61 protein-coding genes and 2 pseudogenes (1 of these 63 cut by a window edge) are annotated in these 54,520 nt (G+C 71.5%); 13 read left to right on the forward strand and 50 right to left on the reverse strand.

From position 1 onward, the window contains the following. From KDL28_RS42390 to KDL28_RS07845, 10 genes and pseudogenes are all read right to left on the reverse strand, one after another. Positions 1-304 (reverse strand): annotated as a pseudogene (locus KDL28_RS42390) (tRNA pseudouridine(38-40) synthase TruA); the annotation flags it as partial. Positions 305-384: 80 nt separating this feature from the next. Further along, on the reverse strand, positions 385-1,155 hold the full coding sequence (rplQ, locus tag KDL28_RS42395) for a 50S ribosomal protein L17, sunset domain variant (RefSeq protein WP_443698371.1): 771 nt from the start codon (positions 1,153-1,155) through the stop codon (positions 385-387). Positions 1,156-1,157: 2 nt separating this feature from the next. Further along, positions 1,158-2,219 carry a DNA-directed RNA polymerase subunit alpha gene (locus KDL28_RS07810; RefSeq protein WP_214402190.1) on the reverse strand — a complete coding sequence of 354 codons (1,062 nt, stop codon included), beginning with the start codon at positions 2,217-2,219 and terminating at the stop codon, positions 1,158-1,160. Positions 2,220-2,339: 120 nt separating this feature from the next. Continuing rightward, a complete protein-coding gene (gene rpsD / locus KDL28_RS07815) occupies positions 2,340-2,945 on the reverse strand; it encodes a 30S ribosomal protein S4 (RefSeq protein ID WP_252436701.1) in 606 nt (201 codons plus the stop codon). A gap of 20 nt (positions 2,946-2,965) precedes the next feature. Beyond that, positions 2,966-3,373 carry a 30S ribosomal protein S11 gene (gene rpsK / locus KDL28_RS07820; protein ID WP_214402188.1) on the reverse strand — a complete coding sequence of 136 codons (408 nt, stop codon included), beginning with the start codon at positions 3,371-3,373 and terminating at the stop codon, positions 2,966-2,968. Then, entirely contained in the window at positions 3,373-3,753 is a 381-nt protein-coding gene (gene rpsM, locus KDL28_RS07825) for a 30S ribosomal protein S13 (protein ID WP_252436702.1), read from the reverse strand. Before rpsM ends, rpsK begins: the two co-directional genes overlap by 1 nt. A 167-nt stretch (positions 3,754-3,920) precedes the next feature. Next, entirely contained in the window at positions 3,921-4,034 is a 114-nt protein-coding gene (rpmJ, locus tag KDL28_RS07830) for a 50S ribosomal protein L36 (RefSeq protein ID WP_214402186.1), read from the reverse strand. A 32-nt stretch (positions 4,035-4,066) separates the two neighbouring features. After that, positions 4,067-4,288: a translation initiation factor IF-1 gene (gene infA, locus KDL28_RS07835; RefSeq protein ID WP_028929190.1), complete on the reverse strand. Its 222-nt coding sequence runs from the start codon at positions 4,286-4,288 to the stop codon at positions 4,067-4,069. A 195-nt stretch (positions 4,289-4,483) separates the two neighbouring features. Beyond that, complete coding sequence (locus KDL28_RS07840; RefSeq protein WP_252436703.1) at positions 4,484-4,930, reverse strand: DUF1707 SHOCT-like domain-containing protein; 447 nt, start codon at positions 4,928-4,930, stop codon at positions 4,484-4,486. Positions 4,931-4,997: 67 nt separating this feature from the next. Beyond that, positions 4,998-5,576, reverse strand: coding sequence for a TetR/AcrR family transcriptional regulator (locus tag KDL28_RS07845; protein ID WP_252436704.1), 579 nt, complete (start codon positions 5,574-5,576; stop codon positions 4,998-5,000). Between the two features lie 87 nt (positions 5,577-5,663). Here KDL28_RS07845 and KDL28_RS07850 point away from each other — a divergent pair, with 87 nt between their 5' ends. The 4 genes from KDL28_RS07850 to KDL28_RS07865 all read left to right on the forward strand — a co-directional run bounded on the left by KDL28_RS07850 (position 5,664) and on the right by KDL28_RS07865 (position 10,563). Continuing rightward, positions 5,664-6,590 carry a TIGR03564 family F420-dependent LLM class oxidoreductase gene (locus tag KDL28_RS07850; protein WP_252436705.1) on the forward strand — a complete coding sequence of 309 codons (927 nt, stop codon included), beginning with the start codon at positions 5,664-5,666 and terminating at the stop codon, positions 6,588-6,590. 42 nt (positions 6,591-6,632) lie between these two features. Next, on the forward strand, positions 6,633-7,910 hold the full coding sequence (locus KDL28_RS07855; protein WP_252436706.1) for an MFS transporter: 1,278 nt from the start codon (positions 6,633-6,635) through the stop codon (positions 7,908-7,910). A 269-nt stretch (positions 7,911-8,179) separates the two neighbouring features. Next, the gene (locus KDL28_RS07860) at positions 8,180-10,372 is read left to right on the forward strand and encodes a carbon starvation CstA family protein (protein ID WP_252436707.1); all 2,193 of its coding nucleotides are present in this window, start codon (positions 8,180-8,182) and stop codon (positions 10,370-10,372) included. Then, positions 10,369-10,563 carry a YbdD/YjiX family protein gene (locus tag KDL28_RS07865; protein WP_252436708.1) on the forward strand — a complete coding sequence of 65 codons (195 nt, stop codon included), beginning with the start codon at positions 10,369-10,371 and terminating at the stop codon, positions 10,561-10,563. Before KDL28_RS07860 ends, KDL28_RS07865 begins: the two co-directional genes overlap by 4 nt. A 247-nt stretch (positions 10,564-10,810) precedes the next feature. On the opposite strand, the gene KDL28_RS07870 is transcribed toward KDL28_RS07865, so the two are convergent. The 4 genes from KDL28_RS07870 to KDL28_RS07885 form a co-directional block, all read right to left on the reverse strand. Next, the gene (locus KDL28_RS07870; protein WP_252436792.1) at positions 10,811-12,193 is read right to left on the reverse strand and encodes an NAD(P)(+) transhydrogenase (Re/Si-specific) subunit beta; all 1,383 of its coding nucleotides are present in this window, start codon (positions 12,191-12,193) and stop codon (positions 10,811-10,813) included. Between the two features lie 19 nt (positions 12,194-12,212). Then, positions 12,213-12,536 carry an NAD(P) transhydrogenase subunit alpha part 2 gene (locus KDL28_RS07875; protein ID WP_252436709.1) on the reverse strand — a complete coding sequence of 108 codons (324 nt, stop codon included), beginning with the start codon at positions 12,534-12,536 and terminating at the stop codon, positions 12,213-12,215. Next, entirely contained in the window at positions 12,536-13,651 is a 1,116-nt protein-coding gene (locus KDL28_RS07880; RefSeq protein WP_252436710.1) for a Re/Si-specific NAD(P)(+) transhydrogenase subunit alpha, read from the reverse strand. Before KDL28_RS07880 ends, KDL28_RS07875 begins: the two co-directional genes overlap by 1 nt. Before the next feature lie 95 nt (positions 13,652-13,746). Continuing rightward, entirely contained in the window at positions 13,747-15,180 is a 1,434-nt protein-coding gene (locus tag KDL28_RS07885; protein ID WP_252436711.1) for an alpha/beta fold hydrolase, read from the reverse strand. Between the two features lie 201 nt (positions 15,181-15,381). On the opposite strand from KDL28_RS07885, the gene KDL28_RS07890 reads away from it, so the two are divergent. Next, positions 15,382-16,845: an ATP-binding protein gene (locus tag KDL28_RS07890; protein WP_252436712.1), complete on the forward strand. Its 1,464-nt coding sequence runs from the start codon at positions 15,382-15,384 to the stop codon at positions 16,843-16,845. An 11-nt stretch (positions 16,846-16,856) separates the two neighbouring features. After that, positions 16,857-17,513 (forward strand): response regulator, encoded by a 657-nt coding sequence (locus tag KDL28_RS07895; protein ID WP_252436713.1) that lies wholly within the window; start codon positions 16,857-16,859, stop codon positions 17,511-17,513. A 7-nt stretch (positions 17,514-17,520) separates the two neighbouring features. Here KDL28_RS07895 and map read toward each other — a convergent pair whose 3' ends face one another. The 29 genes from map to KDL28_RS08040 form a co-directional block, all read right to left on the reverse strand. Then, on the reverse strand, positions 17,521-18,345 hold the full coding sequence (map, locus tag KDL28_RS07900; RefSeq protein ID WP_252436714.1) for a type I methionyl aminopeptidase: 825 nt from the start codon (positions 18,343-18,345) through the stop codon (positions 17,521-17,523). Positions 18,346-18,356: 11 nt separating this feature from the next. Continuing rightward, positions 18,357-18,908 carry an adenylate kinase gene (locus KDL28_RS07905; protein WP_252436715.1) on the reverse strand — a complete coding sequence of 184 codons (552 nt, stop codon included), beginning with the start codon at positions 18,906-18,908 and terminating at the stop codon, positions 18,357-18,359. A gap of 53 nt (positions 18,909-18,961) precedes the next feature. Further along, the gene (gene secY, locus KDL28_RS07910; RefSeq protein ID WP_252436716.1) at positions 18,962-20,272 is read right to left on the reverse strand and encodes a preprotein translocase subunit SecY; all 1,311 of its coding nucleotides are present in this window, start codon (positions 20,270-20,272) and stop codon (positions 18,962-18,964) included. Between the two features lie 138 nt (positions 20,273-20,410). Then, positions 20,411-20,851 (reverse strand): 50S ribosomal protein L15, encoded by a 441-nt coding sequence (gene rplO / locus KDL28_RS07915; RefSeq protein WP_252436793.1) that lies wholly within the window; start codon positions 20,849-20,851, stop codon positions 20,411-20,413. A gap of 56 nt (positions 20,852-20,907) precedes the next feature. Next, entirely contained in the window at positions 20,908-21,087 is a 180-nt protein-coding gene (gene rpmD, locus KDL28_RS07920; RefSeq protein ID WP_252436794.1) for a 50S ribosomal protein L30, read from the reverse strand. Positions 21,088-21,158: 71 nt separating this feature from the next. Next, the gene (gene rpsE / locus KDL28_RS07925) at positions 21,159-21,788 is read right to left on the reverse strand and encodes a 30S ribosomal protein S5 (RefSeq protein WP_252436717.1); all 630 of its coding nucleotides are present in this window, start codon (positions 21,786-21,788) and stop codon (positions 21,159-21,161) included. 46 nt (positions 21,789-21,834) lie between these two features. Continuing rightward, positions 21,835-22,254, reverse strand: a complete 420-nt coding sequence (gene rplR, locus KDL28_RS07930; RefSeq protein WP_372496915.1) for a 50S ribosomal protein L18 — start codon at positions 22,252-22,254, stop codon at positions 21,835-21,837. Next, positions 22,251-22,790 (reverse strand): 50S ribosomal protein L6, encoded by a 540-nt coding sequence (gene rplF, locus KDL28_RS07935; protein WP_252436718.1) that lies wholly within the window; start codon positions 22,788-22,790, stop codon positions 22,251-22,253. Before rplF ends, rplR begins: the two co-directional genes overlap by 4 nt. Positions 22,791-22,802: 12 nt before the next feature. After that, on the reverse strand, positions 22,803-23,201 hold the full coding sequence (gene rpsH, locus KDL28_RS07940) for a 30S ribosomal protein S8 (protein WP_252436719.1): 399 nt from the start codon (positions 23,199-23,201) through the stop codon (positions 22,803-22,805). A gap of 67 nt (positions 23,202-23,268) precedes the next feature. Next, positions 23,269-23,454 (reverse strand): type Z 30S ribosomal protein S14, encoded by a 186-nt coding sequence (locus tag KDL28_RS07945; protein WP_252436720.1) that lies wholly within the window; start codon positions 23,452-23,454, stop codon positions 23,269-23,271. A gap of 1 nt (position 23,455) precedes the next feature. Continuing rightward, a complete protein-coding gene (gene rplE, locus KDL28_RS07950; RefSeq protein WP_252436721.1) occupies positions 23,456-24,019 on the reverse strand; it encodes a 50S ribosomal protein L5 in 564 nt (187 codons plus the stop codon). 2 nt (positions 24,020-24,021) lie between these two features. Beyond that, positions 24,022-24,336: a 50S ribosomal protein L24 gene (gene rplX, locus KDL28_RS07955; RefSeq protein WP_252436722.1), complete on the reverse strand. Its 315-nt coding sequence runs from the start codon at positions 24,334-24,336 to the stop codon at positions 24,022-24,024. 1 nt (position 24,337) lies between these two features. Further along, complete coding sequence (rplN, locus tag KDL28_RS07960; protein ID WP_252436723.1) at positions 24,338-24,706, reverse strand: 50S ribosomal protein L14; 369 nt, start codon at positions 24,704-24,706, stop codon at positions 24,338-24,340. Beyond that, positions 24,703-24,987, reverse strand: a complete 285-nt coding sequence (gene rpsQ, locus KDL28_RS07965; protein WP_252436724.1) for a 30S ribosomal protein S17 — start codon at positions 24,985-24,987, stop codon at positions 24,703-24,705. Before rpsQ ends, rplN begins: the two co-directional genes overlap by 4 nt. Next, positions 24,984-25,223 carry a 50S ribosomal protein L29 gene (gene rpmC / locus KDL28_RS07970; protein WP_252436725.1) on the reverse strand — a complete coding sequence of 80 codons (240 nt, stop codon included), beginning with the start codon at positions 25,221-25,223 and terminating at the stop codon, positions 24,984-24,986. Before rpmC ends, rpsQ begins: the two co-directional genes overlap by 4 nt. Then, the gene (rplP, locus tag KDL28_RS07975) at positions 25,223-25,642 is read right to left on the reverse strand and encodes a 50S ribosomal protein L16 (RefSeq protein WP_214402163.1); all 420 of its coding nucleotides are present in this window, start codon (positions 25,640-25,642) and stop codon (positions 25,223-25,225) included. Before rplP ends, rpmC begins: the two co-directional genes overlap by 1 nt. Before the next feature lie 3 nt (positions 25,643-25,645). After that, positions 25,646-26,494, reverse strand: coding sequence for a 30S ribosomal protein S3 (gene rpsC, locus KDL28_RS07980; RefSeq protein ID WP_252436726.1), 849 nt, complete (start codon positions 26,492-26,494; stop codon positions 25,646-25,648). Further along, entirely contained in the window at positions 26,494-26,913 is a 420-nt protein-coding gene (gene rplV / locus KDL28_RS07985) for a 50S ribosomal protein L22 (protein WP_252436727.1), read from the reverse strand. The genes rpsC and rplV overlap by 1 nt, the downstream gene beginning before the upstream one ends. A 28-nt stretch (positions 26,914-26,941) precedes the next feature. Beyond that, a complete protein-coding gene (gene rpsS / locus KDL28_RS07990; protein ID WP_020622935.1) occupies positions 26,942-27,223 on the reverse strand; it encodes a 30S ribosomal protein S19 in 282 nt (93 codons plus the stop codon). 15 nt (positions 27,224-27,238) lie between these two features. Beyond that, positions 27,239-28,072: a 50S ribosomal protein L2 gene (gene rplB / locus KDL28_RS07995; protein ID WP_252436728.1), complete on the reverse strand. Its 834-nt coding sequence runs from the start codon at positions 28,070-28,072 to the stop codon at positions 27,239-27,241. 11 nt (positions 28,073-28,083) lie between these two features. After that, entirely contained in the window at positions 28,084-28,383 is a 300-nt protein-coding gene (gene rplW / locus KDL28_RS08000) for a 50S ribosomal protein L23 (protein WP_252436729.1), read from the reverse strand. After that, positions 28,380-29,324 (reverse strand): 50S ribosomal protein L4, sunset domain variant, encoded by a 945-nt coding sequence (gene rplD, locus KDL28_RS08005; protein ID WP_443698372.1) that lies wholly within the window; start codon positions 29,322-29,324, stop codon positions 28,380-28,382. The genes rplW and rplD overlap by 4 nt, the downstream gene beginning before the upstream one ends. Then, positions 29,321-29,977, reverse strand: a complete 657-nt coding sequence (gene rplC / locus KDL28_RS08010) for a 50S ribosomal protein L3 (RefSeq protein WP_252436730.1) — start codon at positions 29,975-29,977, stop codon at positions 29,321-29,323. Before rplC ends, rplD begins: the two co-directional genes overlap by 4 nt. 11 nt (positions 29,978-29,988) lie before the next feature. After that, positions 29,989-30,294, reverse strand: coding sequence for a 30S ribosomal protein S10 (rpsJ, locus tag KDL28_RS08015; protein ID WP_003938093.1), 306 nt, complete (start codon positions 30,292-30,294; stop codon positions 29,989-29,991). Positions 30,295-30,595: 301 nt separating this feature from the next. Continuing rightward, the gene (tuf, locus tag KDL28_RS08020; protein WP_252436731.1) at positions 30,596-31,789 is read right to left on the reverse strand and encodes an elongation factor Tu; all 1,194 of its coding nucleotides are present in this window, start codon (positions 31,787-31,789) and stop codon (positions 30,596-30,598) included. A gap of 107 nt (positions 31,790-31,896) precedes the next feature. Beyond that, the gene (gene fusA, locus KDL28_RS08025; RefSeq protein ID WP_252436732.1) at positions 31,897-33,996 is read right to left on the reverse strand and encodes an elongation factor G; all 2,100 of its coding nucleotides are present in this window, start codon (positions 33,994-33,996) and stop codon (positions 31,897-31,899) included. Between the two features lie 39 nt (positions 33,997-34,035). Continuing rightward, positions 34,036-34,506 (reverse strand): 30S ribosomal protein S7, encoded by a 471-nt coding sequence (gene rpsG, locus KDL28_RS08030; protein WP_252436733.1) that lies wholly within the window; start codon positions 34,504-34,506, stop codon positions 34,036-34,038. Next, complete coding sequence (gene rpsL / locus KDL28_RS08035) at positions 34,506-34,880, reverse strand: 30S ribosomal protein S12 (RefSeq protein WP_142051261.1); 375 nt, start codon at positions 34,878-34,880, stop codon at positions 34,506-34,508. The genes rpsG and rpsL overlap by 1 nt, the downstream gene beginning before the upstream one ends. A 449-nt stretch (positions 34,881-35,329) precedes the next feature. After that, positions 35,330-35,923 (reverse strand): TetR/AcrR family transcriptional regulator, encoded by a 594-nt coding sequence (locus tag KDL28_RS08040; RefSeq protein ID WP_252436734.1) that lies wholly within the window; start codon positions 35,921-35,923, stop codon positions 35,330-35,332. A gap of 119 nt (positions 35,924-36,042) precedes the next feature. Here KDL28_RS08040 and KDL28_RS08045 point away from each other — a divergent pair, with 119 nt between their 5' ends. After that, the gene (locus KDL28_RS08045) at positions 36,043-37,245 is read left to right on the forward strand and encodes an FAD-dependent monooxygenase (protein ID WP_252436735.1); all 1,203 of its coding nucleotides are present in this window, start codon (positions 36,043-36,045) and stop codon (positions 37,243-37,245) included. A 46-nt stretch (positions 37,246-37,291) separates the two neighbouring features. Beyond that, positions 37,292-37,912, forward strand: a complete 621-nt coding sequence (locus tag KDL28_RS08050; protein WP_252436736.1) for a proteophosphoglycan 5 — start codon at positions 37,292-37,294, stop codon at positions 37,910-37,912. Positions 37,913-38,787: 875 nt separating this feature from the next. Here KDL28_RS08050 and KDL28_RS08055 read toward each other — a convergent pair. Together KDL28_RS08055 and rpoB are read right to left on the reverse strand one after the other, a co-directional pair. Beyond that, positions 38,788-42,702, reverse strand: a complete 3,915-nt coding sequence (locus KDL28_RS08055) for a DNA-directed RNA polymerase subunit beta' (protein ID WP_252436737.1) — start codon at positions 42,700-42,702, stop codon at positions 38,788-38,790. A gap of 40 nt (positions 42,703-42,742) precedes the next feature. Beyond that, positions 42,743-46,267, reverse strand: coding sequence for a DNA-directed RNA polymerase subunit beta (gene rpoB, locus KDL28_RS08060; protein ID WP_252436738.1), 3,525 nt, complete (start codon positions 46,265-46,267; stop codon positions 42,743-42,745). A 737-nt stretch (positions 46,268-47,004) separates the two neighbouring features. Between rpoB and KDL28_RS08065 the strand changes: the two genes are divergently transcribed. Next, a complete protein-coding gene (locus KDL28_RS08065) occupies positions 47,005-48,657 on the forward strand; it encodes an AMP-binding protein (RefSeq protein WP_252436739.1) in 1,653 nt (550 codons plus the stop codon). Positions 48,658-48,821: 164 nt separating this feature from the next. Here KDL28_RS08065 and rplL read toward each other — a convergent pair whose 3' ends face one another. Together rplL and rplJ are read right to left on the reverse strand one after the other, a co-directional pair. After that, complete coding sequence (rplL, locus tag KDL28_RS08070) at positions 48,822-49,208, reverse strand: 50S ribosomal protein L7/L12 (RefSeq protein ID WP_252436740.1); 387 nt, start codon at positions 49,206-49,208, stop codon at positions 48,822-48,824. Positions 49,209-49,241: 33 nt separating this feature from the next. Beyond that, positions 49,242-49,868 (reverse strand): 50S ribosomal protein L10, encoded by a 627-nt coding sequence (gene rplJ, locus KDL28_RS08075; protein WP_252436741.1) that lies wholly within the window; start codon positions 49,866-49,868, stop codon positions 49,242-49,244. Between the two features lie 442 nt (positions 49,869-50,310). On the opposite strand from rplJ, the pseudogene KDL28_RS08080 reads away from it, so the two are divergent. From KDL28_RS08080 to KDL28_RS08090, 3 genes and pseudogenes are all read left to right on the forward strand, one after another. Next, a pseudogene (locus KDL28_RS08080) lies at positions 50,311-50,433 on the forward strand (helix-turn-helix domain-containing protein); the annotation flags it as partial. Positions 50,434-50,593: 160 nt separating this feature from the next. Beyond that, positions 50,594-50,809, forward strand: coding sequence for a hypothetical protein (locus KDL28_RS08085; RefSeq protein WP_252436799.1), 216 nt, complete (start codon positions 50,594-50,596; stop codon positions 50,807-50,809). Between the two features lie 165 nt (positions 50,810-50,974). Then, positions 50,975-52,072, forward strand: coding sequence for a CaiB/BaiF CoA transferase family protein (locus KDL28_RS08090; RefSeq protein WP_252436742.1), 1,098 nt, complete (start codon positions 50,975-50,977; stop codon positions 52,070-52,072). Positions 52,073-52,075: 3 nt separating this feature from the next. Here the strand turns inward: KDL28_RS08090 and KDL28_RS08095 are convergent, their stop codons facing one another. Further along, positions 52,076-53,008, reverse strand: a complete 933-nt coding sequence (locus tag KDL28_RS08095; protein ID WP_252436743.1) for a GlxA family transcriptional regulator — start codon at positions 53,006-53,008, stop codon at positions 52,076-52,078. An 83-nt stretch (positions 53,009-53,091) separates the two neighbouring features. Here KDL28_RS08095 and KDL28_RS08100 point away from each other — a divergent pair, with 83 nt between their 5' ends. Continuing rightward, positions 53,092-53,502 (forward strand): DUF6010 family protein, encoded by a 411-nt coding sequence (locus tag KDL28_RS08100; RefSeq protein ID WP_252436744.1) that lies wholly within the window; start codon positions 53,092-53,094, stop codon positions 53,500-53,502. 32 nt (positions 53,503-53,534) lie between these two features. On the opposite strand, the gene rplA is transcribed toward KDL28_RS08100, so the two are convergent. Together rplA and rplK are read right to left on the reverse strand one after the other, a co-directional pair. Continuing rightward, positions 53,535-54,254 (reverse strand): 50S ribosomal protein L1, encoded by a 720-nt coding sequence (rplA, locus tag KDL28_RS08105; RefSeq protein ID WP_252436745.1) that lies wholly within the window; start codon positions 54,252-54,254, stop codon positions 53,535-53,537. Positions 54,255-54,338: 84 nt separating this feature from the next. After that, positions 54,339-54,520: the end of a 50S ribosomal protein L11 gene (gene rplK, locus KDL28_RS08110; RefSeq protein ID WP_252436746.1), read on the reverse strand. Its footprint extends 253 nt past the window's final position; 182 of the gene's 435 nt are visible here — the last part of the coding sequence; its start codon lies off the right edge, out of view; it ends in the stop codon at positions 54,339-54,341.

Raw genomic sequence — 54,520 nt, forward strand, 5'->3', positions numbered from 1 at the left:
CCGGGTGGTGGGGGGGCAGCCGGGGGGCCGGGGGCGGGACGAGCCCCGGGGGGTCGGTGCCGTCGGCCAGGTCGGCGTGCGCGACCTGGCCGACGGCGTGCACGCCGGCGTCCGTGCGCCCGGCGACGGTCAGCCGCGCGTCGCCGCGCAGGACGGTCGCCAGCGCGCCCTCCAGCACCCCGCAGACCGTGCGCAGGCCGGGTTGGCGGGCCCAGCCGGAGAACTCGGTGCCGTCGTAGGCGATGTCGAGCCGGAACCGGCGGGTCGGGCCGGGCTCGGCCGGGGGCCCGCTGTCGGGGTGCAGGCCGGGAACCGCCCCGGGATCGACGACGAGCCCGCCCTCCGGGTGGGGGGCGGGCTCGGCGTCGCGGTACTGCTGCTCGATCAGGGCTCCTGGCCCTCGTCGGCGGCCTCGGCCTCGGCGGAGTGCTGCGACGCCGGGGCGGCGAAGCCCGCGGCCTCGGCGGCCTCCTCGGAGGCGAACCACACCTCGGCCACGGTCTGCCCGTAGTGGGACGAACCGGGGACGTGGTACAGCATCGAGTCGGCGTTGCCCTTGATCGGGAAGCCGGCCGGGGCCTCCTGCGGGTCGTCCAGCGGGGCGTGGCTGCCCTCGCCGTACGGCGCGTCCACGGTGGCGGCCGACTCCTCGACCTCGACCGGCTCGCCGACGGGACCGGTGGCGTCGGCGACGGCCGGCTCCTCGGTCGCCGGGACCTGCGCGGTCGGGTTCGGCTCGGTCTCCTGCTTGCGCGAGGAGGACACGCGCCGGGCCCGGTCGGCCTCGTCGGTGACGGTCTTCTGGGCCACCAGCTCGATCACGGCCATGGGGGCGTTGTCGCCCTTGCGCGGCAGCGTCTTGGTGATCCGGGTGTAGCCACCCTGCCGGTCCGCGAAGAACGGGCCGATCTCGTTGACCAGGGCGTGCACGACGTCCTTGTTCCTGATCACCTTGGCGATCAGGCGGATGTTGTGCAGGTCGCCCTTCTTGGCCTTGGTGATCAGCTGCTCGGCGTAGGGCCGCAGCCGGCGGGCCTTGGCCTCCGTCGTGGTGATCCGGCGGTGCTCGAACAGCGACGTGGCCAGGTTGGCCAGGATCAGCCTCTGGTGCGCGGGAGAGCCGCCGAGGCGGGGCCCCTTGGTGGGCTGAGGCATGGCTACAACTGCTCCGTTTCTGCGTAGTCCTGGCCGTCGTCGTGGAACGGGTCGTGCTCGAAGCCGCCCGCGCCCGCGGTGTCGGCGACGCCGTACTCGCCGGCGGCCGCGGACGGGTCGAACCCGGGCGGGCTGTCCTTGAGGGCCAGCCCCAGGCCGACGAGCTTCATCTTGACCTCGTCGATGGACTTGGCCCCGAAGTTGCGGATGTCGAGGAGGTCGGCCTCGCTGCGCCCGACCAGCTCGCCCACGGTGTGGATGCCCTCGCGCTTGAGGCAGTTGTAGGACCGCACGGTGAGGTCCAGCTCCTCGATCGGCATCGCGAAGGCGGCGATGGTGTCGGCCTCCTGCGGCGACGGCCCGATCTCGATGGCGTCGGCGTCCACGTTGAGCTCGCGGGCCAGCCCGAAGAGCTCGACGAGGGTCTTGCCCGCCGAGGCCAGCGCGTCGCGCGGGGCCAGCGAAGGCTTGGTCTCCACGTCCAGCACCAGCTTGTCGAAGTCGGTGCGCTGCTCGACGCGGGTGGCCTCGACCTTGTAGGTCACCTTCATGACCGGCGAGTAGATCGAGTCGACCGGGATGCGGCCGATCTCGGCGCCGGTGGCCTTGTTCTGCATGGCCGGCACGTAGCCGCGGCCCCGCTCGACGACCAGCTCGACCTCGAGGCGGCCCTTGTCGTTCAGGGTGGCGATGTGCAGGTCGGGGTTGTGCACCGTGACGCCCGCCGGGGGAACGATGTCGCCCGCGGTGACCGCACCGGGGCCCTGCTTGCGCAGGTACATGGTCACCGGCTCGTCCTCCTCGGAGCTGACGACCAGCTCCTTGAGGTTGAGGATGATGTCGGTGACGTCCTCCTTGACGCCCGGCACGGTGGTGAACTCGTGCAGGACGCCGTCGATGCGGATGCTGGTGACGGCCGCACCGGGGATGGACGAGAGCAGCGTGCGCCGCAGCGAGTTGCCCAGCGTGTAGCCGAAGCCGGGCTCGAGCGGCTCGATGACGAACCGGGAGCGGGTGTCGACCACCGGCTCCTCGGTCAGGGTGGGGCGCTGAGAGATCAGCATGGTGTGGTGCCCTCCTTCAGGCGCCGCGGCAACCGCTATTTGATGCCGCGGGGGTGGCCGGTCCTTGACCGGCCGACCCCCGTCGCCTCCCTACGGCGACGGGGGTGGTGAAGAGCGCTGCTACTTCGAGTAGAGCTCGACGATCAGCTGCTCGGTGACCTGGGTGTCGATCTGCGCACGCTCGGGCAGCTGGTGCACCAGGATCCGCATGGTCGACGGGACGACCTGCAGCCACGCCGGGATCGGTCGGTCGCCCTGGAGCTCCTTGGCGATGACGAACGGGTCCATGTTCCGCGACTTGTCGCGGACGTCGATGATGTCGTAGCGCGAGACCCGGTAGCTGGGGATGTCCACCTTCTGGCCGTTGACCAGGAAGTGCCCGTGGTTCACGAGCTGGCGGGCCATCCGCCGGGTGCGGGCCAGGCCCGCCCGGTACACGACGTTGTCGAGCCGCGACTCGAGGATCTGCAGCAGGTTGTCACCGGTCTTGCCGGCGCGCCGGTTCGCCTCCTCGTAGTACCGGGAGAACTGCTTCTCCAGCACGCCGTAGGCGAACTTGGCCTTCTGCTTCTCCTGCATCTGCAGGAGGTACTCGGTCTCCTTGATCCGGATCCGGCCGTGCTGGCCGGGCGGGTAGGGACGGCGCTCGAACGCCTGGTCGCCGCCGACGAGGTCGACCTTGAGCCGGCGGGACTTGCGGGTCATGGGGCCGGTGTAACGAGCCATGTCTGGTTACTCCCTCTCCCCTAGACCCGGCGCCGCTTGGGCGGGCGGCAGCCGTTGTGCGGCTGCGGGGTGACGTCGGAGATCGTGCCGACCTCGAGACCGGCGGCCTGCAGCGAACGGATCGCGGTCTCCCGGCCGGAGCCGGGGCCCTTGACGAACACGTCGACCTTCTTCATGCCGTGCTCGGCCGCCTTGCGGGCGGCGCTCTCCGCGGCCATCTGGGCGGCGAAGGGCGTGGACTTGCGCGAGCCCTTGAAGCCGACGTGGCCTGCGGAGGCCCAGGCGATCACGGCACCGGTCGGGTCGGTGATCGACACGATCGTGTTGTTGAAGGTGCTCTTGATGTGCGCGTGACCGTGCGCGACGTTCTTCTTCTCGCTGCGGCGGACCTTCTTGGGCCCGGCCGCGGTGCGTCCGCGGGGCGGCACTACTTCTTACCTGCCTTCTTCTTGCCGGCGACGGTCTTCTTGGGACCCTTGCGGCCGCGGGCGTTGGTCTTGGTCCGCTGGCCGCGCACCGGCAGTCCGCGGCGGTGGCGGATGCCCTGGTAGCAGCCGATCTCGATCTTGCGACGGATGTCGGCCTGGACCTCGCGGCGCAGGTCGCCCTCGACGCGCAGGTTCGACTCGATGTACTCGCGGAGCCTGGTGAGGTCCTCGTCGGTCAGGTCCTTGGACCGCAGGTCGCGGTCGATTCCGGTGGCCTCGAGGATCTCCTTGGACCGGGTGCGCCCGATCCCGAAGATGTAGGTGAGCGCGATCTCCATCCGCTTGTCGCGGGGGAGGTCGACGCCGGCAAGACGTGCCATGCGGTCGGTGTTCTCCTTGTTCTGCGTCGTCCCAGGTCTGCCCCGCGCCCGTCCCGGTCCGCTGTCCGGGCCCCGGCCTGGTTCCGGGGGTCACCGGGCCCGTGTGGCCCGGTGGGTGCGCGGGGGTCCGCGGTGTTGCTGGGTCGCTGTGCTGCGAGCCTGCGCGATCAGCCCTGGCGCTGCTTGTGGCGCAGGTTCTCGCAGATCACCATGACGCGACCGTGCCGGCGGATCACCCGGCACTTGTCGCAGATCTTCTTGACGCTCGGCTGGACCTTCACGTCCGTCGCTCTTCTCTTCGCTCGTGGTTACGTCACTTGTAGCGGTAGACGATGCGGCCGCGGGTCAGGTCGTACGGCGACAGCTCGACCACGACCCGGTCCTCGGGCAGGATCCGGATGTAGTGCTGACGCATCTTGCCGCTGATGTGCGCGAGGACCCGGTGTCCGTTCTCCAGTTCCACGCGGAACATCGCGTTCGGCAAGGGCTCCACGACCCGGCCCTCTACCTCGATCGCCCCGTCCTTCTTGGCCATGTCCTCCGCGTTCCCTGACAGGTGTGCGTAGCATCGGTTCCGTACGTCGGGCGCAGCGCAGCTCCGGGACCGGGACCTGCGGGAGGCACGACGGAACCGGCGCCACAGAACGCGCCGAACCACCAGTGTACGTCGCTCGCGCGTGGGCCCGCCGCCGGGGCCTCGTCCAGGACCGTTGCGGCCCGGGCGGCGACGTCAGCGCCCCTGCAGCCGCGTCCCGATCCAGGCCACCAGCAGCACGGTGCCCCACGGGCCGGCCACCCACAGGAACCACGGGAAGACGAACTGGCCCAGGGCGAGGCAGCTGATCGCCCAGATGGCCATGGTGGTCGCGCTGGCCGCGGCCCACGCCGCGACGCCCGAGCGGAAGTCGGCGTTCGGGTCCTCGGCGGGCGCCGCACCGGCTGCGACGGCCGGCACGGCCGACACCGGCGGGAGGTCGCTGGTCAGCGCGTCGAGCTCGCCGTAGGTGCGGGCGGCCAGGGTGGCCTGGATGCGCTCGTCGAACTCCTCGGCGTCCAGCCTGCCCTCGACGTGCGCCGCGCGCAGCCGGTCGAGCACGATGTCGCGGTCGGCGTGGCCGGCGCGCAGGTCCTCCGGTCGCACGGCGGGCCGCTCGGGCTGCTCGGGTCGGCCGTCCACCTTCCCCATGATGCGCCACCGGCGGCCGGAACGCACTGGTCCGACGCGGTGCCCGCACGGGGTGCGGTCACGCCGGAGCGACCCGGATGCCGTCGACCACGACGCCCAGCAACCGCTCGGCCCGCGCCCGCGCGCCCGGACGCCCCTCCGTCGATGCGGCGATCGCCCCGGTCAGCTGGAGCAGCTCGTCGGCGACGAGCCCGGCGCGCACGACCCCCGCGCTCCGCGCGCGGTCGAGCAGCGCCTCCCCCGCCGTCTCGATGCGGTGGTGGAACGCGGCCAGCGACGCCGGGTCGGCCACGTCGGCCAGCAGGGCCGCGGCGAGCCCGCGGTGGGCGACGGCGTGCACGAGCACCGCGCGGAGCCAGGCGACCAGCGCCCCGGCCGGGTCCGGCTCGGCCAGCAGGGCGTCGGCGGTGGCGCAGAGGGCGTCGACGTGGCCGGCGAAGACGGCCTGCAGCAGCGCCTGCCGGGTGGCGAAGTGCCGGTGCAGGGTCGCCGACCCCACCCCGGCCCGCCGGGCGATCTCCTCCAGCGACGCCCCGGCCCCCTGCTCGGCGACGACGGCGGCGGCCACCTCGACGATCCGGTCGCGGTTGCGCCGGGCGTCGGCGCGCTGCGGGCGGGCAGCCGGGGAACCGGTCACGACGTGCTCCTTTGCCGAATCGGGGTGGTCCCCCGTATCGTACGGCCGAGCAACCGGGGGACCACCCCACTTGACGGACGGAGCACCGTGGACATCGGAGTAGCGGTCGGCGACCTGCGCGGACCGACCACCGCCGCCGGGCTGGAGGAGCAGGTGCGCGACGCGGCGACCAGCGGCTTCCGCACCGCGTGGGCGAGCCAGGCGCTCGGTTGGGACGCGCTCACCGCCCTCGCCGTGGCCGGCCGGGTGCCGGGCATCGCGCTGGGCACCGCGGTGCTGCCCGTCCCGCAGCGGCACCCGCTGGTGCTCGCCGGGCAGGCGCTGAGCACGCAGGCCGCCGTCGACGGCCGGCTGGTGCTGGGCGTCGGGGCCGGCATCGGGGCGATGCTGGGCGCGATGTTCGGCGCGCCCCACGACCGCCCGGCCCGGCGCATGCGCGAGTACCTGGCCGTGCTGCGGCCGCTGCTGCGCGGCGAGCCCGTCGACCACCACGGCCCCGCGCTCACCGCCGTCGGGGCCGTCGACGTGCCGGGGGCCACGCCGCCGCCGGTCCTGCTCGCCGCCCTCGGCCCCGCCATGCTCCGGGTGGCCGGAGAGCTCGCCGACGGCACCGTCACCTGGCTGACCGGGCCGCGCACCCTGCACGAGCACGTCGTGCCCCGGCTGGTCCGCGCCGCGGCCGGGCGTGCGGCTCCGCGCGTCGTCGTCGGCCTGCCGGTCTGCGTCACCACGGACGACGCCGCCGTGCGCGCCCGGATCGCGGAGCGGTTCGCGCAGGCCGGCCGGGTGCCGGAGTACCGCGCGGTGCTCGACCGCGAAGGCGTCGCCGACGCCGGCGGGGTCGCCGTCGTCGGGGACGAGGACGCCGTCCTGCGGCAGGTCCACCGGCTCCGGGACGCCGGGGCCACCGAGTTCCTCGCCGCCCCGTTCGGCACCCCCGACGAGCAGCGCCGGACCCTGCGGGTGCTGGCCGGCGGGCGTTCCGGCGGCGAGCCGTCGGGGCGGACCGGATAAACCGGACGCGCACCCGGGCGGGGCGGGTTTAGCGTCCGATCGGTGAAGTCCGACGACGGCGCGGTCCGGCATCGCGCGCTCCCGCGCCCCCTGCGCCCGTTCCGGCACCGGGGATACCGCCTGCTCGTCCTCTCCATGGCCGTCTCGCTGCTGGGCAGCGGCGTGTGGCTGGTGGCGGTCGTCTACCAGGTCATCGCGCTCGGCGGCGGGCCCAGCGAGCTGTCCGCGGTGGCCACCGCGTTCAGCGCCGGGCTGCTCAGCAGCATCCTGGTCGGCGGGGTGGCCGCCGACCGGCTGCCCAAGCGCGCGCTGATGATCGGCGTCGAGGCGGTCAAGACGGTCGGCGCCGGAGCGGTGGCCGTGCTCGGCCTGACCGGCGCCCTGCAGCTGTGGCAGCTGGCGGCGATCTCGTTCGTGCTCGGGGCGGCCGAGGCGTTCTTCTACCCGGCGTACTCGGCGTTGCTGCCCCAGCTGCTCCCGGCCGACGAGCTGCTCGCGGCCAACGGGGTCGAGGGCGCGCTCCGCCCGGTCCTCCAACGGGCCCTCGGGCCCGCCGTGGCGGGCCTGCTGGTGGGGGCGCTGCTGCCGGCCGCCGCCGTGCTCCTCACCACCGGCACCTATCTGCTGGCGATGCTCGCCCTGCTGCGGATGCCCCCGGTCGCCGTCGTGCCCGGCGACGGCTCCTCGCCCCTGCGCGACCTCAAGGAGGGCTTCTCCTACCTGCTGCGCACCGGCTGGCTGTTCGCCACGCTCGCGTTCGCCACCGTGTACGTGCTGCTGGTCATCGGACCGATCGAGGTGCTGCTGCCGTTCGCGGTGCGCGACCAGGCCGGTGGCGGGCCCTCCGAGTTCGCCCTCGTCATCGCCGGGTACGGGGTGGGCGGGGCGGTCGGCTCGATCGCGGTCGCGTCGATGCGCCTGCCCCGGCGCTACCAGACGGTGATGCTGCTCTGCTGGGGCGCGGGGGCGCTGCCGCTGGCCGTCATCGGCGTCACCGACCGGATCTGGCTGATGGTCGCGGCGAGCTTCGTCGTCGGCGTCACCGACGCCGCGGCCATGGTCATCTGGGGCACCCTGCTGCAGCGGCGGGTGCCCACCCGCCTGCTGGGCAGGGTCTCCAGCCTGGACTTCTTCGTCTCGCTGGCCTTCATGCCGGTGTCGATGGCCGTGGCCGGGCCGGTCGGCGAGGCGGTCGGGATCCCGCTGGTCTTCCTGGTGGTCGGGGTGGTCCCGGTGTTCCTGGCGGTGATCGCGCTGCTCGCGTGGCGGTTGCCGCGCGACGAGATCGCCCACCCGCTCGACGCGCCCACCGGGACATGACGGCGGGCACGGACACCGACAGGTCACGTCCTCACCAAGGCTCTGGACCTGAGGGGCCCGTTTGCGGACCATGCCGGGGAACCGAGAGCACTCGGTCAGCGGATGCGCTTGATCCGTGACGGAGGTAGACCCCCGGTTGCGAAGCCGGTGACCACCGGAACCGGAGCACGGGGACCGCGGCGAAGGCGCCGCGGGCGGGAGCGAGGAGAGCCGATGTCGACCAGACCAGCCGACCGACCACGATGCGGCGCCCGACGGGGAGACCCGTCATGAGCACCGAGACCCCCGAGGCCCCGGACAGCCCTCCCCACAGCCCGGCACCGGACCGCGGCTCCCGGTTCACCGTGCGCTCCGCGCTGATCTGGGGCGCCGTCGCGGTCGTCGGCGCGGTGGCGTGGGGCGTCATCGCGCTGTCGCGCGGCGAGAGCATCTCGGCGATCTGGCTGGTCGTCGCGGCCCTCGGCTCGTACGCCATCGCCTACCGGTTCTACGCGCGGTTCATCGCGAAGAAGGTGCTGGAGGTCGACGACACCCGCGCCACCCCGGCCGAGCGGCTCGACAACGGCACCGACTTCCAGCCGATGGACCGCCGGGTGCTGTTCGGCCACCACTTCGCGGCCATCGCCGGCGCGGGTCCGCTGGTCGGGCCGGTGCTGGCGGCCCAGATGGGCTACCTGCCCGGCACGATCTGGATCATCGTCGGGGTCATCTTCGCCGGCGCCGTGCAGGACATGGTGGTCCTGTTCTTCTCCATGCGCCGCGACGGGCGCAGCCTCGGCCAGATGGCCCGCGACGAGATCGGCCCGGTGGGCGGGGTGGCCGCCCTCATCGGCGTGTTCGCCATCATGATCATCCTGCTGGCGGTGCTCGCGCTGGTCGTGGTGAACGCGCTGGCCAAGTCGCCGTGGGGCACGTTCTCCATCGCCATGACCATCCCCATCGCCGTCTTCATGGGCTTCTACCTGCGGATGATCAGACCCGGCCGGGTCATGGAGACCAGCGTCATCGGCGTCGCGCTGCTGCTGCTGGCCATCGTGGCCGGCGGCTGGGTGCAGGAGTCGTCCTGGGCCCCGGCGTTCACCCTGTCGCCGCAGGCGCTGGTCATCGCCCTGGTCATCTACGGGTTCGCGGCCTCGGTGCTGCCGGTGTGGATGCTGCTGGCCCCGCGCGACTACCTGTCGACGTTCATGAAGGTCGGCACGATCGTGCTGCTCGCGCTCGGCGTGATCCTGTCCGCGCCGATGATGCAGGCCCCGGCGGTGACCGAGTTCGCGATCAACGGCAACGGACCGGTGTTCGCCGGCTCACTGTTCCCGTTCGTGTTCATCACGATCGCCTGCGGCGCCCTGTCCGGCTTCCACGCGCTGATCGCCTCGGGCACCACGCCCAAGCTGATCCAGAAGGAGTCGCAGGTCCGGATGATCGGCTACGGCGCCATGCTGACCGAGTCGTTCGTGGCCGTGATGGCGCTGATCGCGGCGTCGATCCTGGACCCCGGGCTCTACTACGCGATGAACGCCCCGGCCGGCCTGCTCGGCACCACCGTGGAGTCGGCGTCGGAGGCGGTGAACAACCTCGGCTTCGCCATCACCCCGGAGGCGCTGGCCGGCGCGGCCGCCGCGGTCCAGGAGAGCACCCTGATCGCCCGCACCGGCGGCGCACCGACACTGGCCGTCGGCATGTCGGAGATCTTCGCCGGGGTCTTCGGCGGGGCCGCGCTCAAGGCGTTCTGGTACCACTTCGCGATCATGTTCGAGGCCCTGTTCATCCTGACCACGGTGGACGCGGGCACCCGGGTCGGGCGCTACATGCTGCAGGACACCCTGGGCAACGTGCACAAGCCCTTCCGGGACGTGAACTGGAAGCCCGGCCTGTGGATCACCAGCGCCGTCGTCGTCGGGGCGTGGGGCTACTTCCTGTGGGCCGGCGTGAACGACCCGCTGGGCGGCATCAACCAGCTGTTCCCGCTGTTCGGCATCGCGAACCAGCTGCTCGCGGCGATCGCGCTGACCGTCTGCACCACGCTGCTGATCAAAACGGGCCGGGCCCGCTACGCCTGGGTGACGGCCGTCCCGCTGGCCTGGGACGTCGCCGTGACCCTGACCGCGAGCTGGCAGAAGGTGTTCTCGTCCGACCCGACCCTGGGCTTCTTCGCCCAGCGGGCCCGCTACTCCGCGGCCCTGGAGCGGGGCGAGGTGCTCGCCCCGGCCAAGGACCTCGACCAGATGGGCACGGTGGTGGTGAACTCGACGGTCGACGGCGTGCTGTCCATCGTGTTCGCGCTGCTGGTGATCATCGTGGTGGTGAACGCGATGTTCGTCTGGTACCGCGCCCTGACCTCGACCGAACCGCTGGGCAGCAGCGAGGCGCCCGCCGTCGAGTCGAAGATCGTGGCCCCGGCCGGGCTCATCGCCACCCCGGCGGAGAAGCGGGCCATGGCCGAGGCCGGGAGCCGCGAGTGATCGCGGCGCTGCGCCGGGCCGGGTCGGGCGTGCTCTGGTACCTGCGCGAGGTGAGCGGGGAGGCGGACTACGACCGCTACCTCGCCCGCCACGAGCGCGAGCACCCCGGCACCCCGCCGCTCACCCGGCGGGAGTTCGAGAAGCGCCGGATGGACCGGGCCCAGGAGCACCCCCAGTCCCGCTGCTGCTGACCCCCTCTCCCGTCGAGAACGAAGTCGTCGTCGTTTTGGACCGGTCCAAACGACAACAGCTTCGTTCTCGACGGGTGGGTTGGGTGAGTACCCGCGGCTAACGGGCGACGGCACTCCGCACGATCCGCAGCGCCTCGTCGTAGGAGTGGACGTGCGAGTGGCGCGGTCGCCCAGGCTGGTTGGCCCAGCGCACCGTTCGCTCGCCCGGGGTGTGTGGTCGGGCGAGCGAGTGGTGCGGCGGGGCGGATCAGAGGGCCTTGAGCTCCTCGGTCACCTCGGCGACCGACTTCTTGGCGTCCCCGAACAGCATCGAGGTGTTCTCGGCGTAGAACAGCGGGTTGTCGATGCCGGCGAAGCCGCTGCTCATCGAGCGCTTGAGCACGATCACCGAGCGGCTCTCGTCGACGTTGAGGATCGGCATGCCGTGGATGGGCGAGCTGGGGTCGTTGCGCGCGGCCGGGTTGGTGACGTCGTTCGCCCCGATCACCAGCGTGACGTCGGTGCGGGCGAACTCGTCGTTGATCTCGTCCATCTCCTTGAGTGCGTCGTAGGAGACGTCGGCCTCGGCCAGCAGCACGTTCATGTGGCCGGGCATCCGGCCGGCGACCGGGTGGATGGCGTACTTGACCTCGACGCCCTTGCTCTCCAGCAGCTTGGCCATGTCCTTGACGGCGTGCTGGGCCTGGGCGACCGCCATGCCGTAGCCGGGGACCACGATGACCTGGGAGGCGTAGGCCATCTGGACCGCGGCGTCGGCGGCGGAGGTGGAGGTGACCGTGCGGTCGACGCCGTCGTCGGCGCCGGGCAGCGTGGTCGTGCCGCCGAAGCCGCCGGCCACGATGGCCGGGATCGAGCGGTTCATGGCCTTGGCCATCAGGTTGGTCAGGATCGAGCCGGACGCACCGACGATCATGCCGGCGACGATCATCGCGGTGTTGTCCAGCGCCAGGCCTGCGGCCGCGGCCGACAGGCCCGTCATGGCGTTGAGCAGCGAGATGACGACCGGCATGTCGGCGCCGCCGATCGGCAGCACGACCAGCACGCCCAGCACCGCGGCGAGCACCAGCAGCAGCACGATCCAGATCTCCGGGGCGCCACCGAGACCCGCGACGACCGCGCAGGCGATCGCGCCCAGCAGCAGCAGGCCGTTGACGAACTGCTGGGCCGCGCCGAGCCCGATGGGGCGCCCGGGCAGGATCTCCTGCAGCTTGCCGAACGCGATCAGCGAGCCCCAGAACGAGATCGAGCCGACGATCGCGGCGAACATCGACGCCACGACGACGTAGCCGGCCTCGGTGGCGAAGCCGTCGCTGGTGCGGAACTCCGACCAGGCGATCAGCGCCACCGCGCCGCCGCCGACGCCGTTGAACAGCGCCACCATCTGCGGCATCGCGGTCATCTTGACCTGCCGGGCGGACGGCACGCCGAGCGCCGCCCCGACGACCAGCCCGACGATGATCAGCACCCAGTTGTGCTCGACCTGCAGCAGCGTGGCGACGACCGCGATCGTCATGCCGACCGCGGCGATCAGGTTGCCGCGCACCGCGGTCTTGGGCCCGGTCAGGCCCATCAGGCCGTAGATGAACAGGGCGAACGAGATGATGTAGAGGATCGGGACGATGATGTCCATGGCCGCGGCGTCCACCGGCTCAGCCCTTCCCGTCGGTGTCGCGCTTGACCGGCTCCGGCCGGGGCTTGAACATCCCCAGCATCCGGTCGGTCACCAGGAACCCGCCGATCACGTTGATCATGCCGAAGACGATCGCCACCACCAGGATGATCGAGTCGACGACCGACGGGTTCTCCAGGTGGCCCAGCACGATCAGCCCGCCGAGCAGCACGATCCCGTGGATCGCGTTGGTGCCCGACATCAGCGGCGTGTGCAGCGTGTTGGGGACCTTCGAGATGACCGTGAACCCGACGAACCCGGCCAGCACCAGGATCGCGATGTTCGCCAGCAGACCGCTCTCCATCAGGCCTCCTCCCCTTCCGACCGGGTCACGCAGGACTTCGCGAGCACCTCGTCGTCCCAGTTCGGCGCGAGCGCGCCGTCCTCGTCCAGCATCAGCTCCAGCAGCGCCGAGACGTTGCGCGCGTACAGCTCCGAGGCGTGCTCGGGCATCGTGGCCGGCAGGTTCAGCGGTGAGGCGATGGTGACGTCGTGCTTGACGACGACCTCGCCGGGCTCGGTGAGCTCGCAGTTGCCGCCGGCCTCACCGGCCAGGTCGACCACGACGCTGCCGGGGCGCATGCCCTCCACGGCCGCGGCGGTGACCAGGGTGGGCGCCTTGCGGCCGGGCACCAGCGCGGTCGTGATGACCACGTCGAACCCGGTGATCGCCTCCTCCAGCCGCTTCTGCTGCTGGCTCCGCTCGTCCTCGGTGAGCTCGCGGGCGTAGCCGCCCTCGCCGGCCGCGTCGATGCCCAGGTCGAGCCACTGCGCGCCGAGCGAGCGGACCTGGTCGGCCACCTCGGGACGGACGTCGTAGCCGGTGGTTCGGGCACCCAGCCGCTTGGCCGTGGCCAGCGCCTGCAGCCCGGCCACGCCCACGCCGAGCACGAGCGCGGTGGCCGGCTTCACGGTGCCCGCGGCGGTGGTGAGCATCGGGAAGAACCGGGTGGACCGGTCGGCGGCGAGCAGGACGGCCTTGTAACCGGCCACGTTGGCCTGCGAGGACAGCGCGTCCATCGACTGGGCCCGGGAGATGCGCGGGATCGCCTCGACGGCGAAGGCCAGCACACCGGCCTCGCGCAGCGCGGTGATGGTCTCCGGGGAGGTGCGCGGGGCCAGGAACCCGATCAGGGTCGCGCCGGAGCGCAGCCTGCCGATCTCCTCGGTGGTGGGCGGGTTCACCTTCACCACGACCTCGGCCGACCACGGGTCGCCGATGGTGGCGCCCGCGGCGGTGTAGAGCTCGTCGGGGATCAACGCACCCAGCCCGGCCCCGGACTCGACGACGACCTCGACGCCCTTCGCCCGGAGTCTCTCGACGACCTTGGGGACCAGAGCCACCCGCCGTTCTCCACTCCCCATCTCACGGGGAACTCCCACGGTAGCGGGTGGTCGAGCCGCGCCTTCGGAACTCATGGGGGGAACCTAGCCCAGCCGTCGAGCCCACCCTGCCGTTCTGTGACCGGGTCCTGACGCGGACCGCAATCTGAACCGATTCAGGCGCAGTCCGCTCACCCGGCCGGGTGGCACCGGGTGCCCACCGGCGGGAGTCGCAGTTCGACAAGGTACCGGTCGGCGTGCTCGATGACGCAGGCGTTCCCGGACTGGTACAGCACGTGGCCCGGCCCCTCGTAGCGGACGACGACCGAGCCCGGGACCTGCCCGGCGGCCGCCTCGGTCAGCACACCGTCGCCCCAGGAGCCGGCCCCGAGCAGTGGCGGCAGGTCGTCGCCGGGCAGCGGGGCGGGCGGGTCGGCGACCGGTCCGGTCCACCCCGAGCACGGCAGGTGCAGCGCGTGACCCAGGCCGGCGAAGTGCGGCGAGAGGGCCACCGCCCGTTCCTCGGCCCGCAGGTACTCGGCGTGGTCGGGGTAGCCGAGCCCGTCCTGGCAGTGCACGGCGCTGCCGAACGGGAACATCGGCTGCTTGGGCAGCGGCAGCAGCGTGGCGAACCCCGAGGCGTCGCCGCGCCGCGCGGCGGCGACGGACTCGGCGAAGCGACCCCACTGACCTGAGTTGAGCATCACGCCGGCGTGCAGCTTGAGGTCGAACCCGCTGAAGGCGGCCTCGGGCCCGGCGCCCGGGACCGGGACCGGGCCGCGGTCGGCCACCTCGACCAGCGCCAGCCACACCCCGGACACGTCCTCCCCGTGCAACGCGCAGGCGCGATCGCCCGCGCACCAGTCCGCGAACCGGTCGAAGTTCTCCTCCACGGTCCGGTAGCCGATGCGGTCCAGCTCAGCCGCTGCGACGTGCGGGATGACGCCGTCCAGGAACGCCGCTCTGACCCGGGCGGGGAACAGGCGGGCGTACGCGGCGGCGGGCACGCCACCGTAGGAGCTGGCCATCAGGCTGAGACGCGACTCGCCGAGGGCGGCCCGGACGGCGTCGACGTCGCGGGCCACCGAGGCGGAGTCGAGGTGGTCGAACAGCTCCGGGTCCGCGTCCCGGCACCGCTGCAGTGCGGCCCGGTTGCCTGCCGCCTGGGCGTCGAACTCGTCCTGGTCCGCGGGTGGGACCTGCACCGGGCCGAACTCCGAGCACACCGGCGCCAGTGCGGTGCGCGCGTTGCGCGGGGCGAAGGTGACCACGTCGAACCGCTCGCGCAGCGCCATCAGGGTCGCCGATGAGCGCTTCATGTCGTCGATCCCCGAGACTCCCGGGCCGCCGGGGACGGCGAACACCACGCCGATCCGCCGGTCCGGGTCGGTGCCGGGCAACCTGGCCAGCGGCAGCGCGATCCTCCGACCGGTCGGCCGGGACCAGTCCACCGGCACCTCGATGGAGGCGCACTGCATCCCGTCCGGCACGTCCGGGCCGGGGCACCGGGTCCAGGCCGGCGCCGGCCGGTCGACGGGGGCCTCCGCCCCACCCACCACCGGCACCACCGCGAGCAGCAGCGCCGCGACCGCTCCGACCGCCGCGACCCATCCGGTTGTCCGCATCCGATGCCTCCGCTCCTCGGGACGTCCGTGGCCGGCCATCGTCGGGCGCGCCGGGCGCCCGGCGCGTCCCGCCCGCGGGCGGATCACGCCCTCCCCCGCCCGGGCGGGGGTGCGGGCCGCGACGTCACCCCCGGGTAGGGGTGGGCGGTTCGCACTCGGGAGGGACGTGCCCGGCGCCGGACGTCCCTAGGCTCATCGCCGATGACGCCCGGGGACGAGGATGCGGTGGCGGGCGCCCGGCACCCGCTGGTGGCGGCCCTGCGCGCGACGCTCTGGTCGGCGCCGGCCCGTCCGCGCGGCGGCCGACCGGGGCTGCCCCGCGGACCGGCGCGGCCGCGGTCGGGCCGGGTGCTGCTCGGGGTGGGTGCCGGGGTGGCCGCGGCGCTGGGTTGGCCGGTGTGGCCGGTCCGGGTCGCGCTCGCCGTCATGCTCACGCCGGCGGGCTACGCCCTGCTGTGGCTGCTGATGCCCGACGCGGACCGCGACGGCGGCCGGGGGGACGACCGGGCCCGGGCCGTGGCCGCCGGGCTCCTGGTGATCGGGACCGGCACCCTCGTCGCCCTGCTGGGTGGGCGTGAACTGCTGCTGGCCGGGCTGCCGGTGCCGGTGGTGGTGGTGCTCGCCGCGGCCGTGGGCGCCGCGGTCCCCGCGCTGGCCTGGTCGGCGCTGCTGGCGTGGCGGGTGCTGGCCGCGTCCGGGCTCCTGACGATGGCCGCTGTCGCCTGCTGGGTGGGCCACCCGGTGCTGCCGGGCTCTCCGCTGCCGCTGGCCGGGCTCCCCGTGCTGGCCGCGACGCTGGTCCTGCTCGCGCTGCGGCACCCGCGCCCGGTCGCCTGCGGAGCCGGAGCGCTCACCGTGCCGCTGCTGGTGGCCGCGGCTCCGCTGTCGGTGCACCCGTGGCCGCTGACGATCGCGCTGGCCGCGGGCGCGGTGGGGCTGCTGCTGATCGGCGGCCTCGCCCGGGCGCGCCGCCTGCTCGCCGGCCGGCTCGACCGGCAGCGGGAGCTGCGAGAGCACGACCTGGCCCGCCGGGCGGTGCTCGAGGAGCGGGCCCGCATCGCCCGGGACCTGCACGACGTCCTGGCCCACCACCTGTCGCTCATCGCCGTGCAGGCCGAGGCCGCCCCGCACCGGGTCGACGAGGTGCCCGAGCCGCTCCGCGCCGGGCTGGCCGCGATCCGGGCCGCCGCCCGCGACGCGCTCGACGGGACGCGGGCGATCGTGGCCGTGCTGCGCGTCGATCCCGACGACGGCCCGGCCGACCGCGGTCCGGCACCCGGGCTGCACGACCTCGACGAGCTGGTCCGGGGCGTCCGGCGGACCGGCACCGAGGTCGCGGTCTCGGTGCGCGGCGTCCCGGTCGCGCTGCCCCTCGACGTCGACCTGGCCGCGTACCGGATCGTCCAGGAGGCGCTGAGCAACGTGACCCGCCACGCCAGGGGCGCCCGGGCGAGCGTCACCGTCACCTACCGGCCGACCGCGCTCGTCCTCGAGGTGGTCGACAGCGGCGGCACCGGTGGCCCGGTCGCCGGGGGCGGGCACGGCCTGGCCGGGATGCGGGAGCGGGCCACCGCCCACGGTGGCCGGCTCGACGCCGGACCGACCGCTGACGGGGGCTTCGCGGTGCTCGCGGAACTGCCGGTGCCCGCCGGACCGGGTCGGTAGGGTTCGCCGCCGTGCCCATCACCGTGGTGGTCGCCGACGACCAGCTCATGGTCCGCGACGGCCTCGTCGCCGTGCTGTCCGGCGCGCCGGGCATCGAGGTCGTCGGTGAAGCGGGCGACGGCGAGGAGGCGGTCGCCGTGGCCCGCGCGCTCGCCCCGGACGTCGTGCTGATGGACGTGCGGATGCCCCGCCTGGACGGCATCGCCGCGACCGCGCGGCTGCTCGGCGACCCGCCCCTCGCGGATGGGCCGCGGGTCGTCGTGCTGACCACGTTCGACCTCGACGAGTACGTCTACGCCGCGCTGGCCGCGGGGGCGAGCGGCTTCCTGCTCAAGGACGCCCCGGCCGCCGACCTGGTGCACGCGCTGCACGTGGTGGCCGGCGGCGAGGCACTGCTGGCCCCGTCGGTCACCCGGCGGCTGATCGCCGAGTTCGCCCGCCGGCAGCGCGCCGGGCTGCGCCCCGGCGCCGTCGCCGCGCTCACCCCGCGCGAACTCGACGTGCTCCGCCAGGTCGCCCGCGGGCTGACCAACGGTGAGATCGCCGGCGAGCTGGTGCTGGCCGAGCAGACCGTGAAGACGCACGTCAGCCGGATCCTGGCCAAGCTCGGGCTGCGCGACCGCACGCAGGCGGTGGTCTACGCCTACGAGAACGGGATCGTCGGCTGACCGGACCTCAGGAACCGGCGGGGAGCGTGAGGATGCGGGGGCCGTCCTCGGTCACCGCGACCGAGTGCTCCCAGTGCACCGCCCGCGCGCCGTCGGCCGTCACGACCGTCCAGCCGTCGTCCAGCTCGCGGGTCTCCGGGTCGCCCGCGGTGAGCATCGGCTCGACCGCCAGCGCCATGCCCGGGCGCAGCCGCGGGCCCTGGCCCGGCTCGCCGTAGTTGGGCAGGAACGGGTCCATGTGCATCGACGTGCCGATGCCGTGCCCGCCGTACTCGGCGACGATCCCGTAGTCGGCGCCGTCGCGGCGGGCCGACTCCTCGCACGAGCGCTGCACGGCGTGCGAGATGTCGGACAGCCGGGCGTCCGGGCCGATCGCGGCGATCCCGGCGTGCAGGGCCGCCTCGCAGGCCGCGGACAGCGCCAGGTCGGCCGCGGACACCTCGCCGAGCGGGAGCGTGACCGCGGCGTCGCCGTGCCACCCGTCGAGGATGGCGCCGCAGTCGACCGAGATGAGGTCGCCGTCGGACAGCACGGTCTGCGCCGACGGGATGCCGTGCACGATCTGCTCGTTCACCGAGGCGCAGATGGAGGCCGGGAAGCCGTGGTAGCCGAGGAAGGAGGGCACCGCGCCGGCGGCGCGGATGACCTCCTCGGCGATCGCGTCCAGCTCCTGGGTGCTGACCCCCGGCTTCGTCGCGGCGGTGACCGCGGCCAGCGCGGCGGCGACGACGGCGCCCGCCGCGCGCATGGCCTCGAGCTCGCCGGGCGACTTGAGCTCGATGTCGCGCCCGCGCCACCGGGCCAGCATGGTGCGCACTCCGCCGCGTCCCATCTCCTCGTCCCTCAGCTGGACCGCAGGGCCGCCAGCACCCGGGCGGTGATCTCGTCGACCGTGCCCACCGCGTCGATGCTGATGAGCCGGTCGGCGTAGAAGGCCAGCAGCGGGCTGGTCTCGTCGCGGTAGATCTGCTGGCGGTTGCGGATGACCGCCTCGGTGTCGTCGGCGCGGCCGCGGCCGAGCAGGCGGGCGACCAGCTCGTCCTCCGGGACGCGGAACTCGACGACCGAGTCGAGGGTCTCGCCGCGGTCGGTGAGGATCTCGGCCAGCGCGCCTGCCTGGCTCACGGTGCGCGGGAAGCCGTCGAGGATGAAGCCCTTGGCGGCGTCGTCGGCGGTGAGCCGGTCGCGCACCATCTCGACGGTGACCGAGTCGGGCACCAGGTCGCCGGCGTCCATGTAGCGCTTGGCCTCGACACCCAGCGGGGTCTGCCGATCCAGGTTCGCCCGGAACAAGTCGCCCGTCGAGATGTGCGGGACGTCGAGCTCCTCGGCGAGCCGAGCGGCTTGCGTCCCCTTACCCGCCCCCGGCGGGCCGACCAGAACCAGACGCACCACAGATCCTCCTGAACCCAGCCACCCCGACGAATGCCACCCCCGTGCGCCTGACGTTAGCGCAGGAAACCGTCGTACTTCCGCTGCATGAGCTGGCTCTCGATCTGCTTGACCGTGTCCAGCCCCACACCGACCATGATCAGCACTGCGGTGCCGCCGAACGGGAAGTTCTGGTTCTGGCCGCTACCGGTGATGCCGAGGAAGAAGTTCGGCAGGACCGCGATCAGGCCCAGGTACAGCGATCCGGGCAGGGTGATGCGGGAGAGCACGAAGTTGAGGTACTCGGCGGTCGGCCTGCCCGGGCGGATGCCCGGGATGAACCCGCCGAACTTCTTCATCTCGTCGGCGCGCTCCTCCGGGTTGAAGGTGATGCCGACGTAGAAGTACGTGAAGAAGATGATCAGCGCGAAGTACAGCGTGATGTGCACCCAGTTCGACTGGTCGACCAGGTAGGTCTGGACGAACTGGCTGAAGCCGCTGTCGGCCGTGCCGGCGAGCCGGGAGATCAGGTCGGGCAGGTACAGCAGCGACGACCCGAAGATGACCGGGATGACGCCGGCCTGGTTGACCTTCAGCGGCAGGTAGGTCGAGGTGCCGCCGTACATGCGGCGCCCGACCATGCGCTTGGCGTACTGCACCGGGATGCGCCGCTGGCCCTGCTCGACGAACACCACGCTGGCGATGATCGCCAGGCCGAACAGGCAGACGCCGCCGAACACCAGCGGGCCGCCGTTGGTCAGGATGTTCTCGCCCTCGATGGGGATCCGGGCCGCGATCGAGGCGAAGATCAGCAGGGACATGCCGTTGCCGATGCCGCGCTCGGTGACCTGCTCGCCCAGCCACATGATCACCGCGGTGCCCGCGGTCATCACGATGATGATGATCAGCAGGTTGTAGACGCTGGAGTCCGGGATGACCGGCAGGCTGCACTCGCCGAACAGCTGACCCCGGTCGGCCAGCGCGATGATGCCCGTGGCCTGGAGGATGGCCAGCGCGATCGTCAGGTAGCGGGTGTACTGGGTCAGCTTGTTCTGACCCGACTGCCCTTCCTTCTTCAGCTGCTCGAACCGCGGGATCACGACCGTGAGCAGCTGGACGATGATGCTCGCCGTGATGTAGGGCATGATGCCCAGCGCGAAGATCGACAGCTGCAGCAGGGCGCCGCCGGAGAACAGGTTGATCAGCGAGTAGACGCTGGAGTTCTCGCCGCCCTCGACCTGCCGGATGCACTGCTGGACGTTGGGGTACGACACCCCGGGCGACGGGATGGCCGCCCCCAGCCGGTAGATCGCCACGATCCCGAGCGTGAAGAGGATCTTCTTGCGGAGATCCGGGGTGGTCAGTGCCGAACGGAAAGCGCTGAGCACTCGGTGATCCTCCTGTACTGGTGGGCTGCACCAGCGCTGTTGGCACAGCGCTGCGGCCCCGAACGACTCTACGCGGTCGCGTCACCCGCACGGCACGGACCGGCGCGATGGCGCCGGCCCGCACCGAACGGGTCCCGACTACAGCTCGGTGATGGTCCCGCCAGCCGCCGTGATCTTGTCACGGGCGGAGCCGGAGAAGGCGTGCGCCGACACCGTCAGCGCGATGCCGTCGAGCTCGCCGTCGCCGAGGACCTTGACCAGCTTGCGGGGGCGGACCGCACCGGCCGCGACGAGCTCGTCGACGCCGACCGTGCCGCCCTCGGGGAACAGCTGGGCCAGGTCGCCGATGTTGACGACCTGGTACTCGACCCGGAACCGGTTCTTGAAGCCCTTGAGCTTGGGCAGCCGCATGTGCAGCGGCATCTGCCCGCCCTCGAAGGCGGCCGACACGGTCTTGCGGGCCTTGGTGCCCTTGGTGCCGCGGCCGGCGGTCTTGCCGCCCTTGCCGCCCTCACCGCGACCGACCCGCGTCTTCGGGGTCTTCGCGCCGGGGGCGGGCCGCAGGTGGTGGATCTTGATCGGGCGGACCTTGGCGCCTGCGCCCGCGGTCCCCTTCTCGGTGTCCTTCTCGGTGCTCACGAGGGCTCGACCTCCTCCACCGCGACGAGGTGCCGCACGGTGTGGATCATGCCGCGAACCTGCGGCGTGTCGGGCCAGTCGCGGGTCTGACGGATCTTGCGCAGACCCAGCGCGAGCAGCGTCTGGCGCTGGTTCTGCTTGCACCCGATGCCGCTGCGCAGCTGGGTGACCCGCAGGACCGTGTCACTGGCCGGGGTGGACTGCGCCGTCGGGCTGACGGACGACGCGGCCTTGGACTTGGTAGCCATCACGACCTCGCACCCTGCGCGGCGGCCGCGCGGTCGCGGAGCATGCGGGCCGGAGCGACGTCCTCCAGCGGCAGCCCGCGTCGGGCCGCCACCTCCTCCGGGCGCTGGATCATCTTCAGCGCCGCGATGGTGGCCTGCACGATGTTGATGGCGTTGTCGCTGCCGAGGCTCTTGGAGAGCACGTCGTGCACGCCGGCGCACTCCAGCACCGCGCGCACCGGACCACCGGCGATGACACCGGTACCGGCGCTCGCCGGGCGCAGCAGCACCACGCCCGCGGCGGCCTCGCCCTGCACCCGGTGCACGATCGTGCCGCCGATGCGGGGGACGCGGAAGAAGTTCTTCTTCGCCTCCTCCACACCCTTGGCGATCGCCGCGGGCACCTCCTTGGCCTTGCCGTAGCCGACGCCGACCAGGCCGTCGCCGTCGCCCACGATCATCAGGGCGGTGAAGCTGAAGCGCCGACCGCCCTTGACGACCTTGGCCACGCGGTTGATCGTGACCAGCCGCTCGATGTACGGGGTCTTGTCCTGGGCCGCCCCGCCACGGCCTCCGTCCCGGCGGTCCCGGCGGTCGCGGTTGTCGCCGCCACCCGGGCCCCCGCCGTCACGCCGTGTACGTCCCGGCATCAGACGATCCCTTCACTGTGCTGAATCAGAAACATGCGCCCGCTCATCAGAACTCCAGGCCGCCCTCACGGGCGGCGTCGGCGAGCGCCGCGATCCGACCGTGGTAGTCGTTCCCGCCGCGGTCGAAGACGACCGCGGTGACGCCGGCCTCGCGGGCGCGGGCGGCGATCAGCTCGCCGACCTTGCTCGCGCGGGCCTTCTTGTCGCCCTCGACGGAGCGGACGTCGGCCTCCAGGCTGGAGGCCGAGGCCAGCGTCTTGCCGACGGCGTCGTCGATGAGCTGGACCACGATGTGGCGCGAGCTGCGCTTGACCGCCAGGCGGGGCCGGAGCTCCGAGCCGGCGACCTTCTTGCGCAGCCGGGCGTGCCGGCGGCCGATCGAGGCCCGGCGCTTGCGCCCGACCTGGGACGCCTGGCGCTTGCGCGCAGCGTTGGAGATCGAAGAAGTCGTGTCTGCCATGATCACTTACCCGTCTTCCCGACCTTGCGGCGGATGACCTCGCCTGCGTACCGCACGCCCTTGCCCTTGTAGGGGTCGGGCTTGCGCAGCTTGCGGATGTTGGCGGCGACCTCGCCGACCAGCTGCTTGTCGATGCCGGAGACCGAGAACCGGGTCGGGGTCTCGACCGTGAAGGTGATGCCCTCCGGCGCCTGGACCACGACGGGGTGGCTGAACCCGAGCGCGAACTCCAGCGAGGAGCCCTTCAGCGCCACGCGGTAGCCGACGCCGTGGATCTCCAGCTTCTTCTCGTAGCCGGCGGTCACGCCGACCAGCAGGTTGTGCAGCAGCGAGCGCGACAGGCCGTGGTAGGCCTTCGTCTTGCGCTCGTCGTCCGGCCGCTTGACCAGGACGGCGCCGGTGTCGTCGCGCTCGACCGTGATCGGCTCGATGACGGTGTGCGAAAGGGTGCCCTTGGGTCCCTTGATTGTCACCGTGCGGCCGTCGATGGCCACGTCGACCCCGGACGGCACGGTGATGGGCAGCTTCCCGATGCGGGACATGTTCCTAACCCCTCACCAGACGTAGGCGAGGACTTCCCCGCCCACGCCGTTCCTGTATGCCTGGCGCTCGGTCTGCAGCCCGCCCGACGTCGAGATGATCGCGATGCCGAGACCGCCGAGGACCCGGGGCAGACCCGTGGACTTCGCGTAGACCCGCAGGCCCGGCTTGGAGATCCGCTTCAGACCGGCGATGCTGCGCTCGCGGTTGCGCCCGTACTTGAGTTCGATGACCAGGGACTTGCCGACCTCGGCGTCCTCGGTGCGGTGGCCTGCGATGTAGCCCTCGCGCTGCAGGATCTCCGCGATGGCGACCTTGAGCTTGGAATGCGGCATGACCACCTGGTCGTGGTACGCCGAGTTGGCGTTGCGCAGACGCGTGAGCATGTCTGCGATGGGATCGGTCATCGTCATGTGACGTCACTGCTTTCCCGCCGTGGTTCCCCGGAGGGCCTTCGGCGAATAGGGGCTTGCTGGTGAGCTACCAGCTGCTCTTGCTGACGCCGGGCAGCTCGCCGGCGTGCGCCATCTCGCGGACGCAGATCCGGCACAGGCCGAACTTGCGCAGGACGGCGCGCGGGCGGCCGCACTTCTGGCACCGGTTGTAGCCGCGGACCTTGAACTTCGGCTTGGCCGCAGCCTTGATGATCAGAGCCTTCTTGGCCATCTCACGCTTCCTTGAAAGGGAAGCCGAGCTTGCGCAGCAGAGCCCGGCCCTCCTCGTCGGTCGTGGCGGTGGTGACGACCGTGATGTCCATGCCGCGCGGACGGTCGATGGAGTCCGGGTCGATCTCGTGGAACATCGACTGCTCGTTGAGCCCGAACGTGTAGTTGCCCCGGCCGTCGAACTGGTTCGGCGACAGGCCGCGGAAGTCGCGGATGCGGGGCAGCGCGATGGTCAGCAGCCGGTCGAGGAACTCCCACATCCGGTCGTTGCGCAGGGTGACCTTCGCGCCGATCGGCATGCCCTCGCGCAGCTTGAACTGCGCGATGGACTTCGTGGCCCGGCGGACCTGCGGCTTCTGGCCGGTGATGGTGGCCAGGTCGCGCACGGCGCCGTCGATGAGCTTGGCGTCGCGGGCGGCGTCGCCGACACCCATGTTGACGACGACCTTGACGACGCCCGGGATCTGCATGACGTTCGCGTAGGAGAACTGCTCGCGCAGCTCGCCCGCGATCTCGTCGCGGTAGCGCTGCTTGAGCCGCGGCGCCACCTTCTCAGCGGTGGTCATGATCAGATCTCCTTCCCGGAACGCTTGGAGACCCGCACGCGCTTGCCGTCCTCGCCGACCTTCTTGCCGACGCGGGTGGGCTTGCCCTCGGAGTCGACCAGCATCACGTTGGAGACGTGGATCGCCGCCTCCTGGGTGACGATGCCGCCGGACTGCGCGCCGCGCTGGTTCTGGCTGACCCGGGTGTGCTTCTTGATCCGGTTCACGCCCTCGACCAGGACCCGGTCGCGGTCGGGGTAGGCGTGGATGACCTTGCCCTTCGCGCCCTTGTCCTTGCCCGCGATCACCTGGACGGTGTCGCCCTTCTTGATCTTCATGTCAGAGCACCTCCGGAGCCAGCGAGATGATCTTCATGAACTTCCGGTCGCGCAGCTCGCGCCCGACCGGGCCGAAGATGCGGGTACCCCGCGGCTCGCCGTTGTCCTTGATCAGCACCGCGGCGTTCTCGTCGAACCTGATGTAGCTGCCGTCGGGCCGGCGCCGCTCCTTGACCGTGCGCACGATGACGGCCTTGACGACGTCACCGCGCTTCACACCGGCCGCCGGGATGGCGTCCTTCACGGTGGCGACGATGGTGTCGCCGATGCCCGCGTACCGACGCGCGGAGCCACCCAGCACCCGGATGCACAGGATCTCCTTGGCACCGGTGTTGTCCGCGACGCGCAGCCGCGACTCCTGCTGGATCACTTCGCCTTCTCCAGGATCTCCACCAGACGCCAGCGCTTGGTGGCCGACAGCGGGCGGGTCTCCATCAGCCGGACGCGGTCGCCGACGCCGGCCGTGTTGGCCTCGTCGTGCGCCTTGACCTTGCTCGTCCGGCGGATGACCTTGCCGTACAGCGGGTGCTTCACCCGGTCCTCGAGCGTCACCACGATGGTCTTGTCCATCTTGTCCGAGACCACCAGGCCCTCGCGGACCTTGCGCTCGCCGCGGACCTCGGCCTGCGGCGGCGTCTTCGCGTCACTCATGCCGCGCCCTCGTCACTCTCGTCGGGGGCGGCCGAGAGGCCCAGCTCGCGCTCGCGCATGATCGTGTAGATCCGCGCGATGTCGTGCCGGACGGTACGCAGCCGCCGGTTGTTGTCGAGCTGCCCGGTCGCCATCTGGAAGCGGAGGTTGAACAGCTCCTCCTTGGCCTCCCGCACGCGGAGCGTGAGCTCCTCGTCGGTGAGCTCGCGCAGCTCGGCAGCGGTCGTCGTGGCCATCAGATGTCACCACCCTCACGGGTCACGATCCGGCACTTCATGGGCAGCTTGTGGATCGCGCGGCGGAGCGCCTCGCGAGCGGTCTGCTCGTTGGGGTAGCTCATCTCGAAGAGCACCCGGCCCGGCTTCACGTTCGCGATCCACTTCTCCGGCGAGCCCTTGCCGGAGCCCATGCGGGTCTCGGCGGGCTTCTTGGTCAGCGGACGGTCCGGGAAGACGTTGATCCACACCTTGCCACCGCGGCGGATGTGCCGGTTGATGGCGATACGGGCGGACTCGATCTGCCGGTTCGTCACGTAGGCCGGCTCCAGCGCCTGGATGCCGAACTCGCCGAAGGTGACGCGCGTGCCACCGGTGGACGCACCGGTGCGGTGCGGCCGGTGCTGCTTGCGGTGCTTGACCTTGCGGGGGATGAACACGGCTCAGCTCTCCCCACCCTGCGCGGCCTGGTCGGCCTCGATGGTGGCGACGCCGCCCTGGTTCGCCCCGGCGTCGCGGTTGTCGCTGCGCTCGGCGGCGGCCCGGCCGGCCTCGGTGCCGCTGCCCGTGGTGCCCGAGGCACCCGAACGGCGGCGCTGCGGGCGCTCGCGCCGCGGCGCGCGGTCCGCGCTCGGGGCCGACGCCGGCGCGCCCTCACGGCGCCCACCGACCACGTCGCCCTTGTAGATCCACACCTTGACGCCGATGCGGCCGAACGACGTGCGGGCCTCGAACAGGCCGTAGTCGATGTCGGCGCGCAGCGTGTGCAGCGGGACGCGACCCTCGCGGTAGAACTCCGAGCGGGACATCTCGGCGCCGCCGAGGCGGCCCGAGCACTGCACCCGGATGCCCTTGACCTGCGGCGAGCGCATGGCCGACTGGATGGCCTTGCGCATCGCGCGGCGGAACGCCACCCGGTTGGACAGCTGCTCGGCCACGCCCTGCGCCACCAGCTGGGCGTCGGACTCGGCGTTCTTGACCTCGAGGATGTTGAGCTGGACCTGCTTCTTGGTCAGCTTCTCGAGGTTGCCGCGGATCCGATCGGCCTCCGCGCCGCGGCGGCCGATGACGATGCCCGGCCGGGCGGTGTGGATGTCGACCCGCACCCGGTCGCGGGTGCGCTCGATCTCGACCTTGGAGATGCCGGCCCGCTCCATGCCCTTGGAGAGCATGCGGCGGATCTCGACGTCCTCCTTGACGTACTCGGCGTACTGCTTGTCGGCGTACCAGCGCGACTTCCAGTCGGTGGTGATGCCGAGCCGGAAACCGTGCGGGTTGATCTTCTGACCCATTAGCGGGCCCTCCCCTTCGCACCGCGGGCACCCCGGCCGCCGGACTTCTCCGGAGCGGACTCGACCTCGGCGGTGATGTGGCTCGTCCGCTTGCGGATCCGGTAGGCGCGCCCCTGGGCGCGCGGACGGATGCGCTTGAGCGTCGGGCCCTCGTCGGCGGTCAGCTCAGCCACCACCAGGGTGTCGCGGTCGATGTCGAGGTTGTTCTCGGCATTCGCCGCGGCGCTGGCGATGACCTTGTAGACCGGCTCGGCGGCGGCCTGCGGCGAGAACCGCAGGATGTCCAGAGCCTCCTGCAGCGGGCGCCCCTTCACCAGGGCGATGACCCGCCGCACCTTCGTCGGCGACATGCGCACGTAACGCGCCACCGCGCGCGCCCGGACGGGCGCGGCGGCAGAGCTCTCGGCTGTGACAGCCATGATCTCTCCTCTGCTCTTCCGACCCGACCTAGCGCCTGCGCGCCTTGCGGTCGTCCTTGATGTGGCCTCGGAAGGTCCGCGTGGGGGCGAACTCCCCCAGCTTGTGGCCGACCATCGAATCCGAGACGAAGACCGGCACGTGCTTGCGGCCGTCGTGCACCGCGATCGTGTGGCCGATCATGTCGGGGATGATGGTGGACCTGCGGGACCAGGTCCGGATGACGGTCTTCTTGCCCGACTCGTTGAGAGCGTCCACCTTCTTGAGCAGGTGGTCGTCCACGAACGGGCCCTTCTTCAGGCTGCGCGGCATTGGTTACCTCCCTGCTCAGCGCTTCTTGCCGGTACGACGCCGGCGGACGATCAGCTTGTCGGACGGCTTGGTGCGGCGGGTGCGGCCCTCGGGCTTGCCCGCGGGGTTGACCGGGTGGCGACCACCGGAGGTCTTGCCCTCACCACCACCGTGGGGGTGGTCGACCGGGTTCATGGCGACACCTCGGACGGTCGGGCGCTTGCCCTTCCACCGCATGCGGCCGGCCTTGCCCCAGTTGATGTTGGAGTGCTCGGCGTTGCCCACCTCGCCGACGGTGGCGCGGCAGCGCACGTCGACGTTGCGGATCTCGCCGGACGGCATGCGCAGCTGGGCGTAGGGACCGTCCTTGGCGACCAGCTGGACGCCGGCGCCCGCCGAACGGGCGATCTTTGCGCCGCCACCCGGGCGGAGCTCGATCGCGTGCACCACGGTGCCGGTCGGGATGTTGCGCAGCGGCAGGTTGTTGCCCACCTTGATGTCCGCGCGCGCCCCGGCCTCGACGCGGTCGCCCTGCTTGAGCTTCGCCGGGGCGATGATGTAGCGCTTCTCACCGTCGGCGTAGTGCAGCAGCGCGATCCGCGAGGTGCGGTTCGGGTCGTACTCGATGTGCGCGACCTTCGCCGGCACGCCGTCCTTGTCGTTGCGCCGGAAGTCGATCAGCCGGTAGGCGCGCTTGTGCCCACCGCCCTGGTGCCGGGTGGTGACCCGCCCGTGCACGTTGCGCCCGCCCTTGCTGTGCAGCGGACGGATCAGCGACTTCTCCGGCGTGGTCCGGGTGATCTCGGCGAAGTCGGCGACGCTCGAACCGCGGCGGCCCGGGGTCGTCGGCTTGTACTTGCGGATGCCCATTGTTCAGCCCCTCAGCTCGCCCGGCCGCCGAACACGTCGATCGTCCGGCTCTCCTCGGAGAGCGTGACGATCGCGCGCTTGGTGTCCTTGCGCTTGCCGTAGCCGGTTCGGGAGCGCTTGCGCTTGCCCGGGCGGTTCAGGGTGTTCACGCTGAGCACCTTGACCCCGAACACCTTCTCCACGGCGATCTTGATCTGGGTCTTGTTCGCGTCGGGGTGCACGACGAAGGTGTACTGCCGCTCCTCGAGCAGGCCGTAGCTCTTCTCCGAGACCACCGGCGCGAGCAGGATGTCCCGCGGGTCGGGGATCATTCCGTCTCCTCCGTCTGCGCCGTGTCGGCCTCAGGGGCCTTCTTCGACGTGTCGGCCCGCTGCGACGGCGGCAGGGAGAAGCCGGCCGCCTCGGCCGCGTCGGCGTCGGTGAACCACACCTCGGCGACCGTGCGGGCGTAGAACGAGCTGCCCGGCACGTGGTAGAGCATCGAGTCCTCGTTGCCCTTGACCGGGAAGCCCTCCGGCTGCGAGCCGTCGGCCAGCGGCGCGTGGCTCTGCGGGCCGTACTTGGCGCCCTGCTCGTCGCCCGGCTGCTCGACCGTCTCGCTCTCGCGGGCGGAGGCCTTGGCGCCGCGCTTCGTCGGGGTCCCGATGGGGCCCTCGAGGAAGTCGGCCAGCGCGTCCTCGGTGAACACGACGACGTCGTTGACGAGCACGTCGTAGGTGTTCAGCTGGCCCGGCTCGATGAGGTGCACGGTCGACAGGTTGCGCAGGCTGAGCCAGCTCACCGCGTCCTCGCGGCCGATGACGACCAGTGCGCGGGTGCCGGCGTCGCCGAGCAGGTCGGCCAGCAGCAGCCGGGCCGACTTGGTGGACGGCGTGTCGCCCTCGACCAGCGAGGGGACGACGTGCACGAGGCCGTGGCGGGCCCGGTCGGAGAGGGCACCGCGCAGCGCGGCGGCCTTCATCTTCTTGGGCGTCTTCTGCGCGTAGTCGCGCGGCTGCGGGCCGTGCACCACGCCACCGCCGGTGAACTGCGGCGCCCGGGTGGAGCCCTGGCGGGCCCGGCCGGTGCCCTTCTGGCGGTAGGGCTTGCGGCCACCGCCGCGGACTTCGCCGCGGGTCTTGGTGGAGTGCGTGCCCTGGCGCGCGGCCGCCAGCTGGGCGGTCACCACCTGGTGCATCAGCGGGATGCTGGCCGGCGCGTCGAAGACGTGCGCGGGCAGCTCGACGGAGCCCTTGGTGAGGTTCGTGCTCATGCCGTGACACCACCCTTCGCGGCGCTCTTGACCAGCAGCAGGCCGCCCTTGGGGCCGGGGACGGCACCCTTGATGAGCAGCAGCCCGTTGTCGGGGTCGACGCGGTGCACCGTGAGGTTCTGCGTGGTCGTGCGGGCGTTGCCCATGCGACCGGCCATGCGCAGGCCCTTGAAGACCCGGCCCGGGGTGGCGCAGCCGCCGATGGAACCCGGCGAGCGGTGCTTGCGCTGGGTGCCGTGGCTGGCGCCGAGGCCCTTGAACCCGTGGCGCTTCATGACACCCGCGGTGCCCTTGCCCTTGCTGGTGCCGACGATGTCGACCAGCGCGCCGGCGGCGAACACGTCGGCACCGATCTCCTGGCCGACCTCGTACTGGCCGGCGTCGGAGGTGCGCAGCTCGACGACGTGGCGGCGCGGCGTGGTGCCGGCCTTCGCGAAGTGGCCGGTGCGCGGCTTGTTCACCTTGCGCGGGTCGATCGCGCCGAAGGCGAGCTGGACGGCGGTGTAGCCGTCCTTCTCGGGGGTGCGGACCTGCGTCACCACGTTCGGCCCGGCCTGGACCACGGTGACCGGGACCACCCGGTTGTTCTCGTCGAAGACCTGGGTCATCCCGAGCTTGGTGCCCAGGATCCCGGTGATCTGCCTCTCGCTCATCAGTCCAAGCCCTACTGGATGTTCACGTCGACCGAGGCCGGCAGATCGATGCGCATGAGCGCGTCGACCGTCTTCGGCGTCGGGTCGAGGATGTCGATCAGCCGCTTGTGGGTGCGCATCTCGAAGTGCTCGCGCGAGTCCTTGTACTTGTGCGGCGAGCGGATGACGCAGTAGACGTTCTTCTCCGTCGGCAGCGGCACGGGCCCGACGACCCGCGCACCCGTGCGGGTGACCGTCTCGACGATCTTGCGCGCGGAGGCGTCGATGGCCTCGTGGTCATAGGCCTTCAGCCTGATGCGGATCTTCTGTCCCGCCATGGTCGTCGGTCGTCCTTCTCTTCCTGCCGCTCGTTGACGGATGTCCCGGGTGACGCGCACGTGCAACCGCCACCGAGCTGCGCTCGGCCGTACCGTCCGTGGTGGCGCCGGTCCACGAGGTCGGGCGTGTCGCACTCGACCCTCAGACCGCTCCCCGGATCACCCGTGCCCCCTGGGGGGTCACTGTGCTCGGGGGCTGGCGCGGGACCGGCGCACACGGGGACATCCGTGTGCGCCGATCTCCAACGCGCAACCCGTCAAGGATGCCACACCGCGGTGGGCAGCCTCGACCCGGGGGGTCTTACTTGTTGATCTTGGTGACCTGGCCGGCGCCGACGGTCCGCCCACCCTCGCGGATGGCGAACTGCAGGCCCTCCTCCATGGCGATCGGCTGGATCAGCTTCACGCTCATCTTGGTGTTGTCGCCCGGCATCACCATCTCGGTGCCGCTGGGCAGGGTCACCACACCGGTCACGTCCGTGGTCCGGAAGTAGAACTGCGGCCGGTAGTTGTTGAAGAACGGCGTGTGACGGCCGCCCTCGTCCTTGGACAGGATGTAGACCTGGCCCTCGAACTCGGTGTGCGGGGTGGTCGTGCCCGGCTTGGTGACGACCATGCCGCGCTCGACCTGCTCGCGCTTGACACCGCGCAGCAGCAGCGCCGCGTTGTCGCCGGCCTGGCCCTGGTCGAGGAACTTCTTGAACATCTCGATGGAGGTCGTGACGGTCTTGAAGGACTGCTCCTTGATGCCGACGATCTCCACCTCCTCGTTCACCTTGACGATGCCGCGCTCGATGCGGCCGGTGACCACGGTGCCGCGGCCGGAGATGGTGAAGACGTCCTCGACGGGCATGAGGAACGGCTTCTCGATGTCGCGCTCCGGCTCCGGGATGGCCTCGTCGACCGCGTCCATCAGGCCGAGCAGCTTCTCGCCCCACTCGGCGTCGCCCTCGAGCGCCTTCAGCGCCGAGACGCGCACGATGGGCAGGTCGTCACCCGGGTAGTTCTGCGACGACAGCAGCTCGCGGACCTCCAGCTCGACGAGCTCGAGGATCTCCTCGTCGTCGACCATGTCGGCCTTGTTCAGCGCGACCACGATGTAGGGCACGCCGACCTGGCGGGCCAGCAGCACGTGCTCGCGGGTCTGCGGCATCGGGCCGTCGGTGGCCGCGACCACCAGGATGGCGCCGTCCATCTGCGCCGCACCGGTGATCATGTTCTTGATGTAGTCGGCGTGCCCGGGGCAGTCGACGTGCGCGTAGTGGCGCTTCTCGGTCTCGTACTCGACGTGCGCGATCGAGATCGTGATGCCGCGCTGGCGCTCCTCGGGAGCCTTGTCGATCTGGTCGAACGCCGACGCCTGGTTCAGGGTCGGGTACTTGTCGTGCAGAACCTTGGTGATTGCCGCCGTCAGCGTGGTCTTGCCGTGGTCGATGTGACCGATCGTGCCGATGTTGACGTGCGGCTTGGTCCGCTCGAACTTCGCCTTCGCCACTGGGGGATCCTCCTGGAACTGTGACTTCTCCGCCGTGCTGACGGCAGGTCTGTGGTGATGGGTACCACCGCGGGCCCGGGTGGCCCGGGCCCGCGGTGAGGCGACTCTTACTCGCCGGTGGCCTTGGCGATGATCTCCTTGGCCACGTTGGTCGGGACCTCCGCGTAGGAGTCGAAGACCATGGTGTAGTTCGCCCGGCCCTGGGTCCGCGACCGGAGGTCGCCGACGTAGCCGAACATCTCGGACAGCGGCACGAGCGCCTTGATGACGCGCGCCCCGGCCCGCTCCTCCATGGCCTGGATCTGACCACGGCGAGAGTTGAGGTCGCCGATCACGTCGCCCATGTAGTCCTCGGGCGTGGTGACCTCGACGGCCATCATCGGCTCCAGCAGGGCCGGGCTGGCCTGGCGGGCGGCCTCCTTGAAGGCGATCGATCCGGCGACCTTGAAGGCCATCTCGGACGAGTCGACCTCGTGGTAGGCGCCGTCGACCAGGGTCAGCTTGACCCCGACGAGCGGGTAGCCGGCGAGCACGCCGTACTGCATGGCGTCCTGCGCCCCGGCGTCGACCGACGGGATGTACTCCCGCGGGATGCGACCACCGGTGACCTTGTTCTCGAACTCGTACAGCGCACCGTCGGCGGTGTCCAGCGGCTCCAGGGTGATGATCACCTTGGCGAACTGGCCGGAGCCACCGGTCTGCTTCTTGTGCGTGTAGCTGTACTTCTCGACGGTCCGACGGATCGTCTCGCGGTAGGCCACCTGCGGCTTACCGATGTTGGCCTCGACCTTGTAGTCGCTCTTCATCCGGTTGACCAGCACCTCGAGGTGCAGCTCGCCCATGCCGGCGAGGATGGTCTGGCCGGAGTCGTCGTCGGTGGAGACCTGGAACGTCGGGTCCTCCTCGGCGAGCTTCTGGATCGCCGTGGAGAGCTTCTCCTGGTCCGCCTTGGTCTTCGGCTCGACCGCGACCTGGATCACCGGCTCCGGGAAGGTCATCGACTCGAGCACGATCGGCGCCTGCGGGTCGCTGAGCGTGTCGCCGGTCGTCGTGTCCTTCAGACCGATGACCGCGTAGATGTGCCCGACCAGGGCCTCGTCGACCGGGTTCTCCTTGTTGGCGTGCATCTGGAAGATCTTCCCGATGCGCTCCTTGCGGTCCTTGGTCGAGTTGATGACCTGGGAACCGGCGGCGACCCGACCCGAGTAGACCCGGATGTAGGTGAGCTTGCCGAAGAACGGGTGCGCGGCGATCTTGAACGCGAGCGCCGAGAACGGCTCGTCCTTGCTGGGCTTGCGGATGGCCGGGGTCTCCCCGTCCGTCAGCGTGCCCTCGACCGGCGGCAGGTCGAACGGCGCCGGCAGGTAGTCGATGACCGCGTCGAGCATGGGCTGGACGCCCTTGTTCTTGAACGCGGACCCGCACAGGACCGGGTACGCCGCGCGGGTGCGGACGATCTCCCGGATGCCGTGCTTGATCTGCTCGACGGAGAGCTCCTCGCCACCGAGGTAGAGCTCCATCAGCTCGTCGTCGGTCTCGGCGACGGCCTCGACCAGCGCCGTGCGGTACTCGTCGGCCCGCTCCCGCAGATCGGCCGGGATCTCCTCGACGGTGTAGTCCTCGCCCTTGGCGACCTCGCCGCGCCAGGTCAGCGCGCGCATCTCGACCAGGTCGATGACACCGATGAAGTCGTTCTCGGAGCCGATCGGCAGCTGGATCGGCAGCGGCTTGGCCGCGAGCCGGTCCTGGATCGTGCGGACGGTGAAGTAGAAGTCCGCGCCCAGCTTGTCCATCTTGTTGACGAAGCAGATGCGGGGGACGTCGTACTTGGTGGCCTGCCGCCAGACCTGCTCGGACTGCGGCTCGACACCTTCCTTGCCGTCGAAGACCGCGACCGCGCCGTCGAGCACCCGCAGGTTGCGCTCCACCTCGACGGTGAAGTCGACGTGCCCGGGGGTGTCGATGATGTTGATCTGGTGGTCTTTCCAGAAGCAGGTCGTCGCGGCGGACGTGATCGTGATGCCGCGCTTCTGCTCCTCCTCCATCCAGTCCATCGTGGCGGCGCCGTCGTGCACCTCACCGATCTTGTAGTTGATCCCGGTGTAGTACAGGATCCGCTCGGTGGTGGTGGTCTTGCCGGCGTCGATGTGGGCCATGATGCCGATGTTGCGAACCTTGGTCAGGTCCGTCAGCACGTCCCGTGCCACTTTCAGCTCCTCAACAAGTTGGCGCGAGCGATCGGCCCGTCACCAGCGGTAATGGGCGAAGGCCTTGTTGGACTCCGCCATCTTGTGCATGTCCTCGCGGCGCTTGACGCTCGCGCCCAGGCCGTTGCTGGCGTCGAGGATCTCGTTCATCAGCCGGTCGACCATGGTCTTCTCGCGGCGCGCGGCCGCGAAGGACACCAGCCAGCGCAGCGCCAGCGTGGTCTGCCGGGTCGCGCGGACCTCGACCGGGACCTGGTAGGTCGCGCCACCGACGCGGCGGCTCTTGACCTCGAGGGCCGGCTTCACGTTGTCCATGGCGCGCTTCAGCGTGACCACCGGGTCGGTGCTGGTCTTGTCCCGGGTGCCCTCGAGCGCGGCGTAGACGATGCGCTCGGCCAGCGAGCGCTTGCCGTCCTTGAGGACCTTGTTCACCAGCTGGGTGACCAGCGGCGAGCTGTACACCGGGTCGCTGACCAGCGGCCGCTTCGGCGCGGGGCCCTTGCGAGGCATTAGCTCTTCTCCTTCTTGGCGCCGTAGCGGCTGCGCGACTGCTTGCGGTTGCGGACACCCTGGGTGTCCAGCGAACCGCGGATGATCTTGTAGCGCACCCCGGGGAGGTCCTTCACCCGGCCACCGCGGACCAGGACGATGGAGTGCTCCTGGAGGTTGTGACCCTCACCGGGGATGTAGGCGGTGACCTCGATGTCGCTGCTGAGCCGGACGCGGGCGACCTTGCGCAGCGCCGAGTTCGGCTTCTTGGGCGTCGTGGTGTACACGCGAGTGCACACGCCGCGGCGCTGCGGGCTCCCCTTCAGCGCTGCTGTCTTGGTCTTGCCGACCTTGTCCTGACGGCCCTTGCGGACCAGCTGCTGGATCGTGGGCATGAACCGTCTACTTCTTCCCGTCGGTGTGGCTCTATCGGAACTGCTGTGGGTCTCGTACTCGGTACCCGAGGTCGGGCGTGTCGCCGCCCGGGGCACCACACGATGGTCGAGACCTCGCGGAGGGCCTGGGGCCCGCGGACCCGGCAGCCGGTGGGCACGCACCGCAGTGCGCGATCCAAAGGCGCGTAGGCACGCGGATCGGCCCGACCGTGGTCGAGCGCAAGACCACAGAGTACCCGCCCCTCCGAATGGGGGTCAAAACGGGTCCAGGTCGGCGCCTCGCCGGTACGGGCAGGGTGCCGCAAGGACGTGCGCTCCGCAAGGGGACCCGCCCGCTCAGCGCTCTGGGGGCCCCACTCGTCGCGCACTCCTCCGCAGTCGATGGGTACAACTCCGGCCCGGCGGCGGGCATTCCCGATCGTGTGACGGCCGCCGCGGGGTCGTCGGTGCTAGCCGCCGGAGCGCGGCGCCGGGCCGATGGCGGCGGCCAGCGCCCGCAGCCCGGAGACGACGTCCGCCCCCGAGGGGGCGCGCTCGGGGTCGATGAGCCACTGCATGGCGACGCCGGAGATCAGCGCCATCTGCACCGACCCGACCGAGCGGACCACGTCGTCGGCGACCTCGGACTCGGGCACGCCCACCAGCCCCGCGGCCGAGCCGCGCCGGCCCTCCTGCTGGGCGTCGGCCAGCCGCTCCCGCAGTTCGGGGGCGTGCTCGGCCTGCACGAACGCGTCGATGGAGGCCAACCACAGGTGGCGCTGCTCGCGGAACGACCGGACCATCTCGACCCAGCCGGCGACGGCCGGGTCGTCGGACTCGTCCGCCGCGGCCGCGGTCATGGCCCGCTCGACCTCGTCGCCCCACTCCTCCATGGCCTGCACGAAGGCCGCGACCAGCAGGGCGTCGCGGGACCCGAAGTGGTAGCCGATGGCGGCGTGGCTGACCCCGGCCGCGGCGGCGATGTCGCGCACGGTCGTGCGCGCCCACCCGCGCTCGCGCAGGCACTGCGCCGCGCCGGCCAGCAGGTCCTCCCGGTTGCCCATGATCCCATCCTATCCCAGCCCTTGTCCGTCCGGTTGAACCAAGCGGATTGACCACATGGATTGACCAAGCGTGCAAATCCATGCCATGGTGCCTCCGCCACCGAGCGAGGGGGAACCCGATGAACGGCACCAAGGTCCTGGTCTCCGGCGCGAGCATCGCCGGCCCGACGCTGGCGTACTGGCTGGCCCGGCGCGGCGCGGACGTCACCGTCGTCGAGCAGGCCCCGCGGCTGCGCGGGGGCGGGCACGGCGTCGACTTCCGCGGCGCGCAGATGGAACTGCTCGACCGCATGGGCATCACCGACGACGTCCGCGCCCACCAGACGGCGATGGGCACCCAGACCATCATCGACGCGACCGGGCGGCCGATCGTCGAGCTGCCCGCGCTGTTCTTCAGCGGCGAGGTCGAGATCACCCGCGGCAACCTGGCCCGGATCCTGTACGAGCGCACGCGCGACCACGTCGAGTACGTCTTCGACGACTCGGTGACCGCGCTGACCGACACCGGCTCCGGTGTGGACGTGGAGTTCCGCCGCTCGTCGGGGCGCACCTTCGACCTGGTGATCGGCGCCGACGGCATGCACTCGAAGGTGCGCGCGCTCGCCTTCGGCCCCGAGTCCCGGTTCGCCGTCTTCCGCGGCTACTACATGGCCGGGTTCGACACCCCCAACTTCCTCGACCTCGACCACGTCGGCCTGGTCTACAACGAACCCGGCCGGGCGGTGATGGTCTCCAGCGACCGCGATCCGGCCGTGCTGGGCGTCGGCCTGCTGTTCGAGTCCGAGCGGCTGCACTACGACCGGCACGACACCGCGGCGCTGCGCCGGATCGTCGCCGAGCGGTTCGCCGGCGTCGGCTGGGAGACCCCGCGGCTGCTCGAGCACCTGCGGGAGGCTCCGGACCCCTACTTCGAGCCGCTGGAGCAGATCGAGCTGGACCGCTGGTCGACGGGCCGGATCGCGCTGCTCGGCGACGCCGCGTGGTGCGCGGGCCCCGGCGGGTCGGGCACCGGTCTGGCCATGATGGGCGCCTACGTACTGGCCGCCGAACTGGCCGCCGCCAGCGACGACCACACCGCCGCGTTCGCCCGCTACCAGCAGGTCCTGGCCAAGGCGGCGGCCAAGGGGCGGTGGCAGGCCAAGGGCGCGGGCGCCTTCCTGGCCCCGCCGACGCCGGCCCGGATCCGCCGCCGCAACCGGACCTACCGGCTGCTCTCCAGCCGGATCATGAGCCGGCCGTTCGCCAGGATCCTCGGCGGCGCCGCCAACGCCGTCACCCTCGACGCCTACCCCCGCACCGCCGAGCCGTCGCCCGCCCGCTGACCCGGGTGGGTGAACGCGGACGCCGACCGGCACGCATGATCACCCCATGGCCCTGGTGACGCTCGACCTGCCCCGCCCCGACGAGATGCGCGGCCGGTGGGCCGCGTTCGCCGCGGTGTGCGCCGCCCGCGGCTGGTCCGACAGCTGCCGCGCCGAGGGCGGGCGCTGGCACTACGACGACGGCGGCGGCAACTTCGCCGACCTCGTCCACGTCGGCGCGGGCCGTGCGGTGCTCATCGGCAACGACCACGAGTACTCCGACACCTACTTCGCGACCGCCGCCGAGTACTTCGGCGAGGAGGAGACCGATCTGCTGGCCGGCGCGCCGGACTGGTGGGCGCCGCCGGCGCGGGCCGCCATGGATCGCGGCGAGTGGATCGGCTTCGTCTACGGCTTCGACGGCACCACGTGGCGGCGGGCTGCCTACGACAAGCAGGACGGCTTCGCCTCGGTCGCCCTGCCCGCCGTCGACGAGCGGCGGTGCCGGGAGCTGATCGAGGAGTTCACCCAGGACGCCCCCGGCCTCGCCGGCCCCCCGAGCCCCGACGCCGTCGCCGCCCTCATCGCCGCCGACGGCGACGTCACCCCGGACCTCCTCGGCCGCGTCGTCGGCACGGGCGGCTGGGACCTCACCGCCGGCGCCGCCGCCGCCCGCGCCTTCCGCTGAGCGTCCTTCCCCTCCACCACACGAGAGTGGCTCTCGTTCGACGAGACGCAACGAGAGCCACTTCTCGTACCGGCCGGCGGCGGGAGCACCGCCCCGGACGAGAGGGACTCCCGTCCCATGCCGCCGCACGAGAGTGACCCTCGTGCGCATAGGCGCGACGAGAGCCACTCTCGTGCCGTGCGCGGTGCGGGTCAGCCGGCTCGACGGCCGTCGGCCGGCTCGGCGTGCAGCGGGGGACGCGGGCGTCGCGCGGCGTGGGCGTAGTTGGCCGCAGGTCGGCGAGCACCTTGGCCGGGTTCCGGAGGATGTCGCTCGGCTGGTGGTGCACGACCACGACTCCGGCCGCCATCAGCCGGTTGCGACGATCGACCGTGGCGGCGTACTCGTCGGGGCCGAGGTGCCACTCCCGGGAGTCGATCTCCCAGGCCATGGCGACCTCGTCGAACCAGGCGTCGGGCGTGGCGATGAAGCGACCGGCGGCATCGTGCAGGCGCGGGTCGAGGCCGGTGAGCACGCACGGCTCGCCGCCGCGGCCGCCGTACCGCAGCGCGGCCCGCCGGCGGTCGTCGCGGGTGGGTGGCCCGCTGTGCAGCAGGACGATCCCGGGCAGCAGCCCCTGCCACGGTCCGCCCGGCCGGCAGCGGCGGGCGATCGTGCTGCGGGAGGCGCCGCACTCCTCCAGCGCTCGCACCCGCACGACCCGGCCGCCACACCGGAACGAGAGCGGTCTCGTCCCGCCTGGCGCAGCGAGAGTGGCTCTCGTACCGCCTGCGGGACGAGAGCCACTCTCGTTCGGAGCGGGAACGCCGACGGGGCCGGCCACCGCCACGGGAGAGCGGTGACCGGCCCCGTCGAGGGACCTCCGGGCGGCTACCTCAGCGGTAGTCGCGACCGAAGTCGTAGTCGTCCAGCGGCACCGCGGCGCCGGTGCCCGTGCCGAACACGTCGGGGCTGTAGTAGCCGTCGTCGTAGCTCGGCAGCGCGTAGGCCGCCGTGCGGGCGTCCTCCGTGGGCTGGACCTGGATGTTGCGGTAGCGGTTGATCCCGGTGCCTGCCGGGATCAGCTTGCCGATGATCACGTTCTCCTTCAGCCCGACGAGCTTGTCGCGCTTTCCGTTGATCGCGGCATCGGTGAGGATCCGGGTGGTCTCCTGGAACGAGGCCGCGGACAGCCACGACTCCGTGGCCAGCGAGGCCTTCGTGATCCCCATCAGCACCGGGCGGCCGGAGGCGGGCTCGCCGCCCTCGGCGACCACGCGGCGGTTCTGCGCCTCGAAGTCGCCCCGCTCGGCCAGTGCGCCCGGCAGGAACTCCGTCGCGCCCGAGTCGATGATCGTGACCCGGCGCAGCATCTGCCGGACGATCACCTCGATGTGCTTGTCGTGGATGTCCACGCTCTGCGTGCGGTACACCTTCTGGACCTCGCGCACCAGGTGCAGCTGCACCTCGCGCGGGCCCATGACGCGCAGCACCTCGTGCGGGTCGGCGGTGCCCTCCAGCAGCAGCTGCCCGACGTGCACGTGGTCGCCGTCGGCGAGCGGTCGCTCCTGGCCGTCGACCACGGTCATCGCCAGCCACTGCCGCTTGGACAGCTTCTCGTAGACGATCTCCTCGGCCCCGTCGTCCGGGGTCAGGGTGATCTTCCAGAAGCGGTCGCCGTCCTCGATCGAGATGCGGCCGTCGACGTCGGCGATGGGCGCCTTGCCCTTCGGGACGCGGGCCTCGAAGAGCTCCGTCACGCGGGGCAGACCGGTCGTGATGTCGTCGCCCGCCACACCACCGGTGTGGAAGGTGCGCATCGTCAGCTGCGTGCCGGGCTCACCGATGGACTGCGCGGCCACGATGCCGACGGCCTCGCCGACGTCCACCAGCTTGCCGGTCGCCATCGAGCGGCCGTAGCACATGCCGCAGATGCCGGTGGCCGACATGCAGGTCAGGGCGCTGCGCACCTTGATCGTGCGGACGCCGGCGGCGACCAGCGCGTCGAGCGCCGGGTCGCCCAGGTCGCCGCCCTTGGCGACGATCACCTCGCCGTCCGGGCCGCGCACCTCCTCCGCGGAGCAGCGCGCGTAGATGCTGGTGCGGATGAAGCGGTGCGGGATGAGCCGGCCGTCGGCCGTCTCCTCCGTGACCTGCATCGTGATGCTGCGCTCGGAGCCGCAGTCCACCTCGCGGACGATGACGTCCTGCGACACGTCGACCAGGCGCCGGGTCAGGTAGCCCGAGTCGGCCGTGCGCAGCGCCGTGTCCGCCAGGCCCTTGCGGGTGCCGTGCGTGGAGATGAAGTACTCCAGCACCGACAGGCCCTCGCGGAAGTTGGACTTGATCGGCCGCGGGATGTACTCGCCCTTCGGGTTGGCCACCAGACCACGCATACCGGCGAGCTGCCGGACCTGGGTCATGTTGCCCGCCGCGCCCGACTTCACGATCGTCGGGATCGGGTTGTCCTCGGGGAAGTTGGCCTCCATGGCCCGGGCGACCTCTTCGGACGCCTGGTTCCAGATCTTGACCATCTCGTCGTTGCGCTCCTGGTGGGACAGGGCGCCCCGCTGGTAGCGCTTGTTGACCTGGTCGGCCTTGGCCTCGTAGCCGTCGAGGATCTGCTGCTTGTTCGGCGGCACCACCACGTCGGAGATCGCCATGGTGACCCCGGACCGGGTGGCCCAGTAGAAACCGGCGTCCTTGAGGCGGTCCAGGACCTGGGCCACCTCGGTCATCGAGTACCGCTCGGCCAGGTCGTTGATGATCGCGGCCTGGCGCTTCTTGGGCAGGATCTCGTTGACGAACGGGTAGTCCGGCGGCAGCAGCTCGTTGAACAGCACCCGGCCCAGGGTGGTCTGGGCCAGCCACGGGTCGCCCTCGCTCCAGCCGATCTCCTCCACGACCGGGGCCGGCGGGGTGACCCCGTGCAGCCGGATCCGGATCGGCGCCTGCAGGTGCAGGGCGCGCCGGTCGTAGGACATGATCGCCTCGGCCAGCGAGGAGAAGACCTGGCCCTCGCCGTTCGCGCCGGGGCGCTCGCGGCTGAGGTGGTAGAGGCCGGTCACCATGTCCAGGCGGGGCATGGCCAGCGGCCGGCCCGACGCCGGGGAGAGGATGTTGTTCGACGACAGCATCAGCACGCGGGCCTCGGACTGCGCCTCGGCCGACAGCGGCAGGTGCACCGCCATCTGGTCGCCGTCGAAGTCGGCGTTGAAGGCCTCGCAGACCAGCGGGTGCAGCTGGATCGCCTTGCCCTCGACCAGCTGCGGCTCGAAGGCCTGGATGCCCAGCCGGTGCAGGGTCGGTGCGCGGTTGAGCAGCACCGGGTGCTCGGAGATGACCTCCTCGAGCACGTCCCACACCTGCGAGCGCCCGCGCTCGACCATCCGCTTGGCGGACTTGATGTTCTGCGCGTGGTTCAGGTCGACCAGCCGCTTCATCACGAACGGCTTGAACAGCTCCAGCGCCATCTGCTTGGGCAGACCGCACTGGTGCAGCTTGAGCTGCGGGCCGACCACGATGACCGAACGGCCGGAGTAGTCGACGCGCTTGCCCAGCAGGTTCTGCCGGAACCGGCCCTGCTTGCCCTTGAGCAGGTCCGACAGCGACTTGAGCGGGCGGTTGCCCGGGCCGGTGACCGGCCGGCCGCGGCGGCCGTTGTCGAACAGCGCGTCGACGGCCTCCTGCAGCATCCGCTTCTCGTTGTTGACGATGATCTCGGGCGCGCCGAGGTCGATCAGCCGCTTGAGCCGGTTGTTCCGGTTGATCACGCGGCGGTACAGGTCGTTCAGGTCGGACGTGGCGAAGCGGCCACCGTCGAGCTGCACCATCGGGCGCAGGTCCGGCGGGATGACCGGGACGCAGTCCAGCACCATGCCCATCGGGCTGTTGCCGGTGACCTGGAACGCCGCCACGACCTTGAGCCGCTTGAGCGCGCGCAGCTTCTTCTGGCCCTTGCCGCTGCGGATGGTCTCGCGGAGGTTCTCCGCCTCGGCCGGGATGTCGAAGTTCTGCAGCAGGGTCTGGATCGCCTCGGCGCCCATCGCCCCGGTGAAGTAGTCGCCGTAGCGGTCGTACAGCTCGCGGTAGAGGGTCTCGTCCGCGATGAGCTGCTGCACGTCGAGCTTGGTGAAGCTGGTCCAGATCTCGTCGAGCTGGTCCAGCTTGCGCTGGGCCCGGTCGCGGAGCTGGCGCATCTCGCGCTCGCCACCCTCCTTGACCTTGCGGCGGACGTCGCTCTTGGCGCCCTCCGCCTCCAGCTCGGCCAGGTCGGCCTCGAGCTTCTGGGCGCGCTTCTCCAGCTCGACGTCGCGCTCCTGCTCGACCCGGCGCCGCTCGACCGTCATCTCGTTCTCGAGATTGGACATGTCCTCGTGGCGCAGGTCCTTGTTCACCGACGTGATGACGTACGCGGCGAAGTAAATGATCTTCTCGAGGTCCTTGGGGGCCAGGTCGAGCAGGTAGCCCAGCCGGCTCGGGACGCCCTTGAAGTACCAGATGTGGGTGACCGGCGCGGCCAGCTCGATGTGGCCCATCCGCTCACGGCGCACCTTGGCCCGAGTGACCTCGACGCCGCAGCGCTCGCAGATGATGCCCTTGAACCGGACGCGCTTGTACTTGCCGCAGTAGCACTCCCAGTCGCGGGTCGGGCCGAAGATCTTCTCGCAGAAGAGTCCGTCCTTCTCCGGCTTGAGGGTGCGGTAGTTGATGGTCTCGGGCTTCTTCACCTCGCCGTGCGACCACTGGCGGATGTCCTCCGCCGTGGCCAGACCGATGCGAAGCTCGTCGAAGAAGTTGACGTCGAGCACGTGTGTCCTCAGTTCCTTCTTGTCGCTCGCTCGGGCGGGATCAGTTGACGACGTCGTCGACGGTCATCGAGTCGGAGCCGGGGCGGCTGGACAGGTTGATGCCCAGGTTCGCCGCGGCGCGCTCGAGGTCCTCGTCGTCGGTGTCGCGCATCTCGATCGCCGCGCCGTCGCTGGAGAGCACCTCGACGTTCAGGCACAGCGACTGGAGCTCCTTCAGGAGCACCTTGAACGACTCCGGGATGCCCGGCTCGGGGATGTTCTCGCCCTTGACGATCGCCTCGTAGACCTTGACCCGGCCCACGACGTCGTCGGACTTGATCGTCAGCAGCTCCTGCAGCGTGTACGCCGCGCCGTAGGCCTGCATCGCCCAGCACTCCATCTCGCCGAACCGCTGGCCACCGAACTGGGCCTTACCGCCCAGCGGCTGCTGCGTGATCATCGAGTACGGACCGGTGGACCGTGCGTGGATCTTGTCGTCCACGAGGTGGGCCAGCTTCAGGATGTACATGTAGCCGACCGCCACCGGGAACGGGAACGGCTCGCCGGAGCGCCCGTCCATCAGGGTGGCCTTGCCGTCCTCGCCGACCATGCGCTCGCCGTCGCGGTTGGGCCGGGTGCTGCCGAGCAGCCCGGTGATCTCGTTCTCCTTGGCCCCGTCGAACACCGGCGTGGCCGTGTTCGTGCCGGGGGGCACGGAGTAGAGGTCCTCGGGCATCTTCGCCGCCCAGTCGGGCCTGCCCTCGATCTCCCAGCCGGACTTGGCGATCCACCCGAGGTGGGTCTCCAGGACCTGGCCGATGTTCATCCGTCGCGGAACACCGTGGGTGTTCAGGATGATGTCGACCGGGGTGCCGTCGGACAGGAAGGGCATGTCCTCGGCGGGCAGGATCTTGCCGATCACGCCCTTGTTGCCGTGCCGGCCGGCGAGCTTGTCGCCGTCCTGGATCTTCCGCTTCTGCGCGACGTAGACCCGCACCAGCTCGTTCACGCCGGGGGCGAGCTCGTCCTCGTCGTCGCGGGAGAACACCCGGATGCCGATGACCTTGCCGTTCTCGCCGTGCGGCACCTTCAGGGAGGTGTCGCGCACCTCGCGCGCCTTCTCGCCGAAGATCGCGCGCAGCAGCCGCTCCTCCGGGGTCAGCTCGGTCTCGCCCTTCGGGGTGACCTTGCCGACCAGGATGTCGCCGGGCTGGACCTCGGCGCCGATCCGGATGATGCCGCGCTCGTCGAGGTCGGCCAGGACCTCCTCGGAGACGTTCGGGATGTCCCGGGTGATCTCCTCGGCGCCCAGCTTGGTGTCGCGGGCGTCGATCTCGTGCTCCTCGATGTGGATCGACGTGAGCACGTCGTCCTGCACCAGGCGCTGCGAGAGGATGATCGCGTCCTCGTAGTTGTGGCCCTCCCACGGCATGATCGCCACGAGCAGGTTCTTGCCCAGCGCCATCTCACCGTTCTCGGTGCACGGCCCGTCGGCGATGACCTGCCCGACCTCGACCCGCTGGCCCTCGTCCACGATGGGCTTCTGGTTGTTGCAGGTGCCCTGGTTGGAGCGGCGGAACTTGTTCAGCCGGTAGGTGGTGCGGGTGCCGTCGTCGGCCATGACGGTGATGTAGTCGGCGCAGAGCTCCTCGACCACACCGGCCTTCTCGGCCACCAGCACGTCGCCGGCGTCGACCGCGGCGCGCAGCTCCATGCCCGTGCCGACCAGCGGCGACTCGCTGCGCAGCAGCGGCACCGACTGGCGCTGCATGTTGGCGCCCATCAGCGCGCGGTTCGCGTCGTCGTGCTCGAGGAACGGGATCAGCGCGGTCGCGACCGACACCATCTGCCGCGGCGAGACGTCGATGTAGTCGACGCCCGTCGGCGGGATGTAGTCGACCTCGCCCGCCTTGCGGCGGACCAGCACGCGCTCCTCGGTGAAGGAGCCGTCCTCCTGCAGCGGCGCGTTGGCCTGCGCGATGACGAAGCGGTCCTCCTCGTCCGCGGTGAGGTAGTCGATCTGCTCGGTGACCCGGCCCTCGACGACCTTGCGGTACGGGGTCTGGATGAAGCCGAACGGGTTGACCTGCGCGAACGTCGACAGCGACCCGATCAGGCCGATGTTCGGGCCTTCCGGGGTCTCGATCGGGCACATCCGGCCGTAGTGGCTGGTGTGCACGTCGCGGACCTCGAAGCCGGCCCGCTCGCGGGACAGACCACCCGGACCCAGCGCCGACAGCCGCCGCTTGTGCGTCAGCCCGGCCAGCGGGTTGTGCTGGTCCATGAACTGCGACAGCTGCGAGGTGCCGAAGAACTCCCGGATCGCGGCCGAGACCGGCCGGATGTTGATCAAGGTCTGCGGGGTGATCGCCTCGACGTCCTGGGTGGTCATCCGCTCGCGGACGACCCGCTCCATGCGGGACAGCCCGACCCGGACCTGGTTCTGGATCAGCTCGCCGACCGTGCGCAGGCGCCGGTTGCCGAAGTGGTCGATGTCGTCGATCTCGACCGGCACCGTGACGCCGCCGTTGCCGTCGGCGTCGGCGCCCACCGTCATCTCGGTCTCGCCGGCGTGCAGCCGGACGAGGTACTCGATGGTGGTGGCGATGTCCTCCTCGGTGAGCATCCCGATTCGGTTCTCGATCTTCAGGCCGAGCTTCTTGTTGGCCTTGTAGCGGCCGACCTTCGCGAGGTCGTAGCGCTTGTCCTTGAAGAACAGGTTCTCCAGGAGGGTCTGCGCGCTCTCGCGGGTCGGCGGCTCGCCCGGGCGCAGCTTGCGGTAGATGTCGAGCAGGGCCTCGTCCTGGCCCGCGGTGTGGTCCTTCTCCAGCGTCGCCATGATCGTCTCGGAGAAGCCGAACCGGGCCTGGATCTGCTCCGCGGACCAGCCCAGCGCCTTGAGCAGCACGGTGACCGGCTGGCGGCGCTTGCGGTCGATGCGGACGCCGACGGTGTCGCGCTTGTCGACGTCGAACTCGAGCCACGCGCCGCGGCTCGGGATGACGCGCACCGAGTAGACGTCCTTCTCGGTCGTCTTGTCGATGTCGTGGGAGAAGTACACGCCCGGGGACCGGACGAGCTGGGACACCACGACGCGCTCGGTGCCGTTGATGATGAACGTGCCCTTGTCGGTCATCACCGGGAAGTCGCCCATGAACACCGTCTGGCTCTTGATCTCGCCGGTGGTGTTGTTGGTGAACTCCGCGGTGACGAACAGCGGGGCGCCGTAGGTCATGTCCTTGTCCCGGCACTCCTCGACGGAGGCCTTGACCTCGTCGAAGCGGGGGTCGGAGAAGGACAGCGACATCGAGCCGGAGAAGTCCTCGATCGGAGAGATCTCCGCGAGGACCTCCTCCAGCCCGCCCATCGGGTTCTCGTCGCCGGCGTCGATGCGTCGCTGGAACCAGGCCTCGTTCCCGACCAGCCACTCGAACGACTGGATCTGGAGGTCGAGCAGGTCGGGCACCTCGAGAGGCTCGCGGATCTTCGCGAAGGTGACCCGAGTGGGCGCTCCCGGGAAGTTCGGGTTGGCCGAAACAGCGGCGAGGGCTGCCGTGGGCGAGGTGGTGGCGCTGGACGAAGCCAAGATGCGTCCTTCCGAGAACTGCGCTCTCGTCTGGCGAGCTCCGGGCCCCACGCGCTACCGTGCGTCCGATCGACCCGGGCGGGAGGTCCGGGCCGGCGGACGCGCGGATGCGGGCTTCCGGTGCGCGCCGTCTGTTGTCATGGCGCAGCCGCCGGCCAGTCTCGCGAGAACGCAGGGACGGGTACTCCCTGCGACAGGAACCCCCCTGCGCGCACGCGAAGCTGGACGTAGGCAGCGCAAAGAGGCAGTCTAGCTGCAAACGCAGCCGCTGTCGAGGCGGGTCGCCGAAGGCGTCCGCCGAGACCTAAGAGTGACCTGACTCCCGCATCGAGTCAAGACGCTACGCGTCGGTAAGTGGTGCTTTTCGCGGGACGACCGGGCCTCCGACGTGCACTTCTGCCGCTCCGGGCGGCTCCGCGCGGGTTTCGACGCGCGTCGACGACCGCCCACCGGACGGTGACCTACTACCACAATCCGCGACCGCACGCACGCGCATCGGTCGACGGTCTTCCGTCACGACTCCCGACCCGTCAGGTCTCCTTGACTCCGACCCCGGCCCCGTCGAACGATCACCCGATCGGCACTGCCGCGACGACGCAGGAGACGACGATGTCCGACGCAACCCTGATGACCGACCTCCTCGGCTCCCCTTCGCCCGGTGGACCCTCGCGCATCGGACGGAGCACGCTAGCCGATCATCAGCCGATCGAGCGGCACGACACGCCGGGGAGCAGGCGGTGACCGACTACAACGCCCGGCCCTGGCTCCCCCGCTACGACGCGGGCCAGCCGCACGACCTCGTCCCGGAGTTCCCCGACGCGCTCAGCATGTTCGCGGCCACCGCCGCCCGCGTGCCGGACGCCGACGCCGTCCGCTACCTGGGTGGGCGCATCACCTACCGCGAGCTCGACGAGCTCACCGACGCCTTCGCCGCCGGCCTGCTCGAGGGCGGCTTCACCGCGGGCGACCGGGTCGCGCTCTACCTGCAGAACGTCCCCCAGTTCGTGATCGGCCTGGTCGGCGCCTGGAAGGCGGGCGGCATCGCGGTCTCGGTCAACCCGATGAACCGCGAGCGCGAGCTGGAGCTGCTGCTGCGCGACTCCGGCGCCACCGTGCTGGTGTGCCTGCAGAGCCTCTACCGCGACGTCGCGGCGGCCGTGCTGCCCGGCACCGACGTGCGCACCGTGCTCACCACCTCCGAGCTGGAGTACGCCACCGAACCCGACGAGCGCCTCCTCGGCGGCACCGAGCGCATCGAGCTGCCCGACACCGTCGACCTCGCCGGCCTGCTGGAGCGCTTCCGCGGGCAGCGGCCCCCCGCGGTGTCCTTCACCGCGGACGACATCGCGTTCCTGACCTACACCTCGGGCACCACCGGCCCGCCCAAGGGCGCCATGAACACCCACGGCAACGTGGTGTTCAACAGCCAGGCCTACCGGCACTGGTGCGAGCTCGACGGCGACGCGGTGGTCCTCGGCGTGGCCCCGCTGTTCCACATCACCGGCCTGATCGGGCACATCACGGTGTCCCTGCTGCTCGGCGCGCCGCTGGTGCTGTTCCACCGGTTCGAGCCCTCCGCGGCCATCGACGTCATCCGCGCCGAGCGCCCCACCTTCACCATCGGCTCCATCACCGTGTTCATCGCGCTGATGAACGCCCCGAACGCCGAGAAGGAGGCGCTGACCTCGCTCACCCGGATCTGGTCGGGCGGCGCCCCGATCCCGCCGTCCACGGTGAAGGCGTTCTCCCAGACGTTCGGCCAGTACGTCCACAACATCTACGGCCTCACCGAGACCACCTCCCCGTCGCACGGGGTCCCGCGCGGCGCCGAGGCCCCCGTCGACGAGGCCTCCGGGGCGCTGTCGGTCGGCGTGCCGATCTACAACACCGTCGTGCGGATCGTCGGCGAGGACGGCCAGGACCTCCCCGCCGGCGAGGTCGGCGAGATCGTCACCACCGGCCCCCAGGTCGTGCCGGGCTACTGGAACAAGCCGGAGGAGACCGCGAAGGCCATCCCCGGCGGCGCCCTGCACACCGGCGACGTCGGCTACATGGACGAGCAGGGCTGGTTCTACATCGTCGACCGCAAGAAGGACCAGATCAACGCGGGCGGCTACAAGGTCTGGCCCCGCGAGGTCGAGGACGTGCTCTACGAGCACGAGGCCGTCCGCGAGGCGGCGGTCGTCGGGGTGCCCGACGAGTACCGGGGCGAGACCGTGAAGGCCTTCGTCAGCCTGCGCCCTGGCCGGTCGGTCGACGAGGCCGAGCTGATCGCGTTCTGCAGGGCGCGGATGGCCGCGTACAAGTACCCCCGGCAGGTCGAGTTCCTCGACGAGATCCCGAAGACGGTGACCGGGAAGCTGCTGCGCCGCGAGCTCCGCGGCCGCTGAGCACCGCGCACACCTCCTGGCCACCGCGCGCATGTCGGGACGTGTGCGCGGTGGCCACGGGGTGCGCGCGGTGGTGGGTGGACGACTCTCGTTGCGCTCAACGGGCGGGAACGCGAGCGGGGCCCCGCGCCCACCGCGGCGGGGCCCCCCGCGGGGGCGGCGACTCAGGTCAGGGAGACCTTGGCGCCGGCGTCCTCGAGCTTGGCCTTGGCGGCGTCGGCGGCGTCCTTGGCCACGCCCTCCAGGATCGGCTTCGGGGCGGACTCGACCAGGTCCTTGGCCTCCTTGAGGCCCAGCCCGGAGACCAGCTCGCGGACGACCTTGATGACCTGGATCTTCTTGTCGCCCGCGGCCTCGAGGACGACGTTGAACTCGTCCTTCTCCTCGGGGGCCTCGGCGGCCGGGCCGGCGGGGCCGGCGGCGGCGACGGCGACGGGGGCGGCCGCGGTGACGTCGAAGGTCTCCTCGAACTTCTTCACGAACTCGGAGAGCTCGATCAGGGTGAGGTCCTTGAAGGCGTCGAGCAGCTCGTCGGTGGACAGCTTCGCCATGGTGGCGTTCCTCTCTGGTTAAGGGGGGTGGGGTCAGCTCTCGACGTCGGCCGGGGCCGCGTCGTCGGAGCTGGAGTCGGAGCTGGTGTCGGCGCTGGTGTCGGCGCTGGTGTCGGCGCTGGAGTCGGCGGGGGCGGCCCCGCCCTCCTCGGCGCGCTTGTCGACGAGCGCCTGGGCCAGGCGGGCCATCTGCGAGGCCGGGGCGGCGAACAGCCCGGCGGCCTTGGCCATCGTGCCCTTCATCGCGCCCGCCAGCTTCGACAGCAGCACCTCGCGGGACTCGAGGTCGGCCAGCTGGTTGACCTCTTCGACGGTCAGGGCGCGGCCGTCCATGTAGCCGCCCTTGATCACCAGGCCCTGGTTGGCCTTGGCGAAGTCGCGCAGCGCCTTGGCGGCGTCGACGGGCTCGCCGGTGATGAACGCGATCGCCGTCGGGCCGACCAGCAGTGCGTCGATGCCCTTGACGCCCGCGTCGTCGGCGGCCCGCTTGACCAGCGTGTTCTTCGCGACGCGGTACGTCGCGGTCTCGCCGAGCGAGCGGCGCAGCGTCGTCAGCTGGGCCATCGTCAGGCCGCGGTACTCGGTGACCACCGCGGCGGTCGAGCCCTGGAACCGGCCGGCGATGTCCTCCACGGCCGTGATCTTGTCGGGTCTGACCATCCTTGCCTCCTCTCCGGATGTCGTGCTCGTGGGGCAGGCCCACCGTGACGACCCCGGAGACGACGAACGCCCCGGCGCAGGAGCGCACGGGGCGTGGCACGGGCGCGCGATGGCACCCTGGCTGACCTCGTCCTCCTGCGCGGGTCGCCCGCCGGCGGCGGGACCTTCGTGCCGCGCCCGGCTCAGCCGGGCGGGCAGACCTGCGGTCTTCGGTGGAACTGGTGACCAGGGTACGCCACCCCCTCGGGTGGTCCCGCACTCGCCCCGGAGCCGGTGCTGCGCCGGTGCGGTTCCGTCCCTCGGGCGCGCCGGCACAACAGCGTGCGGGCGGGCTAGGTAGTCCTACGCAACGGCGCCGCGGCTCGCCCATCCCGTCCCTGCCAACGGCGCAACCTGCCCCCGGGGCCGGCAACGCTCCGCCGCCATCACCCGATCGGTGGACATGGATGGGTTCGGGGACGGGGTCCGGCTCCGCCGGTTGCGGACCGGGCTGACCCAGGAGGAGCTGGCCGAGCGGGCCGGGGTGAGCGTCCGCGGACTGCGCAAGCTCGAGGTCGGCGAGATCACCCGACCGCGGCCGCGGACGGTGCGGGCGCTCGCCGCGGCGCTCGGCGTGGGGCCCGCGGGGTGGGCGGCGTTCCGGGTGGGCGCGCATCCGGGTTCGGCCGACGCGGCGCCGTTCCGCTGGCCGCCCCCGGCAGCTGCGCGCGGAGAGCCCGCGCTCGGTGTTCCGCGAGCGGGACCTGACCGCGCTGGACGACGCGCTGCTGGGCGGATCGCCGTTCGGCGTGCCGGTCGCGGTGGTCACCGGCCCGCTGGACGGGGCGCTGTACCGCTCGCTGCTGTGCGACCGCCGCGCCCTCGTCGTGCTCGACGGTGCGGGGACGCCGGTCAGGTGCGGCCGCTGCTGCCCGGTGCGCCCGGTGCCGCGGTGCTGGTGACCGGCGCCGCCGGGCCGGCCGCCGACATGGGGGCCGCGGCGGTGGCCGCGGGAGCCGCGGTGGGGGTGGGCGGCGAGTGCGGTGGCTGAGACCACGGGCCTCGACGATGGTCGAACGGTCAGCCCCGACCGTATGGTGACGGCGGTCGAACGACGGAGGTGTCGGGTGCAACGAAGCGGACCACTGGCCGGGCTGAAGGTCGTCGAGCTGGCCGGGATCGGCCCCGGGCCGCACGCCGCGATGGTGCTGGGCGACCTGGGCGCCGAGGTCGTGCGGGTCGACCGGCCGTCAGGGGCCGCGCGGCCCGGGCCCGGCGCCGTCGCCGACCCGACGCTGCGCGGGCGCCGCCGGATCGCCGTCGACCTCAAGGACCCGGCGGGCCGGGAGGCCGTGCTGAGCCTGGTCGAGAGGGCCGACGTGCTGATCGAGGGCTACCGGCCCGGGGTCACCGAGCGGCTCGGCGTCGGCCCGGACGACTGCCACGCCCGCAACCCGAAGCTCGTCTACGCCCGGATGACCGGCTGGGGGCAGGACGGGCCGCTGGCCCAGCGGGCCGGCCACGACATCAACTACATCTCGCTCACCGGCCTGCTGCACGCCATCGGCCGGCCCGGCGAGCGGCCCGTCCCGCCGCTGAACCTCGTCGGCGACTTCGGCGGCGGGTCGATGTTCCTGCTGGTCGGGGTGCTCTCGGCGCTGTGGGAGGCGCAGCGCTCGGGGCGCGGCCAGGTCGTCGACGCGGCGATGGTCGACGGCGCCTCCGTGCTCGGCCAGATGTTCTGGGGCTTCCTGGCCCAGAAGGCCTGGGTCGACCAGCCCGGCGTCAACATGCTCGACGGCGGCGCCCCGTTCTACGACACCTACACCTGCGCCGACGGCAGGCACGTGGCGGTGGGCGCGATCGAGCCGCAGTTCTACGCGGCGCTGCTGGCCGGGCTGGGCCTGACCGACGCCGAGCTGCCCGGCCAGCTCGACCGCGACAACTGGCCCGCGCTCAAGGCCCGCCTCGCCGAGGTCTTCGCCACCCGCAGCCGCGACGAGTGGGTCGAGGTGTTCGCCGGCACCGACGCGTGTGTGACACCGGTGCTGGCGTTCGGCGAGGTCGCCGCGCACCCGCACCTGGACGCCCGCGGCACGATCGTCGACCCCGGCGGCGTCCCGCAGGCGGCCCCGGCCCCGCGCTTCTCCCGCACCGCCACGGTCGTGCCGGAGGCGGCGGGCGACGCGGAGCAGGTCGAGGCGATCCTCGCCGACTGGGCCTGAGCCTCAGCCGGCGCGGAACGCGCGCCGGTAGTCGCGCGGGCTGACGCCGACGACCTCGCGGAACCGCTGGCGGAACGCCGTCGGCGAGGCGAACCCCACGTCCTCGCCGATCCGCTCCACCGGCCGGTCGGTGCTCTCCAGCAGCTGCTGGGCCCGGCGCACGCGGTGGCGGCGCAGCCAGTGCGCCGGCGTGCTGCCGGTCTGCTCGCGGAAGCGCCTGCTCAACGAGCGGGTGCTCATGACGGCCCTGGCGGCGATGTCGTCGAGGGTGAGCGGGCGGTGCAGGTTCTCGACCAGCCAGCCCAGCAGCGGCTCCAGCGAGCCGCCCGCCGGCCCCGGCGGCTCGTGGGCGACGAACTGGGCCTGCCCGCCCGCGCGCTCCAGCGGCATGACCGACGCCCTGGCGGCATCGGCGGCCACCGCCGCGCCGTGGTCGCGGCGCACCAGGTGCAGGCACAGGTCGAGGCCCGCGGCCGCGCCCGCCGAGGTCAGCACGTCGCCCTCGTCGACGTAGAGGACGTCCGGGTCGACGCGCACGGCCGGGTGGCGGCGGGCCAGCTCGGCGGCCGCGGCCCAGTGGGTGGTGGCCCGGCGCCCGTCGAGGAGCCCGGCCGCGGCGAGCACGAACGCCCCCGCGCAGATCGACACCTTGCGCCCCGGGGCGGTCCGCAGCGCGTCGAGGACGGCGCCCGGGACCGACCGCTCGGCGTCGGCGACGCCGGGCACGACCACCGTGTCGGCCGCGGCCAGCGCGCCCAGGCCGTGCGGCACCCGGAGCGCGACGAGCCCCGCGGCGACCTGCGGGGTGGCGGCGCACACGAGCACCTCGTAGGCGGGCCGCCCGTCGGCCAGCCGGGCGCGGCCGAAGACCTCGACCGGGAGCGCCAGGTCGAACGGGACGACGCCGTCGAAGGCCAGTACCGCGACGCGATGCACGCCCCCATCCTGGCGCGGATCCGTCGGTGCGCGTCCGTCCGGCCACTGCCGGGGTGGGTCGCGCCGCCCTAGCGTCCGTGATCATGACCGTGCTCGTCCCGCTGCTGATCGGTGTCGTCTACGTCTGCCTGGCCTCGCTGCCGCCCGAACCGCAACGGCGGCGGCTCAACGCGGTGGTGCTCGCGGGCGCGGGGGCGGCGTACCTCAGCGGCGGCGGCCTGGGCGGGTGGGAGTTCGCCTTCACCACCGTGCTCACCTACTGCGCGTACCGCGGGCTGGAGTCGTGGACGTTCATCGGCATCGGCTGGCTGCTGCACACCGGTTGGGACCTGCTGCACCACGTGCACGGCAACCCGATCGTCCCGTTCGCCGAGCACTCCTCGCTGGGCTGCGCGATCTGCGACCCGGTGATCGCGCTGTGGTGCCTGGCCGGCGGCCCGTCGGTGGTCGACCTCGTCCGGCGGGTCCGGACACGACTGCGCCCCGCCACCTGAGCGGTGGCGGGGCGCTGCGGTCGTGCGCTCGGTCAGGCCGAGTTCTCGTCGACCAGGAGGTTGCGGGTGCGGTTCGGGTCGACCGCGATGCCCGGGCCCGTCGTGGTCGAGATGGTGATCTTCTTGATGTACCGGCCCTTGGCCGCCGACGGCTTGGCTCGCAGGATCTCGTCGAGGGCGACGCCGTAGTTCTCCACCAGCTTCTCGGTGGGGAACGAGGCCTTGCCGATGATGAGGTGCAGGTTGGACTGCTTGTCGACGCGGAAGCTGATCTTGCCGCCCTTGATGTCCTGGACGGCCTTGGTGACGTCCGGGGTGACGGTGCCGGTCTTCGGGTTCGGCATCAGCCCGCGCGGGCCCAGGATGCGGGCGATCCGACCGACCTTGGCCATCTGGTCGGGGGTGGCGATGGCGGCGTCGAACTCCAGCCAGCCGCCCTGGATGCGCTCGATCAGGTCCTCGGCGCCCACCGCGTCGGCGCCGGCCGCCTCGGCCTCGGCGGCCTTGTCGCCGGTGGCGAAGACGATCACGCGGACGGTCTTGCCGGTGCCGTGCGGCAGGCTGACCGTGCCGCGGACCATCTGGTCGGCCTTGCGGGGGTCGACGCCCAGGCGCATCGCGACCTCGACGGTCGCGTCCATCTTGCTGCTGGCGGTCTCGCGGGCGAGGTTCGCCGCCTCCAGCGGGGTGTAGAGCCGTCCGGCCTCGATCTTCTCGGCGGCCTGGCGGTAGACCTTGCTGCGCTGTGCCATGGAACTGTCCTCTGCGGGTCAGGTCGTGGTGCGAGCCGCGCTCGGCTCTCCCACGCGTTCAGGTTGTGACAGGGAGGGAACGCGTCAGCCCGAGACCGTGATTCCCATCGACCGCGCGGTACCGGCGATGATCTTCGTCGCCTGGTCGATGTCGGTGGCGTTCAGGTCGGAGAGCTTGGTCTGCGCGATCTGGCGGACCTGCTCCATGGTGACCGTGGCCACCTTCTTGATGTGCGGCTCGCCGCTGCCCTTGTCCACACCGGCCG

This window comes from Pseudonocardia humida (assembly GCF_023898865.1).
Lineage (GTDB): Bacteria > Actinomycetota > Actinomycetes > Mycobacteriales > Pseudonocardiaceae > Pseudonocardia > Pseudonocardia humida.

Bases quoted from the DNA above. Each gene is read 5' to 3' on its own strand.
- rplQ (WP_443698371.1), bottom strand. From the start codon at position 1,155: ATGCCTCAGCCCACCAAGGGGCCCCGCCTCGGCGGCTCTCCCGCGCAC.
- KDL28_RS07810 (WP_214402190.1), bottom strand. From the start codon at position 2,219: ATGCTGATCTCTCAGCGCCCCACCCTGACCGAGGAGCCGGTGGTCGAC.
- rpsD (WP_252436701.1), bottom strand. From the start codon at position 2,945: ATGGCTCGTTACACCGGCCCCATGACCCGCAAGTCCCGCCGGCTCAAG.
- rpsM (WP_252436702.1), bottom strand. From the start codon at position 3,753: ATGGCACGTCTTGCCGGCGTCGACCTCCCCCGCGACAAGCGGATGGAG.
- infA (WP_028929190.1), bottom strand. From the start codon at position 4,288: ATGGCCAAGAAGGACGGGGCGATCGAGGTAGAGGGCCGGGTCGTGGAG.
- KDL28_RS07860 (WP_252436707.1), top strand. From the start codon at position 8,180: ATGAGCACCGAGACCCCCGAGGCCCCGGACAGCCCTCCCCACAGCCCG.
- KDL28_RS07870 (WP_252436792.1), bottom strand. From the start codon at position 12,193: ATGGACATCATCGTCCCGATCCTCTACATCATCTCGTTCGCCCTGTTC.
- KDL28_RS07875 (WP_252436709.1), bottom strand. From the start codon at position 12,536: ATGGAGAGCGGTCTGCTGGCGAACATCGCGATCCTGGTGCTGGCCGGG.
- KDL28_RS07880 (WP_252436710.1), bottom strand. From the start codon at position 13,651: ATGAGTTCCGAAGGCGCGGCTCGACCACCCGCTACCGTGGGAGTTCCC.
- KDL28_RS07885 (WP_252436711.1), bottom strand. From the start codon at position 15,180: ATGCGGACAACCGGATGGGTCGCGGCGGTCGGAGCGGTCGCGGCGCTG.
- KDL28_RS07890 (WP_252436712.1), top strand. From the start codon at position 15,382: ATGACGCCCGGGGACGAGGATGCGGTGGCGGGCGCCCGGCACCCGCTG.
- map (WP_252436714.1), bottom strand. From the start codon at position 18,345: ATGGGACGCGGCGGAGTGCGCACCATGCTGGCCCGGTGGCGCGGGCGC.
- rpsE (WP_252436717.1), bottom strand. From the start codon at position 21,788: ATGCCGGGACGTACACGGCGTGACGGCGGGGGCCCGGGTGGCGGCGAC.
- rplF (WP_252436718.1), bottom strand. From the start codon at position 22,790: ATGTCCCGCATCGGGAAGCTGCCCATCACCGTGCCGTCCGGGGTCGAC.
- rpsH (WP_252436719.1), bottom strand. From the start codon at position 23,201: ATGACGATGACCGATCCCATCGCAGACATGCTCACGCGTCTGCGCAAC.
- KDL28_RS07945 (WP_252436720.1), bottom strand. From the start codon at position 23,454: ATGGCCAAGAAGGCTCTGATCATCAAGGCTGCGGCCAAGCCGAAGTTC.
- rplE (WP_252436721.1), bottom strand. From the start codon at position 24,019: ATGACCACCGCTGAGAAGGTGGCGCCGCGGCTCAAGCAGCGCTACCGC.
- rplX (WP_252436722.1), bottom strand. From the start codon at position 24,336: ATGAAGATCAAGAAGGGCGACACCGTCCAGGTGATCGCGGGCAAGGAC.
- rpsQ (WP_252436724.1), bottom strand. From the start codon at position 24,987: ATGAGTGACGCGAAGACGCCGCCGCAGGCCGAGGTCCGCGGCGAGCGC.
- rpmC (WP_252436725.1), bottom strand. From the start codon at position 25,223: ATGGCCACGACGACCGCTGCCGAGCTGCGCGAGCTCACCGACGAGGAG.
- rpsC (WP_252436726.1), bottom strand. From the start codon at position 26,494: ATGGGTCAGAAGATCAACCCGCACGGTTTCCGGCTCGGCATCACCACC.
- rplV (WP_252436727.1), bottom strand. From the start codon at position 26,913: ATGGCTGTCACAGCCGAGAGCTCTGCCGCCGCGCCCGTCCGGGCGCGC.
- rpsS (WP_020622935.1), bottom strand. From the start codon at position 27,223: ATGCCGCGCAGCCTGAAGAAGGGCCCGTTCGTGGACGACCACCTGCTC.
- rplB (WP_252436728.1), bottom strand. From the start codon at position 28,072: ATGGGCATCCGCAAGTACAAGCCGACGACCCCGGGCCGCCGCGGTTCG.
- rplW (WP_252436729.1), bottom strand. From the start codon at position 28,383: ATGATCCCCGACCCGCGGGACATCCTGCTCGCGCCGGTGGTCTCGGAG.
- rplD (WP_443698372.1), bottom strand. From the start codon at position 29,324: ATGAGCACGAACCTCACCAAGGGCTCCGTCGAGCTGCCCGCGCACGTC.
- rplC (WP_252436730.1), bottom strand. From the start codon at position 29,977: ATGAGCGAGAGGCAGATCACCGGGATCCTGGGCACCAAGCTCGGGATG.
- rpsJ (WP_003938093.1), bottom strand. From the start codon at position 30,294: ATGGCGGGACAGAAGATCCGCATCAGGCTGAAGGCCTATGACCACGAG.
- rpsG (WP_252436733.1), bottom strand. From the start codon at position 34,506: ATGCCTCGCAAGGGCCCCGCGCCGAAGCGGCCGCTGGTCAGCGACCCG.
- rpsL (WP_142051261.1), bottom strand. From the start codon at position 34,880: ATGCCCACGATCCAGCAGCTGGTCCGCAAGGGCCGTCAGGACAAGGTC.
- KDL28_RS08040 (WP_252436734.1), bottom strand. From the start codon at position 35,923: ATGGGCAACCGGGAGGACCTGCTGGCCGGCGCGGCGCAGTGCCTGCGC.
- KDL28_RS08045 (WP_252436735.1), top strand. From the start codon at position 36,043: ATGAACGGCACCAAGGTCCTGGTCTCCGGCGCGAGCATCGCCGGCCCG.
- KDL28_RS08050 (WP_252436736.1), top strand. From the start codon at position 37,292: ATGGCCCTGGTGACGCTCGACCTGCCCCGCCCCGACGAGATGCGCGGC.
- rplL (WP_252436740.1), bottom strand. From the start codon at position 49,208: ATGGCGAAGCTGTCCACCGACGAGCTGCTCGACGCCTTCAAGGACCTC.
- rplJ (WP_252436741.1), bottom strand. From the start codon at position 49,868: ATGGTCAGACCCGACAAGATCACGGCCGTGGAGGACATCGCCGGCCGG.
- KDL28_RS08100 (WP_252436744.1), top strand. From the start codon at position 53,092: ATGACCGTGCTCGTCCCGCTGCTGATCGGTGTCGTCTACGTCTGCCTG.
- rplA (WP_252436745.1), bottom strand. From the start codon at position 54,254: ATGGCACAGCGCAGCAAGGTCTACCGCCAGGCCGCCGAGAAGATCGAG.